This is a genomic window from Legionella fairfieldensis ATCC 49588 (assembly GCF_000621525.1).
Classification (GTDB): Bacteria; Pseudomonadota; Gammaproteobacteria; order Legionellales; family Legionellaceae; genus Tatlockia; species Tatlockia fairfieldensis.
In genome coordinates, this window is record NZ_JHYC01000028.1 from 1 (window position 1) to 52229 (window position 52229).

Consider the following 52229-nt stretch of genomic DNA (forward strand, 5'->3'; position numbering starts at 1 on the left):
AAGGGTCTTGCCTTTGGCGATAAGGGCTATATCGGTAAAAAAATATTTGAAGAACTGATTAATGGTGGACTAAAACTAATCACTAGAAAACGTAAAAATATGAAGGATAAACTCGACTTATCCAGTTATGAAAAACAGTTGCTTAACCAGCGTGGTATCATTGAAACCGTGATTGGTCATTTAAAACATTGTTATCAAGTTTGGCATACACGCCATCGCTCCATTATAAATGCAATGACTCATTTAGTGGCTGCTTTAGCTGCTTATGCCATTGAGCCATTAAAGCTGTCTGCAATTAAATTGCTTGCAAATTGCGCATAGAAAAACCCATTACTGGGGTTACAAGAAGCTTAGCCTGGAATTGCATCCCGATAAAGTTGCTCAAAAGGGAGGGACTGAAGATGAAAAACAGAAGGCAACATTTGCTTTTCAAAGCCTTCAGTCAGCCTATCAAGTTTTATCAGATCCGGAAAAACGTGAAGCCTATAATCGTGAAGGTGGTGAATCAAGAACCTTAAATCCTTTGCCAGTACCACAAGATTTAGAGCGTCCGTCTGCAAATTGGGCTTGCTTAAAAAAAGTGTATGAAGAAGGATACCAACAACATCCCCTTAAAAAAGTAAAACAAGAGGATCGAGCAGCGGTGTTGAAAACCGCTATTCCTCTAGCCAATCGCCATTTTTCTCCTTTGTATTATCAAAATCTGTATGTTCTAACGCGACAAAATGAGCAAGACAAGGATATCGATGAATCATACTCAGATGTATTTGCCTTGATTGACGCAAAGCAACGCTGGTTTGGTGAGCCACTTCCTATTGAGACAAAGTTAAACCTAACACCTGAGTTGGCATTGATAGGATTATTAGATTTTCTGAAGGGAAAATACTATGGATTAAATCTTGTAACATTTCAAACAAGTTTGGAAATTGAAATAAGTAAGAATACTTCTGCAAACAAATTTTATCGCGCTATTTTAAGATTTATTTCGGTAAAAGATTTAAAAAAGGATTATCAAGAAGCATTAAACGCAGTACATGCTTTATACGATGCTGCCTTAGAACAATATAAAGCCATTGAACGTCAAGCAGAGCTTTTAGCGCAAATTGAATTAAAAGCACAAGATGAGTATCGACAGCAAATGGACAGAGTTAAATCGGCTCAAGAACGATTTACCGCTGAAGCTAAAGCTTGTGATGAGTTCCACGTTAAGGTCTTACGTTTGCGTGAAACACTTGCCGTATTAGAAAAGGAAATTCAAACAAATAAAGTAGTCTTTGCCACTTCAGAGCAGACCATGGAAGATAAAGAAGCTCAATTTGAACAGTTCGAAAATACACAATACACGCTTCACCAGGCATTAGTCAAAGCTGAAGAGCAATATGCTATTACCCAAACCTCAATGAATAATGCTCGTGATGCTCATACCGCGCAATTAAAATTGGTAGAGCCCCTTGAAAAGCGAATAAGAGAACTTGATGAACATCAAAAAAGGCTTCGATCACAAAAATTTAACGAGCGTTTTTTAGATTTAATTGAAAGCAAATACTATAAAATAACTCTGGCAAGTATTGTTAGTCACTATTGGCATGACACATCGCCTAATGTTACCCCAGAAAAATTCGCTCAAATTGCTATCCGTTTTAACGCTGTCTCACCAGAGTTGAAGAAAAAATACACGGGCTTAGGCCAAACTTTATTGTATGCAGATGAGCGCATAAAGAAACTTGGGCAGGATCTAACAATGGATCAGTATTGTGAGCACGCGAGTTTCTTTTTTGATCTCTATGCAACAGTCCCTATACTGGCAGTTAAAGTAAATGCGATAATGCTGGCTGGGCTTTGTTGGCAAATGGCTACTCACAAGATTGATGATCCTGCGCAACAAATGGCCCTTGAAGCCTTGTCACTTCGAATGTATCAAATAGCAATTCAGGTGGCCATCAAATCACCTGTTTCATATGCACTCTACGTCATGATACATGTTCCTAAATACCTCTCGGAGCTTCGCTATGAACAAAGCACCATGAGTAAAAGAGATGTTCAAACAATTGCAGCTCATATGCAAAATCCTCATGAAAGAATTTCTCCGGCTCAGTATGAGTTCTATACTGTCCATGGTGGGTCACCCATAGAAAGCATGGAGGGCGCTATGGACAGAGCTCTTTATCTTATATCCTATTTCCCAATTTATAGCACACACACGCACTTATTGGATCAATTACCGCGTCAACGTTGCTATATGACGTTACAAGAACAATTGCTTGAGCGATTCGATACCAGGCAACAAAATCGTACTCAACAAGACATCGTTAGTGCAGACGATGCAGAACTATATTATTACGTTTATCAAAAAGCACTAAAATCAGATCAGCTTTCAAAACATCAGCTCAACGAGCTACGGCTTTTAACCATGAAGCTGTTATTAGAACAAAGCAAAACATCGTTATTGGAGCTTGATCAATTAATGAATGCTCCTTACGTATCAATGCCTCAAGATGATAATGGTTTCTGGATGACTGGGCCTTTGAACTATCCGGATAATCCTGACAGCATGAATCTTATTATCTATAAATCATTTGAAGGTTACTCGCTTAATCCCAAAACTGGGGACATACAGCTCATGTTAACACGCTGGATGCCAGGAGATAAACCGGAAGAACGATTATTTACACATGATGATCTGCTCGCTCTTATTGAAGGAGGAGTTGGACGTGCTATTTTTAGTTTAGATGCAAATAGCGTTTACCGACAATATGATCCGCTCCAAATTGTACGTTTTTCTCCACAAAGCTTAAAAGACACCGAGTATTTAAGAAGTTTGTTTGCTACAGACTATATCATGAAGATGATTTCTCAAGGGACTGAAATCAATGCTCGACCACCTTACAATACGCGCCCCATAGATGCTTTATTTGAAGGATTAGACAAATCGATTCAAGAAGAGCTTTTAGCGTGTCCTGAAAAAACTGCAAATGATGAGGATTTTAAATCTCATGCTACGCGCTTCTGGATTCAAATGGGGGCTATCCCGCGTGTAGAAAAAGAACGGGGTTATTGTATTTTGGTGCGCTATGGAGATCCTGAAGTAACAATAAAAAAACAATTATTAACACTTGATGCGCAGGGTCATTTAGTGGATGCACCGATCGATTTAAATGATAAATCACGAGAAGCGCGCTTTGCATCAGCATTTACCAAGTATTATGGAAAAATTGCAGAACAACTCCCTATATTCAATCAACTGAAAGCGTTTTATACCATTTCAGGAGCTATTCAAGAATTACAAGAAAAGCGATTGCGCAATAAACGAGGCTTAGTAGTACATAAACATCAATTGGACAATGCAGAACATTGGCAACAGGAAAAAGCGAAGAAACGTAAAGAATGGAATGAAATCAATTGGGATGATTATTTAGCTAAACGCATAGATTTACTAACAAGGTTAGTAAAAGATGATGCCCACTGGGAGCGCTTGATAGAGGACAGCGTCAAGATGTTAGAAAGAAAGCGAGTCGCTTTAGAAAGTAAGCAAGGAGAAGAGTATCAACATACGCGTGCTCATTTCCTTAAGATGTATCAAGCTCTCGGTAAAAAAATTTATGAAGAAGAGCCTCGTCTGCATTGGACACTAACGCATCCAGATTTTAAACAACACTGTGATAGAATTCGACAAACTGTTTTTGAACAAATAAAAGCAGAAGATAAAAATGCATCAATAGAGACCCTTCAGAAAAATCTGGAGTTATTTTTGAATCCAAATAAAGAATTTACTACGATAGAAGAAGCAATCCTTCATAAGATAAAAGCCAATGCAAAAAATAGGCTTTTAGAAAATCTAGTGTTTTTCAAGGAAGCCATGGGTGTTACTTCATATAATGAGGCGACCGTTAAATTTTTACGGGGAGATATCTCACCAATGGTACGGATGCAGGCAGAATATGAAGTTTCAAGAATACTTGCGAATGAAGAAAATAGTCCTGAAGCAACATCCTTTCTAGAAACGCTTAAGCAACGTGTTCTAGCTGAAACAAAAAGAGAATTGCTGAAGCAATTATCGTCCGATACCCTGCAAATTTTAGATCAATCCATTACTAAATCTAGTTATGCAACGGATGATCCTGTATTTATTGTTTTTTACAACAAAAGAAGAGCAGAAATTCGTCAACAGCAAATTCAAATAAATCAACGTAATATTCCTAATTGGAGTCAGTTTGAAACGCAGTATCTTACACAAATCGACAATCTTTTAGATAGAGATTTTTCAAAACAAAGTCAGTTGATTAAATTTAACCAACTTGTGACTCAGGTTCGACAACAGCAGAAAATGAAATGGGTTATGCAAATTTTATCCGAATCTCCAACAATTCTCAGTCAGTTTGGCGGAGAAATAGAACGTGTTGAGACTGCTGTGGAGGCTCTATTAAATGGTAATCCAGAGCATTTAGCTCTGGCGCAAATGGAAATGATATTTCAAGAACTCAAAGCGACCACAAATACTGCCATAAAAACCCACATTGGACAAAAAATCTGGGAGCAATTACTGACGCAAGAAGTCGAGACGCAAACTAAAATTATGACCGACGTATTAAAAACAATATACTCAAAGCCCAAAGAAAAACAACAGTGCCCGGATTATGCCTATTTAAAACCTTACTTTGCAGAGTTGGCTTATCAAGAGGCTATCGATAGTTTTTCCCAAGGCGATACAAATGCCTTTGTTGAAAGCCAAGTTGCCTTTGCTCTTGAGCAACGCAAAAAAGAATTATCCGGTGATTTATACTTGAAGGCCAAAGAAGAGGTGGATGCTGCAAGATATGATCTGGAAAATAATATATCAATAAAAGCAAAACAACATGTAGATAATTTGAAGTCTGCTTTAATCAATAACATGGAGGGGCAACTTGAAGCTTACGTTGAAGAAGCTAAAGAATCTTTAAGAGAGGCGATCGCAGATGGAAATAGACTTGAAGCAAGTTTTTCACGAATTAAATTAGGAAAAAGTGAGAAAATGGATGCTTCATCCAATACAGAATTTCGGGTCCCAGCTATTTTTTCCAAATGCAATGATAGATATGTTTATGGTGGAGTTAATGCAATCCCAAGTTTTAAAGCGGTTGAGAAATTAGATGAGGAGTCTAGAAAACTTACTTTCGTTTCTAGTGAATGGGATATTTGGAATGCTAAAAGAACACTAAACAACATTAACTGTAATTTTAATTCATTAAATCTGAACATCATGCTTGCGAAGCAAGGTTTAGAGCAAGCAATCCGCATGGCAGAATTACAACTTGCTCTAAACAAAATAGGTATAGGCCAATTCAATCTTGCCAGTAATTATCAACTTGAATTACAGAAATTTACGATGGGTAAACTTGAACAAGCACCTGAAACAACTAAAACCTCATTGCTCTCATGGCGTGCCACGGGATCTGCTTTTCAAGAGGTGGCTCGAATGACATTATCCAATGTGGTACACAATACCACCGCTGTTTTCAAGGGTACATTACAAGGATTGGACGATATTCTCAATATGTTTGTTCATCCCATTGATAATGTTCTAAAGCCGACGGCGCATCTTGCAGCAGATGCACTCGTCATTGCTGTGGCACATTTTCCACCTCTAGCAACCATACAACAATTTTGTAATCCGGATGAAGCCGCTGCCTTAAGTGAAGTATGCCGAGTGATAAAAAATAACCGTGGCATATATGAGGATGCTGTTATGAACATGCAAAACCGGTTTCAACAGGTTCAGCAAAGCGTAACAACATTTTCACAAGCCAATCAGGCAGAACAGTACCAAATGGCTGCACGAGCTATTACGACATTTGTAGCTCCTGGTGTATTAATAAAAGCAGCATCTGCTGCAAAAACGATCATACATCGGACTTCCTTGGCAGACAGCCCTATGCTATTAAAGAATAGCAAAAGAACTCCTGATGGCAATAGAAATGGACAAGGGAGCGGAGGAACTTCTAGTGGTAATGGAGGGGATAGTGGGAATACGCCCCCTCTTTTTCCACCAGGCAGTATCGGTGCAGCTAAAGTGTGGTCCACTAAAACTAGACTATCTGCACTAGGATTACCTAATGAAGGAAAGGTGCGGTATATACCACCAGAAGGATATGATCCCAAAGTTCCTTTACCTCGTGGAAACCATGGTGGATATATTGATCGTTTTGGTAACGAATGGGTAAAAGGACCAACAAGAACAAAAGGCCACGATTTCGAATGGGATGTGAGACTATCACGAGCTGGAGAAAATTACTTTGCCAAACTTGAAGCACAATTCGGCCCATTTGTAAGAAAGTTAAATGACGGGCCATACATCAATGTTTCTCCATTTGGCCACATCACACATTAAGGAAATTAACATGAGAAATAAAAAAAATAAATTTGAACTTTATGATGTTGTTGAAGTGATATCTAATAAGCGTGCTTTGCGCTCTATTTTAGGTAAAAAAGGGATTGTGCGCGGTATATCGCAAAGTGAAGAGGATCCGTCTGTGTTTGCCTATGCAATAGATATTCCTGCCTCAAAAATTAATTGGTTTATTTTTGAGGCTGATCTCAAAGAAACGGGAAAGAAAGTAAACCCTGAACAAGTGGAGACGGGGTCTTTTATAACTGTAGATAAAAATGGTGAAAATTTATAGCTAACAATATGAGTTAACAAAATTCTACAATTATTAAGAATAAATTGAATTAATTGACGTCAACTAAACACCTGCTCTATTAAGGCTTCAGTTTTTATGAACAATAAGTGAGTGGATGCGATAGCGAATAAATTAGAATGTAAAATTAATAAATTTAATCTAGGAAGCTTCATTATGTAAAAAACGCTATTTCATTTGTTAAATCTATGTAATAAAGAGTCTAGATAGGCTTAATTGTCAAGCAAAGCTAATTGTCTTGGGAGCAGGAATATGTTTTCGAACAGCTAAATCTTGATAAACTCTCATTAAGTTAACCGTGTTTTTATGATCAATCAATTAATCACTGCTGCGTAAGATTAGCTGATTATTATTGCCCAGATTAAAGTGGTAAATATCCTTAAAATGTACAAATTTTTCATCGATAGAAATCATTTTCCCCGCCCATGATGGTTTATTATTAAACTTTTAGTTTATTTAATAATCCCTTAATAATAAAAGGCTATTATAAAATTATCAGTAACAGCTTTATGAGGCGCATTATGACCCTTTCTCAGGAATATAGAAATCTCATAGAATCATGTGAAAAATATGTGACATACCTGGAATCTCATCAAACTAAAACTAACCCTAATTTTGCTGATCAAGAAAAAACAAAAACCAACCAAAAAAAAACAAAACCTGATCAAAAAGAGCTACTTCACTCAATACTTTCACAAAGATTTGATAACAATGTGTTAGAAAATAAAATTGAGTTAATTAAAGATATTACCAACCTATTATATGATTTAAAAATAGACGCCGTAAATTCAATAAAAAAATACAAATTTATAAGTAAAAACGCTAATATTGAACTCATAAATGAACTTAAAATTTCTGACAAAGAACCTGATAAAAAAGCTAAAATAGAGCAGGCTTACAAGGAAATAAAATTAATAGAATTACTAGAAAAAAATGAGTTAAAAGAAGTATTTAACAATTCCAGTCCCAAAGAAATAGTAAGAAATGTAGAATTAATGAAAGTTCTCGAAAATTCTGGTTTACTGAATGCATATGAATCTGAAAAATTAAAAGCAAAAACCCGTCTAATTAAACATGCTCTTAAACCAACTTTATCTACCAATACTTCAGAAGAAGAAAAAGAATTAATCAAAGAAATTTTAACAAATGCAGAAAAGATCGACTTTTTTATCAGGGCAAAAAAAGCAATATTGGAAAAAAGAGTTAGTGAAGTGGGAAGAATATGCAACGATTATTTAAATGATTTAAACAATGAAAAGAAAAATGCGAGTCCTCGCCAACTTGAAAAAATTAAAGAAAAAATATCCATAGTAAAAAGCTTTATGGCGGTTATTGATAACAAAACGGATTCCATTGATCATAAATTCAAAAAAATTTCCGATTTAATTCATGAAAAGAAAAAAAATCTTGAAGAACCTCGCTCTTCATTCCACCAGTTTTTTAGAAAAATTGTACGTGCGTTAAATCTCGATTCAATTTACAAGGGCAATAATGCTTTTTGGAAAACAAAAGGGGCCAAAGTAGCCGACAACATAGAAAATATAATACATTCGGACAATCTACCCAAGCTTAATTAAGCTGGGTTCATATGACAATGGCTTAATAGGTCGAGGGGTATCGCTATTAAGCCACATCTGGAGATGACACTATTTCAGAGTTCTTCATCCAATCCATTAAACAGATATTAATCAACACGTCAATAGCACCCGACATTAAATTTTAATCTTGCCAGAAAACGGAAAACTATATACCTTACATACATAAAATATTGACTTAAACGGCTTACTCCAAGGATCAGGATTTTGAAAAAGACGATTATCTCTACCCGATTATGGCTTCTTTTATTATCGCTGCTTTTTACACCGTTAACAGCGCAGGCAGCCCTGCCTAAATTTAGCATAGTCCCGGTATTGCGGCCATTAGCCATGATACCGGCTAATGGGGTTGCATTGGCACAATATTGGGTCACTAATAATACCAACGCAATACGTACCCTGACCATGACCCCCATTGCAGGAGTCAATCAACTGACGGGAACAGGCATCTGTACCTCTCCATTTACCCTGGCTCCCGGCCAATCCTGTTTATTATCCCTGCAATTAATAGGCAATCTTATGATCGGTGACCTGCATACCTCTCCAACCATTTGTAAAACCATGGGGACAGGAGATAATCGGCCCGATCCTTTTCTCTGCTCTCAAGCAAGCTTTGCAGACAGGCTTGAAGTAAGGCTGGGGGGTGTTATACCCATTACTATTTCAAGCTCTTCTACAACACTTGCTCTCAGCATCAATGCAGGCGGATCCATTATTATTACCAATACAAATAATAATGCTGTAGCAGAGAATATTGGCGTTAATATCATTTCTGGCGCTAATTTTTTTATAAGTGGTAATACCTGTCCGATTTTGTTGATGCCTGGCGCTAGCTGTGCGATAACCTTTAACACCACTACTTCTGGTAGCACTGGAACAGCAATTATTCAAGGGAAAAACACTAACCCGCTTACCATTTCAATGACTTCTGTTGCACCTGCCATTAGTGTAACGCCTGCCGTTTCATTTATAGCGGGAAATGGCGGCGCCGTGCAGGTTTATAATGCCAGTGCAGATGCCTATGCTGCAAATGTGACAGCGATTCTTCCTCCAGGAGCCAATTTTTCTATAGCCTCCAATAATTGTCCTGCTCTGTTGTCACCCGGTGGTGTGTGTACAATCACCTTTAATGCCGTTACGGCAGGAAGCCTTACCGTGCCCATTCAAGGATCAAATACTAATTCAACAAATACTGTCTTGACAGCAACTCTGTCTTCAATTTATGAAGAGGATACCAACAGGGTTAATGTAAGTACCTCAGCCTCCTCTGTAGTAATTGGCACATCTCTTTCCACGGTGGGGTTAGGTCAATCTGTTATTGTAGTTAATTTATCATCTTCACCCGCACTTAATATAGAAGCAGTTCCTCCCGCTGGCTCTACTATTACTGCAAATAGTACCTGTCCTGTCTCTCTTCCTCCGTTTCCGGCATTTTGCACGATAACCTTTAGCTCAAACGCACCTGTTTCGGCAACGCTTGTTACCCTTCAGGGTAGCAATACTACAGCAAACACTGTAACGGTAACCGATGTAGGATTGGGCGCTTCTCCTCAAGCTATACGTATTCCTGTTAATGGAACAGGAACAATAACGGTACAAAACAATTCGTCTATTAATGCAGCAACATTTATAGAAACCCTTATTCCGCCTTCCAGCCTGATTTCCGTGACCTCAAACAATTGTTTCCCTGATTTGGCTGCCTCTTCCTCCTGTTCAATCGAATTCACAGCGGGAACCAGCACAGAAACAACGCCTGTAACTATTGTTGGACACAATTCCACAGCCTTAACGGTTATTATTGAAGTGACCAATTCTAATGACCAATAGGAACACTCATTCGATAAAGCTTATAATAGCAAGTCAAATGTGTGGAATAATGATCATGGAAAGATTCAATCCGACATAGAATCAGGCTAACATTATTGATTCATGATTTATAATCGAGGCAGTCATGCACAATCGTCCAGGTATTATTGAAAACTTTATTTACAATGTGGATTCTATCCTGCGCACACTAGTCCCACCTGCGCAACGCAGTTCCAAACGCGAATCACCCGGTAATAAATTACCGAATCCCTCTCTAAACAGACAAGAAACACGTCATGTCGCAGGTTTAATGCGAGTTAATCACTCGGGAGAAGTCTGTGCACAGGCGCTTTATCAAGCCCAGGCATTAACTGCTCAAAATCCAAACATTAAAAAACAAATGGCAGAAGCTGCTGATGAAGAAATTGACCATTTAAGCTGGTGTGAGGATCGTTTAAAAGAATTAGACAGCCAACCCAGTCTTTTAAATCCATTCTGGTATTTAGGTTCCTTTCTGATTGGTGCTGTAGCGGGTCTCGCAGGCGATCGCTGGAGTTTAGGTTTTGTTGCAGAAACGGAACGACAGGTTGCTCATCATTTACAAACACATTTAGCAAAACTTCCAATCCAGGATGAGAAAAGCCAAACTATTATTGCGCAAATGCATGAAGATGAAATCCACCATGCTACCATGGCAAAGGACGCTGGTGCTGCAGAACTACCCTTTTTCTTAAAACAGTTAATGCAAAAAGCAGCTAAAATAATGACTCACTCTAGCTATTATCTTTAACAATGACTAATTTCTTCCTGATTCTTATCGGTCTGGGGCTTGTTTTGCTAAACGCTTTTTTCGTTGCGGCAGAATTCGGTATGGTGCGATTACGCCATACACGAGTCGCACTGATCAGGAAGGAATACCCTTGGCGTGGAAGCATCCTGGCTAAAGTTCATCAACACCTGGACGCCTATTTGTCGGCCTGCCAATTGGGTATCACTTTAGCCTCTTTAGGTTTAGGCTGGATTGGCGAACCAGCTTTTGCTAATGCCCTTGCACCACTTTTCCATGGGTTAGGTTTAGTAAAACCAACCGTACTTGAGTTTATTAGTTTTATTTTTGCTTTTTCACTCCTCTCCTTTTTACATATTGTAGTCGGTGAACTGATGCCCAAATCCCTGGCCATTCGCCAGAGTGAACAAATCTCCTTGTGGACAGCACCCCCTTTGTATTTTTTTTATTGGCTGATGTATCCTGTTATCTGGTTACTCAATTCCTGCTCTAATTTACTATTAAAGAGTTTGGGGTGGGATGTTGTTCATGCTGGTGAGCAATTTCATTCCAGCGAAGAAATCAAATTAATTTTACGCTCAAGTCAGTTACACGGAGAATTGACGCAACAGGAAAGTAACATTCTTGCGCAGACTTTGGAATTAGGTGATCTTTGCGTAATCGATATCATGCGCTCTTATGATGATATGGTCATGTTAAATAACCCCACCACCAGGGAAGTACTTATCGAAACTTTATATCATTATCGTTATAGTCGTTATCCTGTTTACGATACCACTAAAAAGCAAATTATTGGTATTTTACATGTCAAAGATCTACTGCCTCATATGCTTGAAACTCATGCTAAAAACACATTATCGCTGGAACAACTAATAAGACCGGTACCTAAAATTTCTTACCGATTACCTGCTTTAGCATTATTGAGGCAATTTCAAGAAGGGATGTCTCATTTTGCTCTTGTCTATGGACGTCGGGGAGCCATCATTGGTTTTGTAACGTTGGATAATTTATTGCATCTGGTTATCGGCGTAATTAAAGACGAGTTTCACAAAACGCAAGACGCCTGGGTAGTGCATGGTGACGGCAGCATTACGGTCAAAGGCGATTGTTCTTTGTATGCACTTGAACAAGCCTTACAACGTGAGTTAATGTTAACTATCAACGAAGAAGAAGAGGTAACGACTGTGGCTGGTTTAATCTTGCATCAGCTAGGCTCTCTGCCGAAAGAAGGGGAAACAGTCATCTTTCCCGGTTTTTCAGCCACAATTGAACGTATGCAAGGAGCCAGAATCAGGCAAGTAAGAATTAAAGCACAGCAGGCTTAAGGACAAAAATGGAATCAGGTACTCTATTCATTATACTGGTTATTTTAATCGCTTTTGTCTTTGAATTTATTAATGGCTTCCATGATGCAGCCAATTCAATCGCCACAATAGTAACTACGGGTGTATTAACACCCCGCCAGGCTGTTATTTGGGCCGCTTTCTTTAATTTTATTGCGTTTATGGTTTTTAACCTGATGGTGGCAAAAACCATTGGTAATGATCTTATTGATACTTCAATTATTAATACCTCCTTGCTTTTTTCTGCTTTAATTGGCGCCATTTTCTGGAACTTATTAACATGGTACTATGGGCTACCTTCAAGTTCTTCCCATGCATTGATTGGAGGGCTTACAGGCGCTGCTTTGGCAAAAAGTGGCCTCACTGCTCTAAAACCAATGGGATTTATCAAAGTAGCAACAGGGATTTTTATATCCCCTTTCGCAGGATTAATAAGTGGATTTCTGCTTGTTTTACTATTTGGATTTTTGTTTAAAAACCATTCTGATCAAACAGTTCACACCTTCTCAAAAGGCTTCCAGCTCATTTCATCAGCGTTACTAAGTTTAACCCATGGGGGTAATGACGCTCAAAAAACAATGGGTATCATCGCTGTTTTATTATTTTCCACCACCTGGCTAGGAGATACTTTTTACATTCCTTTTTGGGTAGTCATCTCCTGTCATTTCATCATCAGTATGGGAACATTGGCAGGCGGTTGGCGTATTGTGCATGTTATGGGCAATAAAATTACAGAGCTCAACCCTATTCGTGGTTGCGCTGCCGAAACGGGGGCCGCACTCATTATTTTTGCCGCCACTGATTATGGTATTCCTGTTTCAACAACTCATACAGTCACTGGTGCAATTGGCGGAGTAGGACTAATGAATGGCCTTAAAGAAACCCACTGGTCTGTTATGAAACGTATTTTTCTGGCTTGGCTCCTGACTATTCCCGGGGCTGGCATAGTAGCAGCAATCATTATGATGATTATCATTTAAATTAGCTCTTGGCAAAGGATAATTCTACTTGTTCAGTACACTATGGAAGCGTCCATAAAACCAGTAAACACCTATCCCGGCCAACATCCAAATCAAAAATCGTACCATAGTAATTCCAGGTAAATGAAAAATAAGATAGACACAGCTTAAAGTACCCAAAACTGGAATCACTGGCATTAATGGGGTCTTAAAAGGCCGTGGTAATTCAGGATGAGAATAATGCAGTACGATGACGCCAATACAGACTGTAATAAAGGCAAAAAGAGTACCAATATTAACTAATTCCGCTAGTTCATCAATGGGCACCATGCCTGAAACAAGCGCTATGACTAGCCCACAGCTCACAATAATACGTAAAGGTGTCTGGGTATAATGATTGATTACGGCAAAAAAACAAGGAAGTAACCCATCTCGGGATATCGCAAGAAAAATACGGGTTAGACCATAAAATAAAACAAGCATAACCGTAGTTAATCCCGCTATTGCACCTACACTAATTAAAGCTGCCGCCAATTTATAACCCAGCATTAATAACGCATAGCTTATTGGTGAAGAGACATTGAGCGTATTATAAGGCGCTATGCCTGTTAATAAACCCGAAACAATAATATATAAGATAGTACAAAAGCTTAAAGAACCAATAATACCAATCGGTATATCACGTTGCGGATCAATTGCTTCTTCCGTTGCAGTGGAAACTGCATCAAAACCGATATAAGCAAAAAAGATTAAAGAAGCCCCTTGCACTACGCCATGCCAACCAAAAGGCATGAAGGGAAACCAATTTTTGGGTTGTACGACAGTAATTGCTATAATGATAAAAATTGCAATCACCAATAATTTCACCAGTACCATGAACGTATTAAAACGAGAGCTGGATTTAACACCCCATGCTAACAATACGGTCAACAGCACAATAATTGAAAATGCTGACAGATTGAAAAAACCACCGGCTGAAGGACCAGAACTCAATGCCAACGGCAGCTTTAATTGAAGTACCAGCAAAAAATCGTTAAAATAGCTACTCCATCCCACTGCAACAGCAGAGACAGAAATTGCATATTCCAATAATAAATCCCAACCCACAATCCAGGCAATAATTTCCCCAAACCCGGCATAAGCATAGCCATAAGCACTACCGCAACCACCTACTGTGGAGGCCAGTTCGGCATAGGATAAAGCCGAAAACGCACAAGCCAAACCAGCAATAATATAAGATAAAACAATAGCAGGACCCGTTTGAGTTGCTGCAATAATCCCTGTTAATACAAAAACACCTGCGCCAATGACAGCACCGATGCCCAGAAAAACCAAATCAAACGCAGATAAACATTGAGCCAAACCTCTCTCATTATCCGCCGATTCAGTAATGACTTTTTTTCTTAACAAGTCCATATTAATATACTTTGCTGGATAAAATATAAATTATGCTGGAACGAATTGCATAAAATATGCCACCGAATACCAGCCGTTTGAATCAACTTCATTAAGGTTATTGTTTATGCAACGCTGTGCATGGTGTACCAAAGAACCGCTCTATATTACTTATCATGATGAAGAATGGGGGGTACCTGTAAAAGATCCGCAACAGTTATTTGAGATGCTTATTCTGGAAAGTATGCAAGCCGGCTTAAGTTGGTTAACCGTCTTAAGAAAAAGAGAGGCAATGCGCGAGGCGTTTTTCAATTTTTCTGCTGAAAAACTGGCTCTGATGACTGATACTGATTTGGCACAATTATTAAATAATGAAAAAATTATACGTAATCGCTTAAAAATCAAGGCGGTCCAAACCAATGCAAAAAGCTTCCTGCATGTTGCTGCAAGGGAAAATATTACTGATTATTTCTGGCAATTCACCCGGAATCAGGTTGTGCAAAACAATCCCCGGGTTCTTGCCGATATTCCCTCCGTCAGCCCTGCATCTATCACCATGGCGAAGCAATTAAAAAAAGATGGTTTTGCTTTTATGGGTCCCACTACTTGCTATGCATTGATGCAGGCAACAGGCATGGTTAATGATCATTTGCAGTCCTGTTTTCGTCATAGTCAATTAGCCTGAATGATTTGCTATACTAAATTCTAATCAATAACGTTGTCTGTTCTTCACTATTAAGAATTTACTTCAGGGACTGGAGGTTATAGCGATGAAGATCATGATAATTAAGTTAGCAACATTTTTTTTGATTATTGTTAGCTTAACAGCCTTTGCGGATCAATTTCTCATCCGGCAAAAACCAGTTCCTTTAATAGCGGAACAAAATTACTACAGCTTTCCTGCTGATTACGTACCCATTGATCGTTATCATTATGTTTATGTCGGTGGAGAAAACAGAGTCTGTTTTCTGGAACAGCGTCCCGAATTGAGCAGCCTTGATTTACTGCGGATCAGCATTATGCAAAACGATAAGAAATTCAGGTGGTTTTGCTATCGTTATGATCCGCGCTTTTTTGTTATCGACTTTTAGAAGACGAATCAAGATTTAGATAATAACAGGTTAACTTCTGTGGTTTCTCTGAATAGAATTTTTAAAGGCTGTAATATGCTCGTAAGCCTTGTCAATGCGGGATGGGTTAATCTCGCCTGATTTTACCTTTGCTTCAATAAGATCAATAACTTCTTTCGGGTCCTGAATTTTATCAGTTAATTGATTACCAAAAATAAACATATCAGCACCTGCATTTATCGCCAGCGTTAACGCCTGCTCCAGACTAAAATGTTCGCTAATCGCTTTCATTTGCATATCATCAGTAATAATTACACCCTCAAATTGTAACCGCTCGCGTAAAAGTTCGGTCAACATTTTATGGGATAACGTAGCAGGTAAACCTGATTCATCCAGTAAACGGTTAACAATATGTGCTGTCATCACCATCCCGCAACTATCCTCTCTCCCTAATAACTGTTTATACGGCTCTAACTCCAACGCTTGCCAACTATCAGTCACATCAACAAAAGTCAAATGAGAATCTGTTTTAGCACTGCCATGTCCAGGAAAATGTTTATAGGCACACTGAACCGCATGGTGCAAAAAATGGCGGGAATAAATACCGGCAAACCTGGCCACTTCACTCGGTTTGGCAGAAAAACTACGTCCTAATTGGCTGATAATGGGGTTTGTCGGATTAGTGTCAACATCTAAAGCAGGAGCAAAGTTCAAATTAAAACCAGCATCTTCCAAGGTTTTACTCATGGACTCAGCGATTTGCTCTGCCTGATTGGTATTCATTTTACCGGTTTCAGCAGCAGAAATAGTGGCTGGAAAACCATCGCTCTCTTTTAACCGATTCACTGCTCCACCCTCATGATCAATAGAAATTAATAAGGGTAATTGTGGTCGATGATATTTTTTATTGGCAGCGGTATTAGCCGATTGCAAATCCTGATTTAATTTTTTTAATTGCTCTGGATTTGCAATATTTTTGTCAAAGGTGTTTGTCCGGTAATTATAATCAAATAAAATAACACCACCGATATTATTCTCATTAATAGCTTTAATAATAGGGGAGTTTTTGTCCACATGCTTGCCTTCAAAACCTATTATTAACATTTGGCCGATTTTATCGCGCAGGCTGATTTCTCCGGCAACGCTTGCCAGACTTACTGTCAATAACATAACAATCATTAGCCAATTTTTAAAACCAATCATGATTCATCCTGTATATACAAAGCCAATATGTTAACAATTTAATCAAAAAGAATCAATAAAGTAATTTTTGTATAAACAATATAGAATTTTTTACCAGATTAGGGTGTATCGTGTTATTCATGCTATAACTTTAATTTTAATTCAGAGACAGGGCTTATGTGGAAATCGCTTGTATCTATTACGGCGGGAGCTGCTTTGGGAGCATTACTCCGCTGGCAACTAGGTACCAGGTTTAATCATTTATTTCCACTCGTGCCTCCAGGCACACTAGGCGCGAATCTTATCGGTGCCTACGTCGTTGGTCTTGCCATTGCTTATTTTGCTGCTATACCTACTATTTCAACGCAATGGCGTCTCTTTATTATTACGGGTTTTTGTGGCGGACTCACCACGTTTTCAACCTTTGCTGCAGAGGTAATGGAACTTATACGACAAGACCGTTTCGCCTGGTCATTAGGTGCAATTGCTATTCACATCACTGGCTCACTATTAATGGTTTTCGCAGGTATGGCAAGTTGGCTTGGTATCCAGCGTTTAACAAGTTAACAAACAATTGCCTAATCAGAATGTGATCTGTTGACATCTATCTGCTCTATGTTACTTTTTAATTTAAATCTTCTTTAAGGAAAATTAATGAAGTCATTTATTGAGCAAGCACAATTTTATGCGGTCTACCATCAGAAGCCGATAACCCGTTACATGCATTTAATTGGAGTACCTTTAATTGTTTTTTCCCTGATGATTTTTTTCGCATTCGTACATTTGGTTATTCCTGGAGTAATGGATCTTACTCTGGCTTGCATTCTGACTATTCTTCTTCTTGTTTATTATTTTTATCTCAATTGGTTTTTAGCTTTAGTCATTACACCCATATTGGGTATTTTGCTATGGCTTGCTCATCTTGTCAGCCATGCAGGACCTACATCCTCAGCGCTGTGGGTTTTTATCTGGACCTTTATACTGGGTTGGACTTTACAACTCATAGGTCACTTCCTTGAAAATAAGCGACCCGCCTTAATGGGTAATCTTTGCCAACTATTGATTGCTCCCTTGTTTCTAACCGCCGAGCTTTTTTTTATGTCCGGTTACATGCAAAAATTAAAGCAGGAAATTTATGGCAACATTGATGAATCAGAAACTATAAAACCAGAAAAATCAGAATCTGATGATAAATTTTAAGAGGCCAGATTTCGAAATTTATTATGCATGCCATCCATTCAATGACGCCACGCATGAAGGCAACGATGAAAAATTTCCAATCCACTACTCTGTGTGGATTGGAATGTTCCTGATTAAGTACAAAAAACGGTATTCAACTCATTTTCAATATCCATCCACAATAATGTAATACTGCAATTTTGTTCTATAATTATTGCTAAAGCGTCACAAACATCTTGCTTCTTTCCATACCCCAGTAAAGGAGAACAGATGCATGGCCATTGCGGTTATTATAAATAACAAGGCTAAAAATTACGCGCAAGCCGACACTTACCTGGAAGCATTCAATAAGGCAGGTATTTCTTATGTCCTCTATAAAACAACACCAGAGGATTTAGTGGCGACGATACAACAATGTATTCATCAATTTAAAATTATTGTAATGGGTGGAGGAGATGGAACGGTACGTACCGCTGCTCATTATTGTATCCACAAACCTGTGGTCCTGGGCGTGCTTCCTCTGGGAACTCTTAATCATTTTGCCAAGGAAATGAACTTACCCGGAAGCGTTAAAGAAATAATTGCCAGTTTGAAAAAACCTTGTACCCTTACTATTGACGTGGCTAAAGTTAACGACTTTATTTTCATCAACAATTCATCTATTGGTTTTTATCCCAAATTTGCGGCCAAACGCGATCAATATAATAAAATCTATAATAAATGGTTAAGTTATATTCCCGCGTTTATTGAAAGCCTTAAAAGGTATAAATCTTTTCCACTCACCATAAAAAGTAAAAATATGAATCTATCTTTATACACTTCCTTTGTAATGGTCAGTAATAATGTCTATTCTTATGAGTTTCCTGCAACTGTTAAAAGAGAAAGTTTTCAAAAAGCATTACTTGGTCTTTATTATTTTAAACAGAGTAAAATACAATTATTTAAAATAATAAAAAATTTATTGGATAATAAAAATATCTTTGAAATAAATCAATCAAAATATCCCATTGAAATTCATTTTAAAAAGGAGAAAGAAATTACAATATCTCTGGATGGAGAGACGATCAAGGTAAAAACTCCTTTATATTATCAGACTTTGCCTCTCTCTTTGAACATTTTAACAAATTCATCATGCGAATAATTCACATTTCTGACCTTCATTTTGGTCTGCATAATCCTGCTATTATTGAGCCTTTTCTTGAAGATATTTCTTTATTGAAACCAGACATTATTATTATATCCGGAGATCTGACCCAAAGAGCAAAACCTGAGCAATATAAGCAATTATTAAAATTCTTGCAATGCTTACCCGCACTACTGCTTATTGTACCGGGCAATCATGATATCCCTCTTTATAATCCTTTTTCCCGTTTTTTATGTCCGTTCAAACGTTACACCGATTCTATTTCACCCCTCCTTGATGCAGGTTTTACTAATAAAGAAGTGAATATCCTCGGTGTTAACAGTGCCACTCCTTATCAGATTAAAGACGGGGTATTAAATCGTAGGGCATTGAGACGTATTAAAAACCATTTTTCGTCAAGCCAGGAACAATTAAATATAGTATTTTTTCATCATAATATTCAATATTTTTCCGGGATGCATCAGCCTCTGAATAATGCAGAAACCTTTTTAAATTATTTAAAGGAAAGCCCTATTCATATAGTTTGCACTGGGCATCTACATTATGCCAATCTAAAATTAATTAATAAAAATCATGGCGGACAATGTGTCCTGCTTCATGCCGGATCTCTTCTTTGTCCACGAACTGCGGATGGAAAAAACAGTTTTTATTTAATCCATACTGAAGGATTAAAATGTTCAATTGATTGGAGAGTGTTTGTTAAAAACACTTTTTCATCCCATCAGATTTTTAACCTTGATTTCACGTCTAGATCCTTCTGAAACCCATTAATGTGTGAATCGATGCAAATTTTTGGTAAAGTCTCTGTTCAGGCATTTAAAGGATTTTAAATTACTGGCAACATAACCAGGTTCAATACCAGAAATTATGTATCATCATTCAATGAGAGAAACAAGCTATTTGTTCCGTTAAACGCAGAGGATTTACAATGTTATCAAGCGATTCAGTATCCCTGAAAAAATCAGCAATGACCATTCAATCCAAATTTACCATGATTTGGCTTCTAAGTTATATTTCCATTGCGTCAGTTTCAGCGGCGATGATTACGCCGGCATTACCTGATATGGAACAATTCTTTGCTTTAAGAACAGGTACAGTTGAATGGGTCGTCTCCACTTTTTTAATAGGATATGTAATAGGACAATTAATTTATGGGCCTTTAGCCAATGTCCATGGTCGCTTGAAAGCGCTGCAATGGGGATTGAATATTAACATTGCAGGTTTAATACTTTGTTTATTTGCCAGTGTTTATCCTCATTTTCTATTATTGTTAGCAGGTCGATTTATCACCGGGTTAGGTTCTGCCGCGGGACTTACATGCACCTTTATGTTGATTAATGAGTGGTTACCCGAGGAGCAACGTAAAACAGCCATGGCATATTCCATTTTGTCTTTTGCACTCGGTATTGGTTTTGCGGTGCTGTTAGGCGGTATTATTACTCAATACGCGCAATGGCAAGGCTGTTTTGTTTTTCTTTTGCTGCAAGGAATTCTCATGCGAATTGGTGTGCGTGTTTTTGATGAAACCTTAAGCACACCCAAACCATTTCATTTACTGGCCTCACTTCGTGATTATGGTCAGGCATTATGTTCCTTTAAATTGCTGGTATTTTCTTCAATCTGGGGCGCTTGCTCTGCCGTAGGCTATTGCTATTCCGCTGCCGCTCCTCAGATTGCTCATCAGTATTTGCATTTATCAACCGCCGAATACGGTTATTGGAATACACTCAACATCGTTGGTATGTTACTTGGCGGTTTATCTGCGCGCGTGCTGATGCAGCGTTTTCCAGTAAATCGTGTCATTACAATGGGCTATATGGGCTCTTGTCTGGCATTACTAAGTTTAGGACTTATGTGGTATCTCAATAGCCAGACTGTCCTGTGGTTTTTTATGTCGACCAGCTTGTTTTATTGCTTTAGCTCTTACCTGTTTGCAGGCGGATCTTATATGGCTTCTAATGCGATTGAAGATAAAGCCAGCGCCTCTTCCATGATGAGCTTTATCAATATGAGTATAGCCACATTAAGCGTAGTGATAATGGGCTATCTCTCATCCGATCCTTTTTTTGGTTTTTTATGGATGTTAGCCAGTGTATTTTTTATCACACTGATATTGTTCATCTTAGTCAAGGAATAATCTTTATTTTTTATTTCCTGAATAAAGTGGTTAATTTTTCAAGTTCCAGGATAACAAAACTAAAAATACCCATTGCCCCAACTCCAATGTTCTGCCAAAGGGAGAGGGGTTCCGTTTTGAAAATTCCTTGCATAAAAGGCGTGTAGGTAAAATTTAACTGCAGGAAAGCAACTAACCCTATGGCAACTAATATTGGTTTGGTCCCTTGAATGCCTTCCCAGGTCAAAGAGGGACCATGTATGTATCTTGAACTGAACAGGTAAAAAATTTCCAGGAGTACCAGTGTATTTACGGTCATTGTTCGTGTCGTTTCAAGACTTTCCCCTCGCCATAATCCCCAGTAAAATACGATGAAAACACTGGCTACAAAGAGCAAGGAAACAAAAATAATCCGCCAGACAAGGTACTTCGACAACAGCGGTTCATGAGCTGGAATCGGCGCTCGTTTCATAATATGTGGTTCGGATGGTTCAAAAGCCAATGCAAGTCCCAGAGCCACTGAGCAAGTCATATTTACCCACAGAATTTGTACTGGCGTAATTGGCAAGTCAAAGCCTATTATAATAGCAATAGCCAGGATAAGTGTTTCTCCACCATTAATGGGCAATAAAAATAAAATGGCTTTTTTTAAATTGTCATAAACAGTTCGTCCTTCCTTGATTGCCGCAACGATAGAAGCAAAATTATCATCCATGATAACCATTTCTGCCGCTTCCTTAGCCACTTCTGTACCCTTACGTCCCATGGCTACTCCAATGTCAGCCCGTTTAAGCGCAGGGGCATCGTTGACTCCATCTCCCGTCATAGCAACTACATAACCTTTGGCTTGCAATGCGTTGACTAATCGTAATTTATCTTCCGGGCTGGTGCGTGCAAAAACATCCACCTGTTCAATCGATTGGGCGAAACTCTCGCCACGAAGATCCTGTATTTCTTTCCCGGTTAACACACGTTGGCCATCACCTATTCCTAATTGTCTGGCAATAGCCAACGCAGTGATAGCATGATCGCCAGTTATCATTTTGACTCGAATCCCGGCTTCCTGACATGCTTTTACTGCTTGAATCGCCTCCTCTCGTGGCGGGTCTATAATGCCCACGATACCAATCAATATCAAACCCGACATCACATCTGCAAACTCTATCTTTTCGTGGTTAATTGAAACAGGTTTGTAAGCAATTGCTAACGTACGTAACCCCTGTTGGGCTAAATCAGAAATTTTCTGCTGCCAGTAATCAAGGTCAAATGGGTCATGCTTCTGATCATGAAGTTGGGAAGAACAAAAATTGAAAACAGCTTCAGGAGCACCCTTCAAATAAATAAAAGCGGATTTCTTCTGATGATGCAGGGTAGCCATAAACCGATGTTCTGCATCAAAAGGAATCATATCCTTCAACATGAACCTGTCTTCCAATTGATGCCGATAAATTCCTGCTTTGGCAGCAAAGGAAAGTAACGCCCCCTCCATGGGATCACCTTGTAATTTTGGCTCATTATCCTGAAAATCCAATTCAGCATCATTACATAGCACGCACGCCGTGCCTAAAATTAATAAATCCTGATTGTCTTGAGGCAGCACTTTCTTGTTTTCAGAATAAAAATAACCTTCTGAATTGTAACCATCGCCAGTAACATCCAGATCGTTCGTTGCCAAACCAATTTTCTGGACAGACATCTCATTACGAGTCAAAGTACCCGTTTTATCAGAGCAAATAATGGATACCGAACCTAACGTTTCCACAGCAGGAAGTTTTCGGATAATAGCATATCGGCTGGCCATGCGCTGAACGCCAATTGCTAAAGCTACTGTCAATATAACAGGTAATCCTTCAGGGATAGCTGCTACAATAATTCCAACGGAAGCCATAAACATTTCACGGGCTGAAAATTGATGCAGTAAATAACCGATAAGAAACAAAAGGCCAGCAAAAGCCAGAATAAATCCGCTGCATCGTTTTGAAAACACGGACATTTTCTTTATAAGGGGAGTCATCAAGGGTTGTACGTGAGTTAGTAGCTGGTTAATCTTGCCAATTTGCGTTTGAATTCCTGTAGCAATAACGATCCCTTCTCCTTTACCGGAGGTAACCAACGTTCCTGAAAAAGCCAGATTGGTCTGTTCCGCTATGGGGGTATCAGACGCCAATATACCTGGTTTCTTCTCAACGGTGTTGGATTCTCCCGTGAGGAGAGCTTCATTGATTTTCAGGTTTTTAGTACGTACGAGTTTAAGATCGGCAGGAATTTTATCTCCTGGTTGCAAAAGCACCAAATCACCTGCCACCAACTCGCTTGCAGGAATAATCATTCGCTTATTTTCTCGTAAAACGGTCGCATGGAGTGAAAGCATGCCATGCACGGCAGCAATTGCCTTTTCAGCTTTGCCTTCCTGGATAAAACCAATGAATGTGTTAATTACTATGACGCTAAAAATTATTATTGAATCAGTAAGGTGTCCTAAAAATAAAGTAGCTATCGCTGCAGCCAATAATACAAGAATTAACGCGTTATTTAACTGGGAAAGAAGTCTCGAAAACACCGAACGGGGAGGTAAAGACGGCAATTCATTATAACCCAATTTCAAAAGGCGATTTTTTGATTCGGCTATTGTTAGCCCCTCGTCTATGGAGGTAGCAAGCTCATTACAAATATCGGTATCCGTGTGATCATGCCATGAATGACAGCTATTCTTTTGCTTCATATTATTCCATATTATACAAAACGATTGCTATTTTGTTTTAATAAGCACTTACAGGCGAAACAAAACCTCGTGGTTTAAGTGCCCAAAGCGAACAATTGATTTTTTGTAGAATATTTTCGGCTGTGTTCCCAATAATAAAACCAGATATTCCTGTCCGTGCAACTGTTCCCATCACTAAAATATCAATTTTATGCTCTTTAATACATGAAGGAATAAGTTCTGCAGGACGGCCTTTCAGATGATATATAGCAGGTTTATCTTTTATACCTGACTCACGAATCAGCGCACATAAGGTATTATAATGTGAACGCCTTTCCCCCATAACCATTTCGTCCAGTTCTGGCGGAGGAATATCAATAATAATGCTGCGACGCAGATAATCTTCCAGAATAAAATCCCAGCAAGAAATAATACTTAAACTACCCTTATAATGGAGTGAAAGCGTATGCGATAATTTTAAAAGATTAAGGGTCAGATCACGGCCCGAAATCTCCTCCTCTTTGGGGTCTATAGCAACAGCTATATGAATATTTTTCTCGGGTGTTATTGGACGATGAAGAAATAAAGTGCAAGGACATTTGCGTAACAGAGCCATATCTAATGCTCTAAACCCTTTTTTATTACTATTTTTTTCCACTGCTTTAACTACCAGATCATACGAATTACGGAGTACTCGCTGAATAATACGAATATCGGGTGTATTCCCCCACTCAATGTCCAGTTTTATCAATGGATTTTTCTTATTACGCGGTAAACATGCTTTTGCCGATTTAATGGTTTGATGCATTTTTTCTATAAGAAAAGCCTCATAGGGGATTTTATATTCATCAAGATCATCAGGAAAGGGAGGACATAGTATCAGAATATCGAGCGTTGCTTTACTATCAGCTGCCAACCTTATAGCATGTGCCAAGGCTTCTGTTTCTTCATCAATTCCATTATGCACAAACAGAATATGCTGAAATTGTTTCATGCCCGTTTCCTCCTTGGTCAACCACTGATTTAACTATCCTTTCTTATTTAATAACTAATTTTAGACTATTTTTCTTGAATGATGCGTGATAACTTTCTAGATTGAGTAAATACTTCTGTATACTGTGAAGAATAGATACATTGGGCTGGATATTAAGTAAACACTAAAAAAGGACTACTCGAATTGCACGATTCACTGCCTCTAATCACTACCATCGCCATGGGATTTGCTTTAGCGTTAATCCTTGGCTTGATTGCCGCACGCCTTAAGATTCCTGCATTAGTAGGTTATTTATTAGCTGGTGTTACTATTGGACCCTTTACTCCTGGATTGATAGCAGATATTAGTATTGCTCAGGAGCTTGCAGAAATTGGAGTCATGCTGCTGATGTTTGGCGTAGGGTTACACTTTTCCCTGGCTGATTTGATGCGAGTTCGCAAGATTGCTATCCCTGGGGCCATCATTCAAATCCTTGCAGCAACAATGCTTGGTGGTTACGCTGCCATTATATGGGGTTGGAATTATGGCAGCGCTCTCATTTTTGGCCTTTCCCTCTCTGTAGCCAGTACCGTGGTACTATTGAGAGCACTTGAAGAACAAGGAGCTATTGAGACCATTAATGGCCACATTGCTGTAGGCTGGCTTCTGGTCGAAGACCTGGCGATGGTTATTGTACTCGTGTTGCTTCCCCCACTGGCAACCTGGCTTGGCGATAATGCCTCTGTTAATGTACATAAACCTCTCTGGTTTGTTTTTGGTCTGACACTCCTTAAGGTATCCACTTTCATTGCGTTCATGCTCCTGGTCGGTCGCCGATTTTTTCCTAAGTTGCTTTGGCTTGTCGCCCGTACCGGTTCACGTGAATTGTTTACTTTATGTGTGATTACTACAGCAATTAGTATTGCATACGTGGCTTCCAAATTATTTGGCGTTTCATTTGCCTTGGGCGCTTTTTTTGCCGGTATGATTATGCGAGAGTCTTCATTCAGTCATCGCGCTGCTGAAGAGTCTTTACCACTGAGAGATGCATTTGCTGTGCTTTTTTTTGTTTCAGTCGGCATGCTGTTTAATCCCTCTGTTTTGGTTGAGCAACCCCTGCAAATTTTAATTGTGGTGGGTATTATCATTATTGGGAAATCAATCGCGGCTTTTGTATTAGTTCTTGCATTTCGCTATCCATTGCAATCAGCATTAATCGTATCGGCAAGTCTGGCCCAAATTGGCGAGTTTTCATTTATCCTTGCGGATCTGGGAGTACGCTTAAAGATGCTTCCTGAAGAAGGACAAAGTTTCATTCTTGCTGGCGCCCTGATATCCATAGCGATTAATCCTCTTATATTTAAATTAATAAACCCTGTTTATACCTGGATAAAATCTTGCCCTCGATTGCTCGGGTTTCTGGAAAGAACCCAGGATTCTTTGGCTGAACTACCCATGACCACTCAAGAGGAATATCTTGCCGGGCAAGTAGTTATAGTGGGTTATGGACGCGTTGGAAAACGCATTGTTAACTTGCTGTCTGGAAAAGGAATTCCTTTTGTCGTGGTTGACGAAAATCGAGAATCCATTGAAAGCTTACGAGCTGCCAATTTTGCTGCGGTTTATGGAGACGCATCCGATCCTTCTGTATTGGTTCAAAGCCATATTGCCCGTGCCAGTATGCTCATGATTGCCATATCAGACACGGTTCATGCAAGAAAGATGATTCGATACGCATACCAGTTAAATCCGGAAATTGAGATTATCGTTCGCACACATGATGAAGAAGAAGCCCAGTTATTACAGAAAGAAATTACCGGCAAAGTATTTTTTGCCGAAGGAGAAATTGCCAAAAATATGGGAGAGTATGCTTTAAATCGCTATGGAAAATCATGATCGGTGACCATTGGAATCAACGATTAGGTGGCTGGAGGAACAACCAGCATATCCACGGGACTAAGATGAAGAATTCGTTTAGCTACACTCCCCATAAGTAAGTAATGGAGTCCTGATTTACTCTGTGTGCCAAATGCCAATAAATCCGCTTTCCATTGATTGGCCTGTTCAATGATCGCATCGGCATAATAACCACCAATAATTTTTTTCTCAAACTTACTTTTATCGACCTGACATTGGCTAAGGAAAACATCCATTTTTTCAAGAATATTTTTTATCTTGGGATGTTCCTCCGAAAACTCTTCACTCAAATCATCTGGATTCAGGAATTGTCGATAGTAAACATCCACGATGTGTAACAATTGAAAAGTAGCATTGGGAAAACAGTTAAACGTAAATTGCACCGTCTCTTTGCTTGCTTCCGAAAGATCCGTTGCTATCAATATGCGGTTGTAAGCAAAATCAGGTTCTTTTTTTATCAGCAACACGGGTACATGACTTTGTCTGATAATAGAACCGGAAGTCGTACCTAAAACATAATCATTAATATAGTAACAGCCATGAGCTCCTACAATAATCAATTCACAATGATTTTTATCAGCATATCTGACCACCTCATCAGACGCTCTACCCAGTATGACATTAACGTTGGCAAACAATTGATGATGTTTATCTTTTAATTTCTTTAAAATCTGTTCTTCGATTTCTTTTTTTTCAGACAAACAATCGGGCTGCAATTCAGTATCTGAGGATCGTGCAATACTACTGAATGGTGGAGTTAAAACATGGAGAAAATAAACCTGCGTGTGGTTTGATTTTGCTAAATCAATGGCCCGTTGCAAAGCCCAATCGGCATATTTTGAGAAATCGCTGGCAATCAATAAATTATTTAATGTCATGAGCTATCCTTAAAAATATATGACAGGTTAATCCTATCACATCACATCAATCCGTTGATAATTCAAATTATGTAACGAGGTTAATACCGACTATTATAACCCGTCCACATAGATGATGTGACTCGTAATGTCTTTAACTTTTGGAGGATACAAGATTAGCCCCTCCATCAATATTCCTCCTTACCCATTTTCAAGAACTGACATCGTGTGCATTGCCATCATCCGTTCTTCATTCGTTTTAATAACACGTAATTCAAAAGGTTTTAAAAAATCAAGGCGTTTTAAAATCGCATCGCGTATAAGATTTGAGTTTTCACCTATTCCGCCCGTAAACACAATACCATCAACACCACCTGACGCCACTGCCATCATACCTGCCAACTGTGCTGCTCTCATGCAAAAATAATCGAGTGCGAATTGTGCTTCAGGTTCATTACTCTCTTGCAAAAGACGAACATCACAGGTCCAATCGGATAATCCACGAAGTCCTGATTGATGATAAAGAATAGACTCCACGTCATCAGGAGACAGGTTAAGCTCGCGAAGCATATAAATGACAGCTCCCGGATCAAGCGCGCCGCAACGCGTACCCATCGGCAAGCCATCAAGTGCCGTCATACCCATTGTAGTATCAATACTGATACCATTGCACATAGCGCATAGGCTGGCACCGTTCCCCAGATGCGCAGCAATAATGCGCCCTTTCGCCAACTCAGGTTCATACTGATGCAAAAAATAAGCGATCCATTCATAAGAAAGTCCATGAAATCCGTAACGGCGAATACCTTTATTGCGGATTGTTTGCGGCAAAGCATATTCAGTGAATAAAGGGTCATGATGGGCATGAAAAGCCGTATCAAAACAGGCTATTTGCCTTAAATCAGGCTTAAGTGAGCGAAAAATATCAATTGCAATAAGATTATTGGGCTGATGCAAGGGGGCTAAAGGACATAAGGTTTGCAAATAAGCCATCACTTCCGGAGTTATCAGAACACTGGAAGTAAACCGGGTACCGCCGTGGACAATTCGATGAGTAACGGTGTCAACCTGCCATTGATTTTGTGCTTCAATCCAACGCAGAATAAAATACAGAGCCTTTTCATGATCATAATCAGCAGGAAGCTCTGTTTCCTCAGCTTGTTGACCAGCGAGCCCTTGTGTTTCATCTACTATTGTAAATAAAGGTCTGCTACTACCCAAATCAGTTATTTTGCCGCGCGCCAAAAGTTGCAAGGAAGCCTCTCTGGAAAACACTTGAAATTTTACACTGGATGAGCCGGTATTAATTATCAGAATACTATTTGTCTTATCAGTCATTTTATTTTTCCTGCCTTGCGTGCTGCGGCCATTTTAACCGCTAAGGCGCAGGATAAGAGTCGGGTTCGTAATGAATCGGCTCGACTGGTCAAAATAATGGGTACGCGTGCACCCAAAACAATACCGCCAGCATCAGCATGGCCAAAAAAGGTTAATTGTTTAGCCAGGATGTTGCCCGATTCAATTTCCGGAACGAGTAAAATATCAGCATCCCCGGCAACTGGAGATACAATTCCCTTATCATCTGCTGCCTGCTTGTTAATGGCATTATCAAACGCCAAAGGTCCATCAAGAATACCGTTGATGATTTGGCCCCGATCGGCCATTTTACATAAAGTGGCTGCATCGACTGTCGCTTGCATCGCAGGGCTAACCAGTTCTATGGCGGCAAGAATAGCTACTTTGGGTTTTTTATCTTCACCAAACAAAACACGCCAAAGATTAATGGCATTTTGACAGATATCAGCTTTTTCAGCAGCATTGGGCATAATATTGATGGCAGCATCGGTGACAATAAGCGGTTTATGATAAGAAGGCACGTCCATCACATAAGCATGACTAATACGGTATTTAGTGCGCAAATGACATGAAGTGGGTACCACTGCTGCCAGCAGCTCATGGGAACTCAGTGAACCTTTCATAATAGCGTCAACTTTTGCAGTTACCGCCAACTCCACCGCTTTGCTGGCGGCCGCATCACTATGTTCTGTGTCAACCAGATCCCATTGGGATAGATCAATATCTGCTTCCTGTGCAGCCGCCTTAATCTTTGTCTTCGGACCAATTAAAAGGGGAAGAATCAATCCGGCCTGCACCGAATCAGCTACCGCAGTAAGTACATTCGCCTTTACCGGATGAACAATTGCAGTGCGAATAGCTTCCATATTCTGGCACGATTGGATGATCGCCTGAAAACTGTCATGATTATGAATTTCAATGTGCGGCAAATCAGCTTTTGCCACTCGTATTTTTTTAGATGGCGCCAGAACGGTCGCTAATCCATCCATGATGGTTTCACCATGTTGATTAACACCTTTGCAATCAAATGTTACGATTGACTTATCACGGAATTTATCTCGCACAATGAGCGTGATGGTGACATTATCTCCTATACGAACCGGCTTTCTAAATTTAATATCCTGTTCGAGATAAATTGTTCCGGGACCAGGCAAGACTGTTCCCAACAGTGCAGAAATTAATGAACCAGACCACATCCCATGACCCACGATGCCACGAAAAATATCACTTTTGGCGAACTCGGGATCCAGGTGAGCAGGATTCACATCACCCGACATAGCCGCAAACAGCGAAATGTCTTCTTGTGTTAACGTTCTGGTCAAACTGGCTCGCTGACCCAAAGTTAACTCGTCAAAGGGAACATTTTCCAGAAATTCCTTATTCATTATTCTTCCTTAAATTTAAATCCTGCCAGGCGATCAAATTTTTCGAATAAATAATTATACAATAGGATCAGACTTAGCGCTTGATTAATAATTTAGACGGTATTTAACCTACTATTTCTATGTTGCTCCGCCACACAAGCTCCGGGTAAATTGACTTCCAATCATTTTTAACTACAATAAAAGTGAGGACGACCTCATTCACAATAACCAACGCGGGACGACCCGGCTAAATGAGGAAATACTATGGCTTGGGTCTATTTATTTTTTGCCGGAATACTTGAGATTGTCTGGTCATTTACCATGAAGCAGTCTGCTGGCTTCACTAAAATTACCCCTACCATCATTACCTTGATAGCAATGATATTTAGCGTTATTTTCCTGTCTATTTCAATGAAAAGCCTCCCTTTAGGTACAGCTTATACCATTTGGACTGGTATTGGCGCCGTGGGGGCATTTCTTACAGGTTTATTTATTCTTGGAGAACCCGCTAATGTTATGCGTCTTATCGCGGCGGGATTGATAGTATCAGGTTTAGTGATAATGAAGATCACCTCTTAAGTCGCATGAATGAATGGGAAACATTAATCTATGCTAATATCCATTCTCTAAAATTTAAATTAAGAAGTAACTCGCGTAGAAATGAAAGGACTCGAAGGATATACACAGGGTCCTATTGGCGCCAGCTTTGCTACACAAGATTGTGTAGAAGAATATTTACATCATACTTTGCAGAACTATCCTGACGCAGAGATTCAATTTTCAAAGGAAATGATTTCTTTCGAAGAAAATAACACTGGGATAATGGTAAAATTACTCGACAGAAAAAATAATAAAGAAGAATTAGTGCAGACTCAATACCTCCTTGCTGCTGATGGTGCACATAGCTCTATACGTAAGCAACTGGAAATTGAAATGGAAGGACCTGACAATTTAGCGCAGTCTTGTAGCGTTTATTGTGAGTTCGATATATCGCAATGGACCAAGCATCGGCCAAGCATTGGATTTTTCTTTACCAATCCCCAGTTATCAGGCCGCTCCTTATTTACTGCTTATGGTAAAAATCGCTGGATTGTCGGCTTGAATCTTAAACCAGAAAATGCAAAAGAGGATTTTACAGATGAATATTGTTTAAGTGAGATAAGGCGTGTTCTTGGTATGCCTGAGCTTGAAATTAATATTATCAATAAAAGCTTTTGGACAATGGCAGCACAAATTGCAAAACAATATCGTCATGGTAACGTTTTTTTAGTGGGTGATGCGGCACATCGTTTGCCACCTACCGGTGGTTTAGGAATGAATACAGGTATTGCAGACGCACATAACCTTGCCTGGAAACTAGCATTATCAATTAATCATTCAGTAAGTGATGCATTACTGGATACCTATTATGATGAACGTGCCCCAGTTGCTAAACGCAATATTGCATGGAGTATAGAAAATGCTGAGCGTTTCTTTGATATATTTAAAGCAATTCAAAGTGGTGACTATGAAACGTTAAAAATAAAATTACATGAGCAACAAAAAAATCTTAATTATGAAGGTTTAGATTTAGGATTTATTTATCACTCCCAAGCGGTGCTGCCTGAGAATGATCAAATCATTAGCATCTTACCAGATAAGTATATACCTACTACCTTGCCAGGAAGTCGCGCGCCTTATGTAAAATTAATGAAAGACGAAGAAATTATTTCAACGTTTGATTTGTTTGAGAAAGAATATGTTTTGTTGGTCGGTTCTGAAGGACAAGCCTGGCAAGCAGCAGCTAACGAATTAGTATTAGAAAGGTCCTTGCCGCTTAAAAGTTACAGAGTCGCTGCTAATGGTGATTTAATTGACCCTGAAAATACGTGGCATAGCAATTATGAAATTACTACCACAGGAGCTGTTCTGGTTCGCCCCGATGGGCACGTTGCTTGGCGTAGCAAAGAGATGATTACAAATCCTCTTAAACAACTTAGAGAAATATTCTCTTTTAATGAATAGTAATAATTAACAATACGATTAGTATCACCAAACGCAGCAAAGCAACATATTCGCTAAACAATTGCCTGAGCTTCAGCTATTATTTTGATAATCTACAAGTACTTCATTAAGAATCAGTTTAGATTTCTCTATTTCTTTAGGATTAGTTCCAGATAGCCCTGCGCAAATAATCAAGGCTTTCCATAATGTCCACCCTCGCCCGCGATTCCAGGTATCATGGTCTGGATTTAGTGTTTTTTGAAATACATTTCGGTTTTCACCTTTGAAAAAAGTCCAACCAATTGCCAAGTCGCAAGCTGGGTCGCCTAGCCCTGATTGCCCAAAGTCGATTACAGCACTTAGTTGACCGTCATTTACCAGTAAGTTGCCTGTTGCAATATCACCATGAATCCAAACAGGGGGTTTCTGCCAAGTCGAAGCTAATGCAGACTCCCATATTTTGGTTGCAGTTTGAGTATCAATTTATTGTTAAGTAACCTTATCGCTTCTCTTGTTTCTCCATCATAAACCGCAAGATTGCCGCCGCGATAAAAGTTATGCTCCCCGGCTAAAGGACCACCGGTAGTATCACATTCCTGCAAAGCTACTAAAAATTCTGCCAATGAAGTAGCAAACTGGTTTAAATCGTTAATGCGATTTATTGCTGCCGTATCTCTTTTAAGCCATTTATAAATAGACCAATGCCAAGGGTATTCTTTGCTTGGCTTACCCATAGCTAGTGGCGTAGGTATTGCTACTGTTAAATAAATGGAGGGCTAATTTAGGCAACCAATATTGTTCTTTTTCTACTTGCCCTGAATATTCTGCATTGGAGGGTAGGCGCACAGTCATCTCTTCACCTAGATGAATAATATCTCCTGAATAGTCGGCAATATTGCGTTGTTTACGCATGGCATCGAGTATAATTACTGTTTTTTTATCAGTACCTAAAGTTTGTGGTAATAACTGAATCATCGTTTGATGATGACCTGGCTTAGACGTTAAGGTTCGATACCCATTGGCTTGAAGCGCTGCATTTGCTAATTGCATGATGGCCTTATAAGCAGCATCAAAACGATTTTCAGCGCTGACTAAGTCAATTTTTGAATCCATAATATTGCGTTCAGCAGCATGTAAAAGCCGTTTTATCGCCTCTGGATTAGATGGTATTTTTTCCAGACTGATACCTATTAAGTTATCCAAGGTCATTTTCCGCCCCCATGATAAATAGTTTAGGATTATTTAAAATCTCTAGTACGAAGAGTTCTTGCTTTTGTAAACATGCCTTCCATTGTTCTCTGGAATATATTTTGGGATTAATTTCTCTTCCTAAATTAGTTTGAGCAGGATAAAGAACGGTTACTATTTCTGTAAAATCGATGTCACCAATAATAAGCACATCGATATCAGAGCGCAGATTTTCAGTTCCTTTTGCTACTGAACCAAAAACGCAAGCTACTTCGATTTTTTCAGCTAATGGGGCTAGCGAATCAAATAAAACATCCACCAAACCAGACGTTTTTTTCAAAATGCTGGTAAGCTCTGGGTAAATAGGTAAATTACGATTAGCTTGATAATAGACCTGATTACCACTGAGTTCACGTAATAGCACGTTAGCTTTGGCAAGCTTGGATAATTCCCGATGAAGGGTACCTGCGGTCGTGCTTGTTAATCTTGCAATCTCTCGGACATGATAGCGCTCATCGGGATGTAGCAGTAGAAGCCCAAGTACACGCCGCCGATATTCAGAAAATAATATTGAGATATCTAACATAATTTTCACATGAAGCCAAATAAGCTTCAATCATAGCCCAATAAGCTACATTATTCAATGAGTCCAAATCTTAACAAGATGATAAGCGCATGAATTTGAGAATAGTGACGAAAGTGATAAGTGTAATGACTGTAAAACTTTTATTTTTATTAAATCCATTTGAAGATTGTAAAAATGTCTAATAGTATTATTTTTATTCTATGAATCTTTTCCCCTAAAAGTTTGAAATGCCTTAATTTTGTTCTTTTGCTAGCGGTTGAGAAGCGTAGAGACTGTAAAATAGACTTAATTAATTTGATTAAGGTAGAAATATAGCCTAGCAGAGGAGGAAAGGGATATGAACAATTTTACCATTTTTCTTTTTAATCACTTCTGGCAAAAGGCTGGTTTTAATATGCCCTTCAGTTAGTTTTGTAACGTGTCCAAGCTTGATCGCTTTTAGTAATGAATCATGCGTTTCTAGCGTAGGGGGGTGAGTAATTTGAATTGAATCTCATTATTTTCAGAGCGAGCCATTTTTACTGCTGGCACCATATCTGTGTCATTGGTAACCAGGATGATTTTATCAAAACTTTTTTTAATGGCATCTCGCACCATATAGATAGAAAGATTAACATCAGTTTCTTTTTCTTCGTGCTTTATCCATTGAAGATTGATTTGCTTATTTTTATAATCCAAGAGTTTCTTCTTAAAATTACCACCAATAAACTCCACGCCCACTGTTTCTAATGCTTCTACATAGGTTCTATGACGCAGAATTGTTTCTTTATCCAGATGGGTAGCAATCGCAGAAAAATAATAAATCTGTTCAATATGGTCTGTTTTGGGGTCAATAAATTTTTCGGCAAAAGAACGGAGGTTCAACCATTTTAAGTAAGGCTTATTGAGATTTTAATACCATGATAAAGGTTAAATCCATCAACATATACTGCAATTTTTTTCTTATTATTCATATAAAGCTACATCCCTAAAACAAAAAACCCCGGGATCTACCCAGGGCGTCTCTCGCACCCTGCTAAGTGAATAGCAGAAGTAACGAGCGTTTACATGTATATATTATAGGGGTTCGCCTATTTATTTTTAAACGGATTTTTATTGTCATGCATAGAAAAATCCAGATTAAACAATTATCTTACGCCGATAAAAATAGCTACTTCATCACCATTTTTATATTCTTCAAAGTCTGTCATAAAACAACGTTGATATGGACTGTCTACGGTAAAATAATCCCAGACACGTTTCCATGTTTCAATGACTGTTTGGGGCATTGCGCCTTTATTCTGGAATACAAGGTAATTGCCAGAATTGATTTTAACGGTACTTAATTCAGCACCTTGATTGTTATTGAGTGTGCCTGCAGTGACGTCATAGGAACCATTTGCATCAGATTCATAGCCTGAATAGACACCAAAAATAGTTGTGTTAGGAGTTGGATTGCTGGAATAGAATTGTTGCCACAGAGCAGGTAATTTTGCGGTTTCTGGGTTGAACTCATCGTTATTTTTAGTTCTTATGGTGAGACCTGTTACTGTAAAGCTATCAACATGTTTCAGTACGGGATGTATAGCTGACATTCAAATGTTCTCCTTTTATTAATCGTTCAGGGGATTGCATGGCTTTAATAATCAGTTGCATATCATGATCGTTGATTGCTATAAGTCCAAAACGAAATTAATATCCCCAATTTTTTTTATTTTTTGTGAAATCTAGTTGTTCGAGAAGTGGTGTAATAAGTGCTTCCTGAGCATCAAGCCACAGCACATCTCGCCGGAATGGGCAAAAGCCATTGCCCATATCAACTTGATAAGGCTCTTTTTCTTTAATTTGTCCAAGCGCGGTAAATGATTGTAATTCTTTTCCTCCAAAGGTTACCGTTGGTGAATAATAGACAACCCAATCATTAGGCTTCATACGTCGTAATGGAGCACCTTTACCATGACAAACTTGCAGCCTGATCATCGACCGTTTTGGACATGTTCTGCTGAAGCAACAGCGATCCAATTTGACATTATGATTTTCTAAGTACAACGGCACTTGGTTCGAGCATAATATTTTCCCTTTTAAATAGTAGTTGTATGTTCTAACCTAGTGTACTGACATAGAGTGACAGTTTCTGTCAGTAGTGAAGGAGCTTATTGCTCAGGAATATTATTCATTTCACGCCATTTTTTTAGCAGAGTTTGGCGTTGTTGGGGATAGCGTGTTTCTAGCTGCACTAAATTGGCAATTCTATCCGTGCGAAAATGGCGAAAGTTAGACCTAAGCTCACACCAAGCGACAATAACATGAACCTCTTCAAAAAAACCCAGTGCCAGTGGCCAAATAATGCGTTGAGACTCATCTCCTTTAACATCAATATAGGTCATTTGAAGCTTATGCTCTTTACGAATAGCAAGACGTATTAGTCCTTCTTTCTCATCATCATTTTCTACTGTGGTTTTTACAGGACCAATGAGTAAGCCTGAAAATTCAAGTTGTTGCCGAAGATCTTCTGGGAGCACAGCAGATATCTTAGCTAAGACATTGGTTGCAGCAAGTCTTAATTTCTTATCAGTCCTACGTGCTACCCAACATGATCCTAAGACTAAGGCTTCGATCTCTTCTTCAGAAAACATTAAAGGGGGTAGCATAAAGCCAGGACGTAATACATAGCCAAGACCAGGCTCACCTTCTATTGATGCCCCTTGGCCTTGCAAAGTGACTATATCGCGATACACGGTGCGAAGGCTTACATTGAGCTCTTCGGCCAATTGTTTTCCACTAACCGGATAGCGATGACACCGCAATATTTGAATGAGGTCAAAAAGACGCTGGGTTTTAGACAAAGTATAAACCTGTAAAAATTCATGCTGTCGTATTTTGGCGGTATTAATTTAAAATTGCTATATCAGTGGTGTCAAAGGAAAGGCGAACAGTCCTGCTCGCCTCAAACCGAGAATTATTTTAACAACAACCAGCATTCTGTTATTAGTTCTGTTTCAGCAACTTCATGATCAAAATTGTAATAACAAAAAATGCAGGGCAAATCCCCCAACTCTTCACCTGATGTTGGTAACCAATCACGATACAGTCCATATACAGTATCACCCATATTATTACGTGAACCTTTATGTACAGCTACTGCGTACCGACCTGCAGGTAATCGTTTTTCAATGATTTCTCCTTCAAGTTTCAATTGCTCTGGTACAGTGATGCCAAGATCAAAACGAAACTCTTCTGGCGGTGTCGTCTGAGGATCATCATATCCAAATCCAAAAGCCTCTCCCGCTTTAGGTTTGAGGCTAATAGTTTGAGCTTTAGCCCAGCTAATTAATTGATTAACGCTATCTCCCACTTTTCGAGGATCTCCTCGGTGTTCTAATACCGCTAAACGTCTTGCCTGTATGTTTTTAATCGTTACATTCATGGTCATTTCACCTTGTTTAGGCAAACAATACGGCGGTTTCTCCCAGGCTTGCCCAGCTTGACTCAGCTCTAAACTCACTTGGGTTTAGGTTGCAAGCTTGTTTAAAGGCTCGCGTAAATGATTCATGAGATTCGAACCCCGCATTGATTGCAATTTCAATAATGGATGTATCTTTATTAACAATTAATTGGTGAGCAGCTCTTTTAAGACGCAGCCAACGAATATATTGTTGCAAAGATAAGCCAGTAAACGCTGTAAATAAGCGGTGAAAGTGATATTTTGAAAAGCACGCAATATCGCTCAGTTGGTTTAAAGTGAGTTTGTCGTCAAGATGCTTACCGATAAAATCGGTTACCTTTTTTAATTGACGTTCATAATTCATACTTGTTCTCACTCAAAATTATCGCTTCATTTACAGAGTTAAGGTTACTCCGATCCTAAAGGGGTTGTTTGACCAATATTGCTAAATTAGCTGAAGAGATTCCTGATACTTTTAATTTATTAGGTTATTTTTAGCCAGCTGCAACACTCGATTAACAAAATCTAACTTCTCATCTGTATATTTTTCACGGTCATGTAAATGTTCTTGAGCGAGCTTAGCTTTTAATTGTTCATATTCTTTTGTCAGATCTGGATGTGAGCGCAAATAGTCTCTGAAAATCAGTTTATTACACCAGTGGTCGGAATTATGCTCAAAGATATGGACGTGGTGTGTACGCTGTTCCCCATAGGGAGGCATCCCTTTAACAAAAAACATCCTATTGGGATCAGGGTTATTAGCCCAGTATTCATAACCAAGCTTCTGTAGAAGGGGCACAGCAATAAGTTTCATGATTTCTAATGATTGAACAGCAATTTGAATATCAAGGATAGGTTTGGCAGATAAACCTGAAATGGCAGTACTGCCAATATGCTGAATATCAATGATTGTACTAACAGGAAGAATAGATTTTAGCTTATCTATTTCGTCCTGAGCTAACCTCGGCCATTCTGGATTGTACGGTACAAGATTAACGTGATCTTTTTTTACAACCTCAGGAATATCACTTAAATAGTCTTCTACAGTAATTGCCCAATGTTCATGCCCACGCCACTCATCATTTATTTTTAAATAACGAGGGGAGAAGCCTTCATAACGAAAACCATTCTTTTTTACCAATTGAATCGAGCGAATATTTTCTGGCTGTATATTGGCCTCTAATCGATGTAACGCTAACTCTTCAAATACTTTTTTCATCACTAACTTAAGAGCAGCGCTCATGTACCCTTTACCGCTGTAATCATTGATTCCGTAAAACCCCAGGAAAGCATTTTGAAATGCGCCTCGAACTATTTCACTGACATTGAAAACACCAGCAATAGCGCCTGATTCATTGCAAGCCAAATAACTTTTCTGGTTGGGTTGCTGGAAACGTTGCCAATACTCATCAAATTCTTGCGAAGTCAGTGGAGGTGTAACCCATGGATGGTGCAAAGATTGACTATTTAGCATTGCTTTCAAAAAAGCTTCTTTGTCTTCAAACGTTAGTTCGCGGAGAGTAATATTCATAATAATTTTCGCATAATTGTTCAATCAATAAGCTCAGCCAACTTTATAGCCCAGCTCGGATCACCATTATCCTCAATAAACCAAGCTGCCATTAAAATTAATCGCACAAACACCCAATCCTTAATTCGTTGCGCATCAAGCCCTGCTTTTTGTGCAAGCAGCTCTGCACGCTTCGCAAACGTTTCTTTTACATCGGCGATAGTGGCAAGCTCGCTAATATACATAAAATCAAAGGCTGCAATTTCAAATTCCGCTTCACCAATAACACCTTTAGGATCAATAGCTAACCACTCATTATCATGTTTTAAATTATTGTCATGATGTAAATCGCCATGTAGAAAAATAAGTGGCTTTGGTGAAGCAAGCATTTTATTTCTTAGCTCGATTGCTTTATTTAACAGGGTTGTAGGTATTTGTTTTAACGAAGGCTCGTCAAGTGCTTTTAGCCAATCAGCGATATGAGTAGAATTTGATTCTTCAAGCAACGACTGCTGATGGTGAAGTTTTTGCATGGTTTCGACATAACTGTTCATCACATAATCTGGATTGTCTCGATATAGTGATTTAAGTGTTATCCCAGGAATAGCTTGTTGCAATAATAACGCATTATATCCACTGTTATAATCAATGAGCTCAATAGAACCGTGGGAACCAAGATTAGTTAACGCTCGCTTTTCATTAATAATACTTTGCTCATCATAGCTAATTTTTAAGACAACAGACTCCTTCATGCTTAAAATTGCTTTGGCAACGTAATTAAAAGTCATATTAGAAACAGGAGTAACCTTACTTAAGCTCCAGTGATTTGTAAGCGCTGTAACAATAGCAGGCAAATTCTCAATCCAAGCTGTGCCCTTTGAACCATAAAGGTTTGTTATGTTTTGCCTGAGCGTTTTCATTTAAGTAAACCTTTTGCAAAGCAGAAATTAAAGTGAGCTATTAAATCTAAAAATATTTTTCTTACTGTTATTAAAATGAGCAATTTCACGAGTATATTCGGTAAATTGATTACTACTAAAATTTTTAATGGTTGATCGCCAGAAACGGTAAGCACCTTCGTTCCCTGGTATAACCATGACTTCCCAACTACCCGCAAATTTTTTAAAACATTGTTCTGCAATATATCGACCAATGCCTTGATGTTTAAATTTTCGCGCAACAAAGAATTGCGCCATATTAAAATCAACGCTGAGTTCGCTTCCTTTTTTATCAACGATAGCAAAGCCCACCAGTTCATTCTCATAACGGACTATAAATGGAAAAGAGCTTTCATCTTCCCAATATTTTTTAAAATCAATGCATTCATACAAGCCATCTTCAGGAATTTCCCAACCCTCTTCATCCCCAAGATATTCGCTCATGTCATAAACATAAAATCTAGCCATGTTTTGTATAGCAGGGTGGTCTGCCAAAGTAGCAGGGATAAACTTGATTTTATTGTAATCCACTTGAGGTTTTTGGATATCATATAAGGCTACTTCGTTATTCCAGTAATGCGCACGTCCTACATAATTCATATTTACTTTTTCTAGTACACGGCGGGAATGCTCATTATCAGGGTTAATGACGCCGACCAGTTTGCTAACAGTTAAGTGCTGAAATCCCCAATTAATAAGGGCTTTTGCAAGTTCAACGCCATAACCTTTACCCCAGACAGTTTTAATAAGCGCATAGCCCACTTCAATTTCAGGCTGAGTATCGTCATAGGCAAGGTAAATTAATCCAGCGCGTCCAACAAAGAGGCCACTTTCTTTTTCAAATACACACCCAAGGCTAAACCCATGTTTCTCTTGATGAGCCATCGCTTTCTCTAAGCCGCTCATGACTTCAGTTTGCGTACGCACTCCCTGACCAATATATTTCATGACATCAATATCAGTTTGCAAAGCGTATAAATTATCAAAATCCTCTACGTGAGGGGTCTTAATGATTAAATTTTTTGTTTCTAAAAATACACTCATGGTGTTGACTCATTATTCATAATACACTCTTCTGTAATGGGAAGAATTTGATAATTTGACACGTCAGTCACTAATCAATTTTGAAAAGATGATTATAACGAAGAAAATGAAGATTAACGCGGAAACGATACATAACACCTATATAAACATGATAAGCAAACAGTAGCTCTTCTAGATATCAAAATTAAATCCTTTGTTCATGATGTTGAATTAAGGCAGTAATTTTTACTTTATGTTTTTGTTTCGCATGCCAAAAATCCCAATCTCTTTGTAGATTAAGCCAAAATTCAGGTTCCATTTCTGAGACCGGTCAGAGAGATTTTATGACACTATATAAAATGAATCTTGAGTTATTACAAAACCCCCTTTAGTAACCTATTTTAAATTTCAGATCTTCAATTTTATCGTTTATCCAACCATCGCAAAAATTTTACGCAAAATTGTAGGATAATCATCTCTCTATTTTTGTTAATAATTATGAGGACCGTTTCGCATTATTTACAGTGGGGAGTCGTGTGGAATAACCACCGAAGTGTTAATTCTGCATTAAACCTTCCAAAAATGTAGTTTTGGCTGGTTTAGGAGGGTGCCACAGTGCCGCTCAATGTTGCATCAGCTAAAACTTCAGGTTGTAAAGCTATAACAGTTTTAGCTTTATTGAAAAAAGTGGGTAGTGGCGTTGAGAAGAATGAAGTGACAGGTTGGATTTCATTAATAGAAACTTGAGAATCAATATTTTTTGCTGCGTAACTATTCTCCAGCTTATCAATTTTTTTATACAAAAAATGATTTTTGATTTTAGCAATCCCGCATTTTACGGCGTAATCCAGGGTAAAGCCTAAGCCTATCAGAGCAATGATAAAACCCATAGTTGGTAGAAACATTAAGGAGGCATAGGGGAACACAATAGCAATAGGTAGAAGCAACGCCCCAATGCCTCCGAATACTAAACCCACTTTTAGTAAATCTTTGAGCGCTGAATAGTTTTTAGCAATACGTGCTTCATTTACACGAATGTGTAGCTTTATATTCTCCACATGCAAAAATAGTGCTGGGTTACCTGTAGCTAATTTTGGCAATAAAGGTTCAAAATCTTTAATTTCAGTAGGCAAAAATAGACCGGACTGAATTAACATTTGCGCTAAACCATACCTTTCAAGTCTTAAAGTATGAGTAATTAAATTGTGGTAATGGGGATTAGAAGACCCTATAATGGAAGCTAAATAAGACTTTAAAATCTCTGGTTCAAAAAGTTTAACAAAATATTCATTTTTATACCTTAAAGCTGTTGAAAGGAGACTCGAAACAAACTCTTTTGGGATAGGGTCTTTATTCCAGTCTATCAAATTACACAAACTCACTAACACATTTAAACTGTTTTTTTCTATCGCTGCTGCTAATATCGACTTTAATAATTTAAATTCATCTTGATTTTTTAAATTGATCAAACCATACAAATAAATTACGACATTTAATTGATTATATTCTGCAGCAGCAATGAGGGCTTGTTCTAGTGACTTATATTCAGGGTTTATTTTGCTCACAATATATTTTACTGCTTCTAGATTTCCATAGCCGATAGCCCAATGCAAAACCCTGGCAGGGTCTAAAAAAGGCTTGAGCGGTCGTTGACAATAAATTTTCCACTGTAGATCATTCATTCTTAATGTGTGTTTTATTTTCACATTATTGTAAAGTGCCTCAAGAATTTTCTGTTTATTATTTACAGCCATCCATTGTGCCAAAGTTAAACCTTGGTTGTCTCTTATTAGGTAATTGTTTCTGGTTAATTTATCTGCCAAAAGGAAATTATTCTCCTTAACCTCTGAAAACAAAAGCCGTTCCTTTTTAGTGAGTTGCTCATAATTTTTTTGATAAATATTCCAAAATAACTTCCGTGGTGAATGAATTTCTGCAAAGGGAGGAGGGGAAATGTATGGAAAATGCTGAAGAATTTTGAAATACCAAAATATTGGGCTTTGATTGAAAATTGCCGCTTCACCAAGAGATAAATACTGAGAAATTTTTTCCTCTATGATTGCAGGAAATTTATTGGAAGACACAATGTAAAACGGCATAAATTATACCTTTGTGGGCAAATAATATACATAACTATACTTTTTTTATACTTTAAATGCAAATAAACAGCCCAATTAAATGAAAAGTTCAAGCTCTCTGTTATGAGCTCTATAATTGAGCTTGCGCGAGGAATTGATAATAACGGCTAAACCAAATTTTGATATCATTTGCAGAGTAGACTATTGCTTAAATGTATTTAGCTACTCTGATGTTAATTAATATTTAAAGCCAGTGGATATTTCAACATCAGGAGCGCTTTATCTTTTCTTAAATAAAATCGTTAGCAAGTGACGATACATTAAGTAAGAGCCGATTATAAAAAAATATATACCCGCTATCCATAGCCCGATTAAAGGGTCTAGTATGCCTCCGAAAAAAACCAACATTGCTATGCAAGCCTGAATAAATAAAGATAATAAAAACGCCTTTATTCGATTACCTGTTTTCACCCTAACCCCAGTTTATGTATTTTGAATAGCCTAATAAAGCAACGCCGAACAACCAGCTAACGAACGCGCCTGCCGCGCCATGGCTTCATGACTTCAACCTCTATTCCATCGGGATCAGTCACACTAAATGAATACGTACCAATACCAAATGTTTTAGGTGGTTGTGCTATATTGAATCCATGTTTTTGCAGATTATGAAATAATTGCTCTACCGCTTGGATTGAGTCCAATGCAAATCCAATATGTTCTAAGCGTTGAGTTGCTGCAAATGTGGCATGAACTTTATGCAATGAAATATTGTCACCGTTTCCCGTTAGATAAACATAGTCGTTTTAAGTTCCGTGCGTAACCCAAGCGAATTATAAAATTGTTAGCACTCATCAAGCTTATAAACGGCCAATGCCACATGTCGTAAACACTCATTTTTAGGTAGCATTTCTTAACCCCTTATTTCACTGGCGTACCTTGATGAAAAACCATTCGCCATTTACCGTCTGTTAATCGCCAAATTGAAGACCGCATCGCTTGTTTACTTTCGGCAAGAGGCGTGCTTTTGATGCTGCTCATATAAGTCAATAAAATAATGTTCTCAGCTAAGGGGCGTGCTTTAAACGAAGTTCCAATACGCTCGGATTGGTCATCGCTTCCAAACCACCGTATTACTTCGGTTTTATCGTAAATAACAGAGCTGCTTCCAATTTCGATAAATTCATTGTCGATAAGTTCAGCCAGCACATCTAGCGCATCGATTTTATCAAGCAATTGTATTTCTTGTTTAATAATCTGATTAATAACCGTATCTAACATTATTATTTACTCATGGGTGCATCGTATTGTTATTTGATATTAACACACTGAACTTATCTGAAAAGTGACGAAAGTGATAAGGGTGATGATTGTAAAAACTTATTTTTTATTTATGTTAAGTTTTAAGTTATAAATAACTCTAGTAGTATTGTTTTTACTCTATGAATTTTCACCCCTAAAAGTTTGAAATTAGAGATCTAATTTTGTTCTTTTGCTAGCAACCGAGAAAAGTGGGAACTGTAAAATTTGATTAAGGCTGACGAAAATAAAGCCTAGCAGAGACCTAAAAGGAACGTTTAGAGGAACGTTTTTGAAAATTTGACAATTTCGAGCTAGATTGCCAAAACACTTGCTGGGCTTGGCTCTCCTGGACGGGCTCGAACCGCCGATCTAATGATTAACAGTCGCCGTCTTAGCCGTCAACCGCAGTACGCTACAACAAATAACAATAATAAAATCAAATACCTATGAGCAAGCCTATTACTGCCAGTTGTTATCATTTATTGCCATTATTTGTGGCGTAGTGTCCCATGAGTCCCAAAAAATCAACCGGAATATTTACTAGCCAGTCTGTAATTTGAGATGATTGCCGTGCTTTTAAAAGATCATGGATGGAATAGTTTGCAAGGATTGGCTTAAAAGGAAAATTAGGAGTGAGTTTTACAATGAAGTATCTAGGAAAATTAACAAGTGCTACCTTAATGGCGATCAATTGATAAAACGTTCAAAAGAAGATTTTGTAGAACATTACAAGACCAAATATGGCTTACCCTTGCCTATATGGGTTGCTATTGAATTATGGGACTTTGGTCTTCTTTCAGTATCTTATAAAGGCATGGCTGTAAAAGATAAAGCAATCATTGCTAACAAATACAATATTCCAGATTGGCAGATTATGGAAAGCTGGCTGCGTTCCTTAAACTACGTTCGTAATGTGGTAGCGCACCATAGTCGTTTATGGAATAGAAATTTAATTGATCAACCCAAGCTCGCAAAACTGGGAGCAATACCTTCTTTTGATTCATTCATTGGTAATACTCAAATAACATCCAGAGTCTATGTGGTTTTATGTATTTTGGCACATTACATGAAGATAATTTGTCCGCGATCCACGTGGCCAATACGCGTAATGGAATTAATACGCTCTTTCCCAGACTCTAATCATGTAAACATTCAAGATATGGGGTTTCCTGCTGAATGGGAACAACAGGAATTCTGGAAGAATTGAGAGGAGTACTTATCATTAGGAATAAGTTGAAAATCTTAAATTTTATTAAAAAGAATGGACGAGAAGTTATCAGTTATATTTTCTGGGGCTTGCTCCTGGCGTGTATTTTACCTATGTGGACAAATTATATTTTAAAAAAATACGAAAATCGTGCCGCATTTAATCGTTTCTTATTTCAACAAGAACTAAAACCATATAGAAATAAACAAATAGAATGCAATCACAAAAATTTAGAACTCTTCAAAAAACAAGCAGAAGAAATAGAATATTGGCTTTTGGTAAAAAAAATAGCTGAAAAACGTATTAAAACAGGCAAAGAATATCTTCTTCCAAAAGATGAGCATGAGTTAATGTTCTCCTTTATTAAAGAAGCCAATAAGGTTAATAGAGAAATCAGTACTCTTAGCAAACAAGTTAATTATTGTCATGATGAATCCTTTCACTACTCTGATGAAATCGCTATGATGCTTAATGTTACGTCCGAGTACCAAAAAATCTCTCACAATTATGAAGAAAAGATAAAAAAAATATCGCAACAACAAGAAATCAAACTTAAATTCTATTTATCCAAAATTAATATGCCATTTTTAAATAATATCCAAGACTTAGATTTATGGAATAATCTTTTAATTCACCCTGAAGAAACATCTATAAGTACGAGCAAAATGCTATTTTTTAATGTTGAGATGCGTCAAATTACATTCGATTTTGCTAGAAAATTTATGGGGCGCGCACTCTATTTCATGCAGAAACTAATAAATTATTTTGGAATGCTTATCAATACCAATTAAGTTAATTGAGAATTAATAAAATTATCAAAGTTAAACCCCATAGTCCAAGGCCAACGCAAAATCCAAGGATAAATTGAAGAACTTTTATTTCTGTTTTCATTCATAGATCCTAAGAATGGTTGTACCTGGCTGCATGATTTTGGTGCTACCATAAGGCCCAATAGCTCTGCTATTTCCATGAGTATAAACACCATAAGCAAAATAAAGAAAACCGGATAAGAACCCTGAAAGGACTCCAAAATATAACCATGGTCTCTTACATTTCATTGGTCATTATCTCCAAGATTAGTCGCCCGACTACAAATTTGATGAGGTTTTTAACCTCATCAATACAAGTTTATTATCATCCATTATCAATTTCTTTCGCCAATTCAATAATTTCATTTTTAATTGATTCAGAATAATTATTAGCAGAACACTGTAATTGTCTTCTAAAATCCTTATCCCACCACATCATCTCATATAGAAACCCTGAGGGTAGATCGCCTGCAATCCCTATAGTTGTAACCTTATTATTAATTTCATATGTTGTAGTTTCTTGATTCAAGATTGCCGAAGTTCCAGTTAATGGCACACTTACTTCGTGATAAGCGCATACAAAAGGTTTGTCTTTAGGTACAAAGAAATGAACTACTCCTGTCCACCCTGTTTTGATATAAGTGCTTTCTGGAGCAAAACCAATTGTTTTGGCAATTAGAGCATCATTGATAGGCTTATAATTATAAGCAATTACCAGCTCTTCCCAAGTATGACGCATTCGAGTGTCATATGGTTTCTTGGCATAAGAGGAAAATGATTTAAATTGTTCTTTCGCACTTTCCTCTATAGTGCTTAGTGTTACTGCATTTTGATTGTATTTTTTGATGTAGCCGTTTTTCTTAAATTCATTAATATTGTTTTTAATGATTGATGCTTCACCGTGTTTAAATGTGAATGAATTAAACTGTTCTACTTTCACACCACTATTTGGGGAAGGCAAACCATCTTTGCCGAATATTTCATATTCTTCTTCAGGCGTATATTTAGGTGGAACCCCAGGATGCTTTTTCTGTTCATCAATAAGCTGTTGAATTCGTTCCTTTGAAAAATGTAATTCTTGGGTGGTTAGTCCCTCTCCGTCAACACAAACAACATCTGCAAGTAACGCGCATAAAATTAAAGTCGATAATTTTTTCATTTAACATTCCTTGAATTCATATTGGCATTCGATAATTTGTTCTTATCCCACCATCCGTCATACGGCGAACAATCGGTAGCTTCGGTATAAGCATCATAAATTTTACGTCCGTAGTCATCCATGTAGAAATGATAGCCTTGTGACTGCCAGAACCCTTGGAAATTATCTGAATTATCAAACGCAGCAGAACGCCATGTATATTTCATCCAGTCTGTAACGCTATGAGGAACACCTTTTTGACCAGCAGTTGGCATATGAACTGAACGAACCTCCCACCAATGATATGCTTGCCAATTCCATGTGACTGACTCATTAAAACTTAAACAATTTGCTCGGCTATATGCGCTGTATTACCGTTCCATCCTGCATACGCACTAATAGCAAGAGTGTTTGGAAATCCATTCTTGGTATTTGGTTTTACCCGTTTTGGAGTCAATTTTTTTGTGAAATGACCATGTAACAGATCAGGGTTGGTATAAGCAAATGGATCTCTTTCACCAAGAAGGTAAGCTATATCTACCCTAAAGGCGACCTCTATACGTTCAATAGCGTCTAGTATCAACAGACGTAGTTTTTTATCAAAGACATATAAAGCGACCGTGTCTTGAAAGCGAGCACCTGGCATAAACTCATCTGGTCGTCTAGGCTTTAAGGACTTTGTTTGTTGCTCTGCTAAAGGAATTAATTTGCGGCAAGGATACCAATAGCCACTTAAACGATAATAGCCCAAGCGACGTAAGTACTCTAATGCTGTAATATCATTGGTTACTTCCAAACCACGCGACTTCAACAGTTCAAGCTGTTGTTCAAAGTAATATAGGGCTTATTATAAAGCGACATTTTCGATTTCATAAAAAAGAAAACCCACCCGTGCATTTTGCAATGTAGAGGAGTGGGCCGTGTTATTTATAGTATAACATCATTAATGGTATTTGTGGCAACAAGTGGGAAAGTTAATTTCAATGAATTTATAGAAAATGATTTATTTTAAACCATTACAGAAAGTCGATTTAAGAGTTCTTTATGAATGATTCCAAGAGCCAACGATTAATCAATTATACGCACGTGGACAAATCTGGTCGCTCAAAGATATTAAAAATAAATATTTACCCAGACTTACAGGGCAGGGCAATGTGCCTAGCTTTATTATTCATCTGGATAATAAGGCTATCGGCTTTATTCAATATTATTGTCTATCAGAACATTATCCGGAAGGTATTCAAAAGGAAGGCGCCTTATTTGAAAACTATCATCCAGAGCAAATTGCTGGCATTGACTTGTTTATTGCCTCCCATGAAAATCGGAGGCAAGGGCTTGGCGTAGTGGTTATCAATCAATTTATCAATGAATTCCTGACTCATTTTCGTTTGGTAGTTGTTGATCCAAATCATGATAATATTCACGCTATTCGGTGTTATGAAAAGGCTGGATTTGAGCAATTAAATTATAGCGATGATTTAGCCTACTGTGTCATGCTAAAAAGTATAGAAAAGAGATGATTTAATGGATATTAAAATAAGTATGGATGAATTTAAAGGCCACGCTGTAACCGTAATGGAAACAACATTGTAAGCTAGGTGAAATGGTGATTTTGAAAAAATATCATATTCTATAAATTCTTTAACAAGGTGATGCTGCTCCATGAACAAGATGAATAAAACAAAAGTTTATGAAGTCTATGAGGAAATTGTCGATTGGATTGATGATGCTCGCACAAAAACCCTTATGGAGTTGAAATATCTCAATCTAATCGTGAATACAATTCCTCAAGTAGGCTCGATTTTAGACTTAGGTTGTGGAGCTGCAGAACCAATGGCACAATTCTTTATTGAAAAAGGCTTTAAAGTGACGGGTGTAGATGGCAGCCAAAAAATGATCGCACTATGTAAAAAGCGTTTTCCAAACGAGCGTTGGATAGTTTCCGATATGCGTGATATAAATTTACAACAACAATTTGATGCAATCCTTGCTTGGCATAGTTTTTTTCATCTTGACCATGACAGTCAGCGAAATATGTTTAAAATATTTGAGTCGCATATTAAACTTGGTGGAGTCTTGGCTTTTACCTCCGGAGATGAAGAGGGCGAAGTTTGGAGCGATAACGGTGGTCAGCAGCTCTACCACGCTTCTTTATCTACAGAAGAATATAGCAGCCTTCTCAAGGATTCATCATTTAAAGTGTTAGTACATAAAGTACGTGATCTTGAATGCGGTGAAGCTACCATTTGGGTAGCACAAAAAATTTAAAATGATAATAATTTTAAGGATCGCATCATGACTAACCAAGCGTTGCGCATGGAGCAAATTGTGCAGTCGTATGTAGCAGACAACCAATTTATGGGTTCGATTCTAATCGCACAAAATCGACATGTATTATTAGATAAAGGCTACGGGTTTGCTAAAATATGATTTTCATATTTCTCATTAATGCAAACACCATATCAACAGCGTGCCAAAAACCATCAATGTGTTTTTCTTCTATAGGAACAATATTAATTAATTTCATTCTTTTATCCTACGCAATAGCTATTTTATTTTTTTATATTCGCGAAAATTACCGCATTCTTGATATCCTAACTGCTGATAGAGCGGATAGCCTTCGCTAGATGCCTGTAAAACGGCAATATGGTAGCCAAGATCTTTTGCTCGTTTTAATCGATATTCTTGCATGGCTCTACCATAACCTTTTCTGCGTTCGGAGGGCGCCGTTGATAACCAATGTAATCCGGCAACTTGTGCAAAATAGCAGGACAAACCCCGTACCACAGGTTTTTCATCCACATAACCAACGTAATATTCAATGGGATCATCATCCGTTAGAATCGAGGCTATCCATGAAAAATAGGTTTTGAAAGCAGTTTCATCATTAGCAAGTACTAATGCAAAATCGTGTAATGTCTTTTCGTCGGTTGCGCGAATAATATTTAATTCCAGCATAGAAAAAATGTCCCCATTCCATGCATCTAAATCAAAATACATGGCGCAATTATTTTCTGTATTCTCATAACCACAATTTTCTAAATGCACTGGCAAATTATTGGGTTTGTCATGAGGACTAACCCACCATGAAAACGAACTATTTTTCTGGTTGAAGTAATTTGTTACTTCTAAAATTTTTTCATCGGCATTTGATGAAGAAAAGTCAGCGTCTATTACGTAATTAAAAGTGTCGTCTGCTAGCCTTGAATTTACCAAAGTAAAGCCTGGCACTCTGACTAATTCAACCTGATTTAAATATTGAGCAAAATGTGTCATATGGACATTTAGGTTGGCTTCCATAGCTTTGACTAGCTTTTCACGAGGCCAGTCTTTGGTAAATGGCCCTGTGTTTTGCGGTAGGTAATCTCTTTTCTTCTCTGACCAGAGCTTAGCTTTGGTATCAATTTCTTGAACTAATTTATCTTTTCCAGAAACATAAGAATAGATATCATCGGCAAATTGAGCCGCCAACTGAATTTTAAGCTTGGCATAATTATCGGCTACATTGGGATGATGAATAACATAGTCCCTGAAATTAATATGACGATTAATTTGAGGGCTTCCTCTTTCATGTAGATGTAAATGAAACCGGATTGTTTGATTTTGCCGTTTTGTAAAGAAGCTTACATGAGGAATGATTTGTCGCCGGATTGGGCCATAATTTAATTGAGTTAATTTTTCCGATAGAGCATCAATATCATCTACATTATCAAGTACCAGCATCATATCAATGGCTGGCTTTGCAGGCATATTGGGAATACTGGTACTACCTATGTGATAAATTTCTTTAAGGCATTCCCCTAAAGCGCTTTGAATACGACTAGCCTCATTTTTAAATAGATCAGGCCAATTTTGGTTATAAGGAACAACTTCTACTTTGTATGGGCTGACTGCTTTTATTAGATTCTCATTCATGACAATTTTCCAATTGGAGTATAACAACAGCCTACAATTTGATTGCCCGAGTTACTATCATCGTTGGCATATATTTCTCAATTAAAAATCGTGGTGATGGATGCTCATCTTCATAAAATCCAGATAAAAGAAACCCTGCTTCCAACTGCCCATTGATTTGACTTGATAAACTGTGGCTAAAAACAAAGGCATCTTTATTTTTCACTTTTTCATTCAGCATGTCTTGAGAAAGATCTTGAATATCAGAATAGGGTAAAGAATATTTAGAGCTTAATAAGCCTTGTTCTTCCAATTCTTTATTTTTATCAAACACAAAAAGAATAGGATTATAAAAACTTGCTAACAATACTCCGGCTCATCCCCAAATCCGCACATCATTACCCATAAGTATTAATTACTGTTATTCAATTCAATAATAGTATACTGCTCGTCCGTATATCAGGATGATAAATATGAGTTGGGCAGCAGAAGAGATGAAAACGGTAAAGCTAGGTGACAAAAGACTTCACGCGCGGCTTCTTACTTTATTTGATAAATTAGGTAATTCAGCGAATCTAAGTATTCCAGCAGCATGTGGAGGATGGCACGAAACAAAAGCAGCTTATCGCTTCTTTGATCATGAGGCAGTGACTACAGAAAGCATTTTAATACCTCATATAGAATCAACATTTTCTCGAATGAAACAACATTCTGTGGTTCTTTTATTACAAGAT

At 38.1% G+C, this 52229-nt stretch carries 51 protein-coding genes and 1 pseudogene; 24 read left to right on the forward strand and 28 right to left on the reverse strand.

Features of this window, described 5'->3' with window-relative positions; translation table 11 throughout:
- The 8 genes from T345_RS0108525 to T345_RS0108560 all read left to right on the forward strand — a co-directional run.
- Positions 1-321: transposase (locus T345_RS0108525; protein ID WP_028388437.1), on the forward strand; the 321-nt coding region annotated here is incomplete at its 5' end.
- Positions 305-6364 carry a polymorphic toxin type 17 domain-containing protein gene (locus T345_RS0108530; RefSeq protein WP_028388988.1) on the forward strand — a complete coding sequence of 2020 codons (6060 nt, stop codon included), beginning with the start codon at positions 305-307 and terminating at the stop codon, positions 6362-6364. The genes T345_RS0108525 and T345_RS0108530, both read left to right, overlap by 17 nt.
- A gap of 10 nt (positions 6365-6374) precedes the next feature.
- On the forward strand, positions 6375-6656 hold the full coding sequence (locus T345_RS0108535) for an Imm31 family immunity protein (protein ID WP_028388989.1): 282 nt from the start codon (positions 6375-6377) through the stop codon (positions 6654-6656).
- Between the two features lie 539 nt (positions 6657-7195).
- Positions 7196-8251, forward strand: coding sequence for a hypothetical protein (locus T345_RS0108540; protein WP_028388990.1), 1056 nt, complete (start codon positions 7196-7198; stop codon positions 8249-8251).
- 225 nt (positions 8252-8476) lie between these two features.
- Positions 8477-10096: a hypothetical protein gene (locus T345_RS0108545; RefSeq protein ID WP_028388991.1), complete on the forward strand. Its 1620-nt coding sequence runs from the start codon at positions 8477-8479 to the stop codon at positions 10094-10096.
- 124 nt (positions 10097-10220) lie between these two features.
- A complete protein-coding gene (coq7, locus tag T345_RS0108550) occupies positions 10221-10865 on the forward strand; it encodes a 2-polyprenyl-3-methyl-6-methoxy-1,4-benzoquinone monooxygenase (protein WP_028388992.1) in 645 nt (214 codons plus the stop codon).
- Positions 10866-10867: 2 nt separating this feature from the next.
- Entirely contained in the window at positions 10868-12187 is a 1320-nt protein-coding gene (locus tag T345_RS0108555; RefSeq protein ID WP_028388993.1) for a hemolysin family protein, read from the forward strand.
- Positions 12188-12195: 8 nt separating this feature from the next.
- Positions 12196-13185: an inorganic phosphate transporter gene (locus tag T345_RS0108560; RefSeq protein ID WP_028388994.1), complete on the forward strand. Its 990-nt coding sequence runs from the start codon at positions 12196-12198 to the stop codon at positions 13183-13185.
- Between the two features lie 24 nt (positions 13186-13209).
- Here the strand turns inward: T345_RS0108560 and T345_RS0108565 are convergent, their stop codons facing one another.
- Positions 13210-14580: an amino acid permease gene (locus T345_RS0108565; RefSeq protein WP_028388995.1), complete on the reverse strand. Its 1371-nt coding sequence runs from the start codon at positions 14578-14580 to the stop codon at positions 13210-13212.
- A gap of 106 nt (positions 14581-14686) precedes the next feature.
- Here T345_RS0108565 and T345_RS0108570 point away from each other — a divergent pair, with 106 nt between their 5' ends.
- Positions 14687-15244 carry a DNA-3-methyladenine glycosylase I gene (locus T345_RS0108570; RefSeq protein WP_028388996.1) on the forward strand — a complete coding sequence of 186 codons (558 nt, stop codon included), beginning with the start codon at positions 14687-14689 and terminating at the stop codon, positions 15242-15244.
- Positions 15245-15329: 85 nt separating this feature from the next.
- Complete coding sequence (locus T345_RS0108575; protein ID WP_028388997.1) at positions 15330-15650, forward strand: hypothetical protein; 321 nt, start codon at positions 15330-15332, stop codon at positions 15648-15650.
- Between the two features lie 30 nt (positions 15651-15680).
- Here the strand turns inward: T345_RS0108575 and T345_RS0108580 are convergent, their stop codons facing one another.
- A complete protein-coding gene (locus T345_RS0108580) occupies positions 15681-16832 on the reverse strand; it encodes a glycoside hydrolase family 3 protein (protein WP_028388998.1) in 1152 nt (383 codons plus the stop codon).
- 156 nt (positions 16833-16988) lie between these two features.
- On the opposite strand from T345_RS0108580, the gene crcB reads away from it, so the two are divergent.
- From crcB to T345_RS0108605, 5 genes are all read left to right on the forward strand, one after another.
- Positions 16989-17378 (forward strand): fluoride efflux transporter CrcB, encoded by a 390-nt coding sequence (gene crcB / locus T345_RS0108585; RefSeq protein ID WP_028388999.1) that lies wholly within the window; start codon positions 16989-16991, stop codon positions 17376-17378.
- 87 nt (positions 17379-17465) lie between these two features.
- Positions 17466-18011 carry an Mpo1 family 2-hydroxy fatty acid dioxygenase gene (locus T345_RS0108590; protein ID WP_028389000.1) on the forward strand — a complete coding sequence of 182 codons (546 nt, stop codon included), beginning with the start codon at positions 17466-17468 and terminating at the stop codon, positions 18009-18011.
- Positions 18012-18264: 253 nt separating this feature from the next.
- Complete coding sequence (locus tag T345_RS0108595; protein WP_028389001.1) at positions 18265-19131, forward strand: diacylglycerol/lipid kinase family protein; 867 nt, start codon at positions 18265-18267, stop codon at positions 19129-19131.
- A complete protein-coding gene (locus T345_RS13905) occupies positions 19122-19895 on the forward strand; it encodes a metallophosphoesterase family protein (RefSeq protein WP_035918585.1) in 774 nt (257 codons plus the stop codon). The genes T345_RS0108595 and T345_RS13905 overlap by 10 nt, the downstream gene beginning before the upstream one ends.
- Positions 19896-20062: 167 nt before the next feature.
- Complete coding sequence (locus tag T345_RS0108605; protein WP_242604601.1) at positions 20063-21271, forward strand: MFS transporter; 1209 nt, start codon at positions 20063-20065, stop codon at positions 21269-21271.
- 10 nt (positions 21272-21281) lie between these two features.
- Here T345_RS0108605 and T345_RS0108610 read toward each other — a convergent pair whose 3' ends face one another.
- Both T345_RS0108610 and T345_RS0108615 read right to left on the reverse strand, forming a co-directional pair.
- A complete protein-coding gene (locus T345_RS0108610) occupies positions 21282-23972 on the reverse strand; it encodes an HAD-IC family P-type ATPase (protein WP_028389003.1) in 2691 nt (896 codons plus the stop codon).
- A 37-nt stretch (positions 23973-24009) separates the two neighbouring features.
- Entirely contained in the window at positions 24010-24945 is a 936-nt protein-coding gene (locus T345_RS0108615; protein WP_028389004.1) for a universal stress protein, read from the reverse strand.
- A gap of 183 nt (positions 24946-25128) precedes the next feature.
- Between T345_RS0108615 and T345_RS0108620 the strand changes: the two genes are divergently transcribed.
- Positions 25129-26820 carry a cation:proton antiporter domain-containing protein gene (locus T345_RS0108620; RefSeq protein WP_028389005.1) on the forward strand — a complete coding sequence of 564 codons (1692 nt, stop codon included), beginning with the start codon at positions 25129-25131 and terminating at the stop codon, positions 26818-26820.
- 23 nt (positions 26821-26843) lie between these two features.
- Here the strand turns inward: T345_RS0108620 and T345_RS0108625 are convergent, their stop codons facing one another.
- From T345_RS0108625 to T345_RS0108635, 3 genes are all read right to left on the reverse strand, one after another.
- On the reverse strand, positions 26844-27719 hold the full coding sequence (locus T345_RS0108625) for a universal stress protein (RefSeq protein WP_028389006.1): 876 nt from the start codon (positions 27717-27719) through the stop codon (positions 26844-26846).
- A 180-nt stretch (positions 27720-27899) separates the two neighbouring features.
- Positions 27900-29036: an acetate/propionate family kinase gene (locus tag T345_RS0108630; RefSeq protein WP_028389007.1), complete on the reverse strand. Its 1137-nt coding sequence runs from the start codon at positions 29034-29036 to the stop codon at positions 27900-27902.
- Positions 29033-30439 (reverse strand): bifunctional enoyl-CoA hydratase/phosphate acetyltransferase, encoded by a 1407-nt coding sequence (locus tag T345_RS0108635; RefSeq protein ID WP_028389008.1) that lies wholly within the window; start codon positions 30437-30439, stop codon positions 29033-29035. The genes T345_RS0108630 and T345_RS0108635 overlap by 4 nt, the downstream gene beginning before the upstream one ends.
- A 243-nt stretch (positions 30440-30682) precedes the next feature.
- Between T345_RS0108635 and T345_RS0108640 the strand changes: the two genes are divergently transcribed.
- Together T345_RS0108640 and T345_RS0108645 are read left to right on the forward strand one after the other, a co-directional pair.
- Positions 30683-30997: a DMT family transporter gene (locus T345_RS0108640; protein WP_028389009.1), complete on the forward strand. Its 315-nt coding sequence runs from the start codon at positions 30683-30685 to the stop codon at positions 30995-30997.
- Between the two features lie 81 nt (positions 30998-31078).
- On the forward strand, positions 31079-32422 hold the full coding sequence (locus T345_RS0108645; RefSeq protein WP_028389010.1) for an FAD-dependent monooxygenase: 1344 nt from the start codon (positions 31079-31081) through the stop codon (positions 32420-32422).
- Positions 32423-32494: 72 nt separating this feature from the next.
- On the opposite strand, the gene T345_RS15350 is transcribed toward T345_RS0108645, so the two are convergent.
- The 16 genes and pseudogenes from T345_RS15350 to T345_RS0108730 form a co-directional block, all read right to left on the reverse strand.
- Positions 32495-32884, reverse strand: a complete 390-nt coding sequence (locus tag T345_RS15350; RefSeq protein WP_207385065.1) for a phosphotransferase — start codon at positions 32882-32884, stop codon at positions 32495-32497.
- On the reverse strand, positions 32842-33135 hold the full coding sequence (locus T345_RS15200) for a protein kinase family protein (protein WP_028389012.1): 294 nt from the start codon (positions 33133-33135) through the stop codon (positions 32842-32844). Before T345_RS15200 ends, T345_RS15350 begins: the two co-directional genes overlap by 43 nt.
- The gene (locus T345_RS15205) at positions 33128-33610 is read right to left on the reverse strand and encodes a DNA-binding protein (protein WP_051555209.1); all 483 of its coding nucleotides are present in this window, start codon (positions 33608-33610) and stop codon (positions 33128-33130) included. The genes T345_RS15200 and T345_RS15205 overlap by 8 nt, the downstream gene beginning before the upstream one ends.
- Positions 33597-34175, reverse strand: coding sequence for a nucleotidyltransferase domain-containing protein (locus tag T345_RS0108665; RefSeq protein WP_028389013.1), 579 nt, complete (start codon positions 34173-34175; stop codon positions 33597-33599). Before T345_RS0108665 ends, T345_RS15205 begins: the two co-directional genes overlap by 14 nt.
- Before the next feature lie 459 nt (positions 34176-34634).
- On the reverse strand, positions 34635-35039 hold the full coding sequence (locus tag T345_RS0108670; protein WP_028389014.1) for an NYN domain-containing protein: 405 nt from the start codon (positions 35037-35039) through the stop codon (positions 34635-34637).
- 263 nt (positions 35040-35302) lie between these two features.
- A complete protein-coding gene (locus T345_RS15430) occupies positions 35303-35749 on the reverse strand; it encodes a GyrI-like domain-containing protein (RefSeq protein WP_028389015.1) in 447 nt (148 codons plus the stop codon).
- A 97-nt stretch (positions 35750-35846) separates the two neighbouring features.
- Positions 35847-36086, reverse strand: a complete 240-nt coding sequence (locus T345_RS15435; RefSeq protein WP_242604602.1) for an EVE domain-containing protein — start codon at positions 36084-36086, stop codon at positions 35847-35849.
- A 221-nt stretch (positions 36087-36307) separates the two neighbouring features.
- Positions 36308-37000: a helix-turn-helix transcriptional regulator gene (locus T345_RS0108685; RefSeq protein ID WP_028389016.1), complete on the reverse strand. Its 693-nt coding sequence runs from the start codon at positions 36998-37000 to the stop codon at positions 36308-36310.
- Between the two features lie 113 nt (positions 37001-37113).
- Positions 37114-37581, reverse strand: a complete 468-nt coding sequence (locus T345_RS15440; RefSeq protein WP_242604603.1) for an AraC family transcriptional regulator — start codon at positions 37579-37581, stop codon at positions 37114-37116.
- Positions 37582-37597: 16 nt separating this feature from the next.
- Positions 37598-37963 carry a helix-turn-helix transcriptional regulator gene (locus tag T345_RS15445; protein ID WP_242604604.1) on the reverse strand — a complete coding sequence of 122 codons (366 nt, stop codon included), beginning with the start codon at positions 37961-37963 and terminating at the stop codon, positions 37598-37600.
- Positions 37964-38074: 111 nt separating this feature from the next.
- A complete protein-coding gene (locus tag T345_RS0108695) occupies positions 38075-39130 on the reverse strand; it encodes a GNAT family N-acetyltransferase (protein ID WP_028389017.1) in 1056 nt (351 codons plus the stop codon).
- Between the two features lie 20 nt (positions 39131-39150).
- Positions 39151-40029: an aminoglycoside phosphotransferase family protein gene (locus tag T345_RS13930; protein ID WP_035918593.1), complete on the reverse strand. Its 879-nt coding sequence runs from the start codon at positions 40027-40029 to the stop codon at positions 39151-39153.
- A 27-nt stretch (positions 40030-40056) separates the two neighbouring features.
- Positions 40057-41091, reverse strand: coding sequence for a GNAT family N-acetyltransferase (locus T345_RS0108705; RefSeq protein WP_028389018.1), 1035 nt, complete (start codon positions 41089-41091; stop codon positions 40057-40059).
- Positions 41092-41669: 578 nt separating this feature from the next.
- Entirely contained in the window at positions 41670-43169 is a 1500-nt protein-coding gene (locus T345_RS0108715; protein WP_028389019.1) for an ankyrin repeat domain-containing protein, read from the reverse strand.
- A gap of 506 nt (positions 43170-43675) precedes the next feature.
- Positions 43676-43933 (reverse strand): annotated as a pseudogene (locus tag T345_RS14605) (VOC family protein); the annotation flags it as partial.
- A gap of 133 nt (positions 43934-44066) precedes the next feature.
- Entirely contained in the window at positions 44067-44426 is a 360-nt protein-coding gene (locus tag T345_RS0108730; protein WP_028389020.1) for a nuclear transport factor 2 family protein, read from the reverse strand.
- Between the two features lie 607 nt (positions 44427-45033).
- Here T345_RS0108730 and T345_RS13940 point away from each other — a divergent pair.
- Together T345_RS13940 and T345_RS0108740 are read left to right on the forward strand one after the other, a co-directional pair.
- Positions 45034-45654, forward strand: a complete 621-nt coding sequence (locus T345_RS13940; protein ID WP_051555211.1) for an Abi family protein — start codon at positions 45034-45036, stop codon at positions 45652-45654.
- Entirely contained in the window at positions 45624-46445 is an 822-nt protein-coding gene (locus tag T345_RS0108740; RefSeq protein WP_028389021.1) for a hypothetical protein, read from the forward strand. The genes T345_RS13940 and T345_RS0108740 overlap by 31 nt, the downstream gene beginning before the upstream one ends.
- A 343-nt stretch (positions 46446-46788) precedes the next feature.
- On the opposite strand, the gene T345_RS0108750 is transcribed toward T345_RS0108740, so the two are convergent.
- The 3 genes from T345_RS0108750 to T345_RS13945 all read right to left on the reverse strand — a co-directional run bounded on the left by T345_RS0108750 (position 46789) and on the right by T345_RS13945 (position 48412).
- Positions 46789-47622, reverse strand: a complete 834-nt coding sequence (locus T345_RS0108750; protein ID WP_028389023.1) for a hypothetical protein — start codon at positions 47620-47622, stop codon at positions 46789-46791.
- Positions 47619-47876, reverse strand: a complete 258-nt coding sequence (locus tag T345_RS0108755) for a hypothetical protein (RefSeq protein ID WP_028389024.1) — start codon at positions 47874-47876, stop codon at positions 47619-47621. The genes T345_RS0108750 and T345_RS0108755 overlap by 4 nt, the downstream gene beginning before the upstream one ends.
- A gap of 65 nt (positions 47877-47941) precedes the next feature.
- Positions 47942-48412, reverse strand: a complete 471-nt coding sequence (locus T345_RS13945) for an Abi family protein (protein ID WP_051555212.1) — start codon at positions 48410-48412, stop codon at positions 47942-47944.
- Positions 48413-48695: 283 nt separating this feature from the next.
- On the opposite strand from T345_RS13945, the gene T345_RS13950 reads away from it, so the two are divergent.
- The 3 genes from T345_RS13950 (at position 48696) to T345_RS15510 (ending at position 50031) form a co-directional block, all read left to right on the forward strand.
- Positions 48696-49121, forward strand: coding sequence for a GNAT family N-acetyltransferase (locus tag T345_RS13950; RefSeq protein ID WP_278044091.1), 426 nt, complete (start codon positions 48696-48698; stop codon positions 49119-49121).
- A gap of 142 nt (positions 49122-49263) precedes the next feature.
- Positions 49264-49869: a methyltransferase domain-containing protein gene (locus T345_RS0108770; protein WP_028389025.1), complete on the forward strand. Its 606-nt coding sequence runs from the start codon at positions 49264-49266 to the stop codon at positions 49867-49869.
- A gap of 27 nt (positions 49870-49896) precedes the next feature.
- Positions 49897-50031 carry a hypothetical protein gene (locus tag T345_RS15510; RefSeq protein ID WP_278044090.1) on the forward strand — a complete coding sequence of 45 codons (135 nt, stop codon included), beginning with the start codon at positions 49897-49899 and terminating at the stop codon, positions 50029-50031.
- A 117-nt stretch (positions 50032-50148) separates the two neighbouring features.
- Here T345_RS15510 and T345_RS14610 read toward each other — a convergent pair whose 3' ends face one another.
- The gene (locus tag T345_RS14610; protein WP_051555213.1) at positions 50149-51516 is read right to left on the reverse strand and encodes a bifunctional GrpB family protein/GNAT family N-acetyltransferase; all 1368 of its coding nucleotides are present in this window, start codon (positions 51514-51516) and stop codon (positions 50149-50151) included.
- A gap of 31 nt (positions 51517-51547) precedes the next feature.
- On the reverse strand, positions 51548-51862 hold the full coding sequence (locus tag T345_RS13960; RefSeq protein WP_051555214.1) for a hypothetical protein: 315 nt from the start codon (positions 51860-51862) through the stop codon (positions 51548-51550).
- Positions 51863-51968: 106 nt separating this feature from the next.
- On the opposite strand from T345_RS13960, the gene T345_RS0108795 reads away from it, so the two are divergent.
- A partial coding sequence (locus tag T345_RS0108795; RefSeq protein WP_028389026.1) for an IS4/Tn5 family transposase DNA-binding protein occupies positions 51969-52229 on the forward strand: 261 nt, incomplete at its 3' end.

What these genes read in the sequence shown, in the direction of transcription:
- T345_RS0108695 (WP_028389017.1), bottom strand. Translation starts at nt 39,130, where the DNA reads ATGAATATTACTCTCCGCGAACTAACGTTTGAAGACAAAGAAGCTTTT.
- T345_RS0108605 (WP_242604601.1), top strand. Translation starts at nt 20,063, where the DNA reads ATGTTATCAAGCGATTCAGTATCCCTGAAAAAATCAGCAATGACCATT.
- T345_RS0108625 (WP_028389006.1), bottom strand. Translation starts at nt 27,719, where the DNA reads ATGACATTAAATAATTTATTGATTGCCAGCGATTTCTCAAAATATGCC.
- T345_RS15445 (WP_242604604.1), bottom strand. Translation starts at nt 37,963, where the DNA reads ATGAATTATGAACGTCAATTAAAAAAGGTAACCGATTTTATCGGTAAG.
- T345_RS0108595 (WP_028389001.1), top strand. Translation starts at nt 18,265, where the DNA reads ATGGCCATTGCGGTTATTATAAATAACAAGGCTAAAAATTACGCGCAA.
- T345_RS0108740 (WP_028389021.1), top strand. Translation starts at nt 45,624, where the DNA reads ATGGGAACAACAGGAATTCTGGAAGAATTGAGAGGAGTACTTATCATT.
- coq7 (WP_028388992.1), top strand. Translation starts at nt 10,221, where the DNA reads ATGCACAATCGTCCAGGTATTATTGAAAACTTTATTTACAATGTGGAT.
- T345_RS0108750 (WP_028389023.1), bottom strand. Translation starts at nt 47,622, where the DNA reads ATGAAAAAATTATCGACTTTAATTTTATGCGCGTTACTTGCAGATGTT.
- T345_RS0108770 (WP_028389025.1), top strand. Translation starts at nt 49,264, where the DNA reads ATGAACAAGATGAATAAAACAAAAGTTTATGAAGTCTATGAGGAAATT.
- T345_RS15430 (WP_028389015.1), bottom strand. Translation starts at nt 35,749, where the DNA reads ATGTCAGCTATACATCCCGTACTGAAACATGTTGATAGCTTTACAGTA.
- T345_RS13930 (WP_035918593.1), bottom strand. Translation starts at nt 40,029, where the DNA reads ATGAAAACGCTCAGGCAAAACATAACAAACCTTTATGGTTCAAAGGGC.
- T345_RS0108555 (WP_028388993.1), top strand. Translation starts at nt 10,868, where the DNA reads ATGACTAATTTCTTCCTGATTCTTATCGGTCTGGGGCTTGTTTTGCTA.
- T345_RS15200 (WP_028389012.1), bottom strand. Translation starts at nt 33,135, where the DNA reads ATGGGTAAGCCAAGCAAAGAATACCCTTGGCATTGGTCTATTTATAAA.
- T345_RS0108575 (WP_028388997.1), top strand. Translation starts at nt 15,330, where the DNA reads ATGAAGATCATGATAATTAAGTTAGCAACATTTTTTTTGATTATTGTT.
- T345_RS0108565 (WP_028388995.1), bottom strand. Translation starts at nt 14,580, where the DNA reads ATGGACTTGTTAAGAAAAAAAGTCATTACTGAATCGGCGGATAATGAG.
- T345_RS15205 (WP_051555209.1), bottom strand. Translation starts at nt 33,610, where the DNA reads ATGACCTTGGATAACTTAATAGGTATCAGTCTGGAAAAAATACCATCT.
- T345_RS0108730 (WP_028389020.1), bottom strand. Translation starts at nt 44,426, where the DNA reads ATGTTAGATACGGTTATTAATCAGATTATTAAACAAGAAATACAATTG.
- T345_RS15435 (WP_242604602.1), bottom strand. Translation starts at nt 36,086, where the DNA reads ATGAAGCCTAATGATTGGGTTGTCTATTATTCACCAACGGTAACCTTT.
- T345_RS0108590 (WP_028389000.1), top strand. Translation starts at nt 17,466, where the DNA reads ATGAAGTCATTTATTGAGCAAGCACAATTTTATGCGGTCTACCATCAG.
- T345_RS0108755 (WP_028389024.1), bottom strand. Translation starts at nt 47,876, where the DNA reads ATGCCAACTGCTGGTCAAAAAGGTGTTCCTCATAGCGTTACAGACTGG.
- T345_RS15510 (WP_278044090.1), top strand. Translation starts at nt 49,897, where the DNA reads ATGACTAACCAAGCGTTGCGCATGGAGCAAATTGTGCAGTCGTATGTA.
- T345_RS14610 (WP_051555213.1), bottom strand. Translation starts at nt 51,516, where the DNA reads ATGAATGAGAATCTAATAAAAGCAGTCAGCCCATACAAAGTAGAAGTT.
- T345_RS0108535 (WP_028388989.1), top strand. Translation starts at nt 6,375, where the DNA reads ATGAGAAATAAAAAAAATAAATTTGAACTTTATGATGTTGTTGAAGTG.
- T345_RS0108645 (WP_028389010.1), top strand. Translation starts at nt 31,079, where the DNA reads ATGAAAGGACTCGAAGGATATACACAGGGTCCTATTGGCGCCAGCTTT.
- T345_RS13905 (WP_035918585.1), top strand. Translation starts at nt 19,122, where the DNA reads ATGCGAATAATTCACATTTCTGACCTTCATTTTGGTCTGCATAATCCT.
- crcB (WP_028388999.1), top strand. Translation starts at nt 16,989, where the DNA reads ATGTGGAAATCGCTTGTATCTATTACGGCGGGAGCTGCTTTGGGAGCA.
- T345_RS0108715 (WP_028389019.1), bottom strand. Translation starts at nt 43,169, where the DNA reads ATGCCGTTTTACATTGTGTCTTCCAATAAATTTCCTGCAATCATAGAG.
- T345_RS0108560 (WP_028388994.1), top strand. Translation starts at nt 12,196, where the DNA reads ATGGAATCAGGTACTCTATTCATTATACTGGTTATTTTAATCGCTTTT.
- T345_RS0108615 (WP_028389004.1), bottom strand. Translation starts at nt 24,945, where the DNA reads ATGAAACAATTTCAGCATATTCTGTTTGTGCATAATGGAATTGATGAA.
- T345_RS0108635 (WP_028389008.1), bottom strand. Translation starts at nt 30,439, where the DNA reads ATGAATAAGGAATTTCTGGAAAATGTTCCCTTTGACGAGTTAACTTTG.
- T345_RS13940 (WP_051555211.1), top strand. Translation starts at nt 45,034, where the DNA reads ATGGATGGAATAGTTTGCAAGGATTGGCTTAAAAGGAAAATTAGGAGT.
- T345_RS0108570 (WP_028388996.1), top strand. Translation starts at nt 14,687, where the DNA reads ATGCAACGCTGTGCATGGTGTACCAAAGAACCGCTCTATATTACTTAT.
- T345_RS0108630 (WP_028389007.1), bottom strand. Translation starts at nt 29,036, where the DNA reads ATGACTGATAAGACAAATAGTATTCTGATAATTAATACCGGCTCATCC.
- T345_RS0108665 (WP_028389013.1), bottom strand. Translation starts at nt 34,175, where the DNA reads ATGTTAGATATCTCAATATTATTTTCTGAATATCGGCGGCGTGTACTT.
- T345_RS0108705 (WP_028389018.1), bottom strand. Translation starts at nt 41,091, where the DNA reads ATGAGTGTATTTTTAGAAACAAAAAATTTAATCATTAAGACCCCTCAC.
- T345_RS0108580 (WP_028388998.1), bottom strand. Translation starts at nt 16,832, where the DNA reads ATGATTGGTTTTAAAAATTGGCTAATGATTGTTATGTTATTGACAGTA.
- T345_RS15440 (WP_242604603.1), bottom strand. Translation starts at nt 37,581, where the DNA reads ATGAATGTAACGATTAAAAACATACAGGCAAGACGTTTAGCGGTATTA.
- T345_RS0108640 (WP_028389009.1), top strand. Translation starts at nt 30,683, where the DNA reads ATGGCTTGGGTCTATTTATTTTTTGCCGGAATACTTGAGATTGTCTGG.
- T345_RS0108540 (WP_028388990.1), top strand. Translation starts at nt 7,196, where the DNA reads ATGACCCTTTCTCAGGAATATAGAAATCTCATAGAATCATGTGAAAAA.
- T345_RS0108610 (WP_028389003.1), bottom strand. Translation starts at nt 23,972, where the DNA reads ATGAAGCAAAAGAATAGCTGTCATTCATGGCATGATCACACGGATACC.